Below are 57671 nucleotides of genomic sequence, written 5' to 3'. Positions count from 1 at the left end.
AAGAGCTACAGCTTCTTCTACGCTGTAAGCTTTTGTGCTGTCGATTTTCTCAAGAGCAGCACGCATTTGTTTGCTTTTTTTAGCCATGTTAATTATTTCTCCTTGTGTAATGTGGTCATAACGACTTTCATCTTCCACGTCACTCAGCGAAGTGAGACGACGTCTGTGGTTTTCTTGTTAACTGAATTAGTCAGTAACAGTGAATCCCATTGAACGTGCAGTACCTTCGATCATACGCATAGCTGATTCGATGTTTGCAGCGTTCAAGTCAGGCATTTTAGTTTCAGCAATTTCTTGTACTTGTGCACGAGTTACTGAAGCAACTTTAACTGAGTTTGGAGTACCTGAACCTTTTTCAACACCTGCAGCTTTTTTCAAAAGAACAGCAGCTGGTGGTGTTTTAGTGATGAAATCAAATGATTTATCTTCATACACAGAGATAACAACTGGGATGATCATACCAGCTTGGTCAGCTGTACGAGCGTTAAACTCTTTAGTGAATCCCATGATGTTGATTCCGGCTTGACCAAGAGCTGGTCCAACTGGTGGAGCTGGAGTCGCTTTACCAGCAGGAATCTGAAGTTTTACGATGTTTTCGACTTTTTTAGCCATTTTGTAATTTCCTCCTATTGTGGTTTTGGCGGTAAGTAAGTTTTGTTACCTCCCACAAGTATGTTTTTACATACCTTATCTATTATACAGAAATTCTTTTTAGATGCAAGAATTTCTTATTAAGTTTAGGAAAAAATTTACATAAAGGGCTTTTCGAGGTAAAATAGACTTATGATTCTATATAAATTCTTTGCTATAGCATTTTTGATTCTAACACCTATCTTTGCTTTTATTATCCACCGCTTCTTCAGTTTAAAATACCTAGGGCTTAATTTTGCTGACCTTACCTTCCCTCTTTATTTTATTGAGGTAGTTGCTGTGTCAGCCCGTTTCTTTACCCATAGCTTTTTGCCTTACATCACCATTTTATTATCCTTGGCGGCTATCATTATCACGATTCAAATGCTGAGAAAAACACAATCCTTTAAATTTAAACGTTTTCTTAAGTTGTTCTGGCGTATCAGCTTTTTTATCACCAGTCTTTTCTATTTGGGGACCGTGATTCTTATTTTTATTGTTTCTTAAAAACTAGATTAACTCAGCAGATTTATTGTGTGCTGAGTTTTTTATGTCAAAACATGAAAAAAGCAGGCAACCATGCCTGCTTAACTTTTCGGTATTAGGGTTGAACTTGAGTCATTCGGCCAGTATCTACATCATAAACCGCACCGGAGATGATAACATCCTCAGGGATAAGCGGTGACTGACGAAGAATGGCCATATCTTCACGAACACTCTCTTCTACATCTGTGAATGGAAGAAAATCTTGATCAGAAACATCAACACCAAGTTCTTTATTGAGATAGGCGGTAAACTCATCATTCTTAAAGGTCTGAGCACCACAATCTGTATGGTGAAGAACTACGATTTCTCGTGTCCCCATCTGTTGTTGAGAAATGACCAAAGAACGAATCATATCTTTCGTCACACGACCACCCGCATTACGCAAAATATGAGCGTCACCTAGTGCCAACCCCAAGGCCTGAGCAACGTGAAGGCGTGAATCCATACAAGTCACAATAGCCACCTTAGTCTTTGGTTTCAAGGGAAGAGGGGCTGTCCCGTGGAGGTCAACATAGGCTTTGTTGGCATTGAGAAAGTTTTCAAAATAAGACATAATAACTCACTTTCTAATGAAGAAAATAATTTGACTATCAAATTATTTACACACTATCTTATCATCTTTTTATTAACTTGTCAGCTATTGAGTTCGCAACATAAAAAAGGAGAATAAATGCTAACAAGCATCCATCCTCCTTCAATTTATATTATGAACGTTTTGGCAAGTATCTATTAAGCAAGCCTGCAAAGGTTTGAAGATTGAGACTTTGAACATAAATTTCACCTGTTCCTCTAAAGGTATTAACAACACCCTCTCCTGTCCCAATAGACTGCCAGAAACCATTTTCCAGGTGAATATTATAATCAAGTGTCTGACTCCAGGCAACGACATGAGCATTATCAATAGTCACTTCTTGATTGTTTAGCTCAATTTTTTTAATAGAGCCGTAAGCATTTGCCAAGAGAGTTCCTTGGCCTTGGGTAGTCATTACAAAGAAACCACCCTGACCACCAAAAAGAGCCTTACCAACAGACTGGAGCTCCATTGTATAGTAGGCTGTACCATCAAGTGCTAGAAAGGCACCGTCGTTTAGTCGGTACTGTTTTTCACCTAAATAAAGTGGAATCACTTGACCTGGAGAATCAGGGGCCAAGGCTATATAGCCGTTATTGGACTGCGAGACAACCTGAGTAATAAAGCTACTTTCACCCGAAACCATTGAACGCCCAACTGCTTTTACAAAGCGACCTAAACCTGATCCACTGGCATTTAATTTGGTACTCAGTGTCACATTCGGTGTGTGATATACCATACTGCCACGCTGGATAAAGACTGTTTCACCTTGATTAAGAGATAACTCTACTAAAGGGAACTGCATGTTGCTGTCTGTGAAAAATTGCATAATAAATACCTCCCTATCCTTATGAAAAGTATAGCATCGAATAGGTATTTTTGCAAGCGCTTCCAAGCACTTGTTTTGAGGTCTCTTTTTAAGAAAAGACTTTTTTGAGTACTTCTCCTACCGTCGTGACCCCAATGACCTGGATACCTTCTGGAATCTTCATGCCATGAAGCGAATTTTTAGGAGCATAAATCTTAGTAAAACCTAATTTAGCAGCTTCATTAATACGCTGTTCAATGCGAGTTACTCGGCGAATCTCTCCAGTCAACCCAATTTCTCCTATAAAAGCTTCTTGTGGATTGGTTGGAAGCTCCTTGTAACTAGAAGCAATCGCAACGGCTACAGCAAGGTCAATAGCCGGCTCGTCCAATTTGACACCACCAGCTGATTTTAAATAAGCATCTTGATTTTGGAGAAGAAGGCCACAACGTCTCTCTAAAACAGCCATAATGAGGCTGACGCGGTTAAAATCCAGTCCCGTTGTTGTCCGCTTAGCATTACCAAAGACGGTTGGGGTCACCAAGGCTTGAACTTCAGCTAAGATAGGTCTGCTACCTTCCATTGTCACAACAATGGCAGAACCTGTGGCTCCGTCTAGACGTTCCTCTAAGAAAACCTGGCTAGGATTTAGCACTTCTACCAAACCACCAGACTGCATCTCAAAAATCCCAATCTCATTGGTTGAACCAAAACGGTTTTTGACTGCTCGTAAAATACGGAAGGTGTGATGACGTTCCCCCTCAAAATAGAGAACCGTGTCCACCATGTGTTCCAACATACGTGGTCCAGCCAGCTGTCCCTCCTTGGTCACATGCCCAACAATAAATGTGGCGATGTTATTGGTTTTGGCAATCTGCATAAGTTCAGCAGTGACTTCACGAACCTGAGATACAGAACCTTGAACGCCAGAAATCTCTGGACTCATGATGGTCTGAATAGAGTCGATAATGAGAAAATCGGGTTTTATCGCCTCTACTTGGCTGCGAACGGCTTGCATATTAGTCTCAGCATAAAGATAAAATTCGTTATCAATATCACCTAAACGTTCGCTCCGCAATTTGATTTGCTCGGCAGATTCTTCCCCAGATACATAGAGGACAGTTCCCTTGTTAGCTAACTGTGTTGACACCTGTAAGAGGAGAGTCGATTTCCCTATACCTGGATCTCCTCCAATAAGAACCAGGCTACCCGGAACCACACCGCCACCTAGAACACGGTTAAACTCGTCCATGTCAGTCTTTATGCGGGCATAATTAATTGAAGAGACTTCTTTTAATTTAGTAGGTTTGGACTTTTCACCCGTCAAACTGACACGAGCATTTTTCACCTCCTGCACCTCAACTTCTTCCTCAAAAGAGGACCAAGAAGAACAGTTGGGGCAACGCCCTAGATATTTGGGTGAATTGTAGCCACATTCTCGACAAACAAAAGTTGATTTTTTCTTAGCTATGATAATTCTCCTTCTACGCTTACTCTAGCAGAGTGCCACTTATGCAATGTTTTTTGAAATTTCTTCTGGTTGGCAACTCCGACAGCGGACAAATCTACGGAAACCTGATAGTTCTCCTTGATAGCCGCCAAAACGGAAGCCTTAACACAGCCATTGCCATCTACCCCTATAAACTCTATGCTTTTAGTACCATTCCCCTCTAAAAAATCTTTTAAATCTGGATTAGTAAAGCAAGAAGCCCGACGCTTCTCAAAGATACGAGAAGATACAAGCAGCAAGCCGGTCGCAAATTTCTTCTTTCTATCTTTTCTCTCCCAGAAAAAACGATTGAGAATATAGATAACTCGGTCGCTGGGATAGCTAGCAATTTTGTCATTTACAGCTGCAATCAGTTCTTCATGATATGCTTTTCCTACAGTAACATAATCTGACTGCATATCGATTACTAACAAATAATCTGCCACTTTGCTCCCTCTACTGTCCAGTCGATCCGAAACCACCTGTACGAATACCATCAGCTTCGTCTCCATCTACAATCAAGAAGGGCATAAAGACACCTTGAACGATGCGTTCGCCAACTTCAAGAGTCACGGGCTGATTAGTAATATTTTTCATCTGGGCGAAGATGTGACCTTCATTTCCTGGATTTCCATAGTAATCGCCGTCAATAACGCCAACTGAGTTGATCAAAACCAGGCCTTTTTTGCGAGGGTTTGACGAACGGTCATAGAGATAGAGGACCTCACCAGGTTGCATGTAAGCCTTAACACCTGTTGGGACGAGAACAATTTCCCCAGGAGCAATGACAGTGTTCTCTGCCACCTTTAAGTCATAACCTGCAGCATGAGCTGTCTCACGTTTTGGAAGCAATTCCTGATTGTTATACGTTGATACGAGTTCAAATCCACGAATTTTTGTCATTATTTTTTCCTTTCGATACATCTATTGACTAGTATTTGTATAAACTAGCCATGCTAGCTTCAGACTTTTAAATCTATCCTATTATAATCTATTCGAAATAAGATGACAAAGGTAATAGTCTAATCACTTTCTCATTAAACGAAGATTGACTTTTAACTAGGAAAACGCTAACATAGTACTAGATATAATACTTTTAAGGAGAATTGTCATGAAATTCATCGGACTTGTTGGTACGAATTCAAAACGTTCAACTAATAGACAATTATTGCAATATATTCAGAAACATTTTGCAGATAAGGCAGACATCGAACTTGTTGAAATCAAAGACCTTCCTATCTTTAACAAACCCGCTAACAAGCAATTGCCAGAAAGTGTCCTTGAAATCGTTAAAAAAATCGATGAGGCTGATGGGGTTATTATTGGAACACCTGAGTATGACCACTCAATTCCAGCTGTTCTCATGAATGCTTTAGCTTGGGTCTCATACGGTGTTTTCCCTCTTTTGAATAAGCCTGTTATGATTACAGGAGCATCTTATGGAACTCTAGGAGCTTCTCGTGCACAGCTACAACTTCGTCAAATTTTGAATGCTCCAGAAATCAAAGCTAACGTGCTTCCAGACGAATTCTTGCTTTCACATTCCCTTCAAGCTTTTGATAGCAACGGCGATTTAGTTGACCTTGATGTCATCAAAAAATTAGATGCTATTTTCGATGACTTCCGTCTCTACGTCAAAATTACTGGTAAGCTCTCACATGCTACAGAGTTATTACATAAAGAAGCTGAAGACTTCGACTGGGAAAGCCTATAAGACAGGAGAATATAAACTATGAAATTTGTTGGACTCGTTGGAGCAAATTATGACCAATCATATAACCGTAAACTGCTCGAATTTATCAGAAGACATTTTAAAATTAAATTTGAACTTGAAGTTTTAGAAATTGATGAAGTCCCTATGTTTAACCAAGATGAAAAATGGGATGAAAGTTTTCAACTTCGCTTACTTAATAACAAAATTACACGCGCTGACGGTGTCATCATTGCAACACCTGAGCACAATCACACTATCTCTGCAGCACTTAAATCAGTATTAGAGTGGCTATCATTCGAAGTGCACCCTTTTGAAAACAAGCCTGTAATGATTGTTGGTGCTTCTTACTACGACCAAGGAACTTCACGTGCCCAGGTGCATTTGCGTAAAATCCTTGAAGCACCTGGTGTCAATGCCTATACACTTCCAGGTAATGAATTCTTGCTTGGAAAGGCTAAAGAAGCCTTTGACCTTGAGGGAAACATTACCAACGAAGGTACTGTTAACTTCCTTGAACAGTGCTTAGATAATTTCATCCAATATGTAGGAGTGGTTTCTAAATTGAAAAAACCAAAACCAATTGAACCTGAAGACTTGGATTGTAACAACCCAATCGCTACAACTGTTACCGAAGTTGATCCTGACGATCCAGAGTGGGTAGAAAAAGTAGCTGAAATCACTGGTGCGGTATCTGGTGATACCTACGTAAAATTGGACCACGGTATTTTGACGGTTAATCAAATTGACATGTTCCTCAAGGCTATGCCATTTGAATTGACCTATGCTGATGATAACAACCAGTTCCTCTACTACAACAACGCCCATCAAGATCCTGACACTATGTTTGCCAAACGTGTGCCACCTCAATCTGGTAGCCGTATGTCAACTGTTCACGGCTCACTTCCACCAGCTCGTATGAAAAATGTGGAATGGGTTATCGGTACACTTCGTAATGGTAACCAAGAATATGTTCGTACGATTGTTCCAGGGTCACCTGAAGGAGTTATTAATACGCATAACTATCAGGCTATGTACTATGATGATGGTTCTTATGCAGGAATCAATGAAATCGTCTTTAACTTTAAACCATGGCTTGACTGGTATCTCGAAACAACTGGTCAACGCCTTGTCGGAGGAAGCGGTCCTTTTGCACCAGCTGCAGCTAGTCATGGCGGTAGCGACGCCACATCTGGTGCATCAGATGCGGGTGGTCATGGTGGCGACGCAGCCCCAGCCGCAGATGCTACATCTGGAGCATCCTCATATTAAGACTTGGAAAAGTTGGGACAACTGTCCTGACTTTTTTTCATGGTCATCCTAGATTAAGTTTCACTCGAGCTTGCGCATTTGCCATGCTCCATGCCACATATTTTAGAGGTAAACCTATGTCTCAATTTAAAGAAAAAGTATTCGCTGCTTGTGCTAAAAAAGAAGCTCTCTTTGACGAAAGTCTGGGTCGCTATGCCTTGCGTTCTATGCTTGCAGGAGCTTATCTTACCATGTCAACTGCTGTAGGAATTATTGGTACGGATGTTATCGCTACAGGTATTCCGGCCCTTTCTCGTTTTGTTTTTGCCTTTATCTTTGCCATCGGACTGGTCTTCGTTCTCATATTCAATGGAGAGTTGGCTACTTCAAACATGATGTTCCTGACCAGTGGTGCCTATTATGGTAAAATCAAATGGAGCAAGGTGTGTACCATCCTCCTCTACTGTACCTTCTTTAATTTTGTCGGTGCCCTTATCTTGGCCTGGTTCTTCAACCAATCCTTCTCTTTCCAACATTTGACTGACAAGAGCTTCTTAGTTACTGCTGTCTCAACCAAGCTTGGAAAAACAGATTGGATGAACTTTACAGAAGGTATTACAGCGAATATGTTCGTTAATATTGCCATCTTGGGCTACATGCTCCTCAAAGAAGAATCTGCTAAGATTTTCATTGCGCTATCAGCTATCTTCATGTTTGTATTTTTAATTAATGAACACTTGATTGCTAACTTTGCCTCTTTCATGTTGCTCGGTTTCAACGGTGTGCGTGACTCTGTGGATAATTTCACTTTGGCAAATATTCTACGTCAGTGGATAGTCGTTTTCTTCGGTAACTGGATTGGCGGAGGTATTTTCATTGGTTTGGCATACTCTTGGCTCAATAAAACTAAAACACCTCACATTGATTAGGAGACCTCATGCGTCAAAAGACATTCATCAAACAAACCAGTCTAGCTATTCTACTCTATTTTATTTGCCTAGCCCTTGCAGTTGCCATTGATTTAATCTTTTTCAAAGTCAAAAATATGTATCATACGCCTGCTTTAGCTGCTATCTTTGCAGGTTGGGTCTATTTGGGGCTTATCAGAAAAACTAAACAATTTGGAGCTATTACCTGTCTGGGTATCTTTATGTCCCTCTTCTTCTTTGCCTCTGGGCACTTTGTTCTAGCCTTTCTTCCTAGCTTTTTAGCTGGCCTTGTCGCTGATTTTCTAGCTAAGAAAGGGAACTATGAGAATAATAAACTTAATCTACTCTCCTATATGATCTTTTCTCTAGGAAACTTAGCACCTATTATCACCATGTGGCTTGCACCCAAAGCTTATATCGCACAACTCCTGGCCAAAGGGAAAACTCAAGATTATGTCAATCAAGTTATGGTTCCCTTTACAGCCAGTCATATCTTAATCCTGATTGGAGGAACGCTCATGGCTGCCCTCATTGGAGGCTACATTGCCCAAAATTGGCTGAAAAAATAAATAGCCATCAGCCTTCCTAACAGAGAGTACAAGACAAACATGCTTTTCTTATGTTATAATGAGAAAGAATACAGTCTTTTTCTACTTTGTTAGAAAGGACCTAAAGGGAGACCTAATGATGAAAAAACAAAAAATCGCTGTCTTGGGCCCTGGTTCATGGGGAACTGCCCTTGCTCAGGTACTCAACGACAACGGACACGAGGTCCGTATTTGGGGAAACATCCCTGAACAAATTGATGAAATTAACGAGAAACACACCAACACCCGCTACTTCAAGGATGTGGTTTTGGATGAAAACATTAAAGCCTACAAGGAACTGTCTGAAGCCCTAGATAGTGTCGACGCTGTTCTCTTTGTTGTTCCAACCAAGGTTACTCGCTTAGTTGCTAAACAAGTTGCCGAACTTTTGGACCACAAAGTCGTTGTCATGCATGCTTCAAAAGGATTGGAACCCGGAACACACGAACGTCTTTCAACAATCCTTGAAGAAGAGATTCCTGAGAAACTTCGCAGTGACATTGTTGTCGTATCTGGTCCAAGCCACGCTGAAGAAACTATCGTTCGCGATATCACTTTGATTACAGCAGCATCTAAGGATCTTGAAGTGGCACGCTATGTCCAAGGCATTTTCAGTAATAACTACTTCCGCCTCTACACCAATTCAGATGTGATTGGTGTTGAAACAGCTGGTGCTCTTAAAAACATTATCGCGGTAGGTGCAGGTGCCCTCCACGGTATGGGATATGGGGACAATGCTAAGGCAGCCGTTATTACTCGTGGACTTGCAGAAATCACTCGTCTTGGTGTGAAACTCGGTGCCGATCCTTTGACTTACAGCGGTCTATCTGGGGTTGGTGACCTTATTGTTACAGGAACTTCTATCCATTCACGTAACTGGCGTGCTGGGGATGCGCTCGGTCGTGGAGAAAAACTAGAAGACATTGAACGTAACATGGGGATGGTTATCGAAGGTATTTCAACCACAAAGGTTGCCTACGAAATCGCCCAAGAACTCGGTGTCTACATGCCAATTACAACAGCAATCTACAAATCTATCTATGAGGGTGCTGATATCAAGGAATCTATTCTCAATATGATGTCCAATGAATTGCGCTCTGAAAATGAATGGGATAAAAAATAAAAATCTAAGGAGTTCTCATGAAGAATCAAAAAGTTAGAAAAGCTATCATCCCCGCTGCAGGACTCGGAACACGCTTTTTACCAGCTACTAAGGCCTTGGCCAAAGAAATGTTGCCAATCGTTGACAAGCCAACCATCCAATTTATCGTTGAAGAAGCCCTCAAATCAGGTATTGAAGATATCTTGGTGGTTACTGGTAAGTCAAAACGTTCTATCGAAGACCACTTTGATTCAAACTTCGAGTTAGAATACAACTTGGAACAAAAAGGTAAGACAGACTTGTTGAAATTGGTTAATGACACCACTGCTATCAACCTCCACTTTATCCGTCAAAGCCATCCGCGTGGTCTTGGAGATGCAGTTCTTCAAGCCAAAGCATTTGTCGGAAATGAGCCATTCGTTGTCATGCTTGGTGACGACCTCATGGATATCACAAATGACAAAGCTGTACCATTAACTAAGCAACTCATTAACGATTATGAGGAAACACACGCATCAACCATTGCAGTTATGCCTGTACCTCACGAAGAAGTTTCTTCATATGGTGTCATCGCCCCTCAAGGCAAAGGCGAAAATGGACGTTATAGCGTTGAAACTTTCGTTGAAAAACCAAATCCAGAAGATGCACCAAGTGATCTTGCTATCATCGGACGTTACCTTCTAACACCTGAAATTTTCGGTATTTTGGAAACTCAAAAACCAGGTGCTGGAAACGAAGTCCAACTGACTGATGCCATCGATACACTTAACAAGACACAACGCGTCTTTGCTCGCGAATTTACTGGAAACCGTTATGATGTCGGTGACAAATTCGGATTCATGAAAACGTCTATCGATTACGCACTTAAACATCCTCAAGTTAAAGATGACCTCAAGCAATACCTCATTGACTTGGGCCACAAACTTGAAGGCAAACCAGCTAAAAAAGACTAATATAAAAACCATCGAACCTGACATTCGATGGTTTTTTCATATGACTTAAAAATAAGTGAATCCTAGAAGAATCAGCAATAGTAAAATGTAGGTTAAAAGGGCTGTAGAACGCCAACCTTTACTAAATAAGCGACTTTCAACCTTGTTGGCCAAAAAGATAGCTGCAAGAGCACCTCCAACTAAACCACCGAGATGGCCTGTAATCCCAACACTAGGTGTAAAAAGGTTGAAGATTAAGTTAATAACAATCAAAACCAAATAATTACGGCCTAACTGATTAAGCAAGGGGCTGTGACTGTAATAACCAAGAATCACAACAGCCGCAAAAAGTCCAAACAAGGATGTCGAAGCACCAGCTGCAATAACATTAGGCGTAAAAAGTAAGGTAAAGGCATTTCCCATAACACCCGCTAACAAATAAAGCCCTAGAAAACGTGGAGTCCCAAAAATCTGCTCAGCCATTTTCCCCATAAAGTAAAGAGTAAGCATATTAAATAGAAAATGCTCAACACCTATATGTATAAAAATTGGTGTTACAAGACGCCAAAGGTTCAAGGGACTGTACTGAACAAACGCACCGTACATAGCCCCCATCTTAAAGAGGCTCAAAGGCGAGGTCGCTTGAAAGCCGTTTAAAAGATATTGACAGATAAAAGTCAACGTCGTAAGCCCCAACAATAAATAGGTTGCTGGGTATTTTTTCCACTCATTTACTGGCATGTGACGACCTCCTTAACAGGAATATCATAGCTGTCTGGTTGAAAATCATGTTTCTGGCAAGGATAAACCGTACTAACTGTCTCCCCTTCAAAATCAGATAAATAGCGATCATAGTAACCTGCTCCGTAGCCAATGCGATAGCCTTCATCATTGAAAACCACTCCTGGCACATGAATCAAATCAATCTCTGATTTTTCCACAGCCAAATCAGACGCAGGTTCCATCAAGCCAAAAGAGGTTGCAACAAGATTATCTGGATCATAATCCACAAAAATCATTCGACCTTGTTTATATGTTTTAGGAATCAAAAGTCGTTTACCATCCTTTAAAGCCTGATTGATTAAAAGACTGGTATCATATTCATGAGGAAAAGACAAATAAGTCGCAATCACCTGAGCCTTTTTATAAGCAGGTAAGGCAATCAATTGCTCCAAAAGATGTTTATCTATCTTAGCCTTAGTCTCAGGTTCTTGTGAAGTTAATTGAGGCAAGACTGTTTTTCTAAGTTCATTTTTCATAGGTTTATCATATCAAAAAATCTACCAAAAGTCAGACTTGGTAGATTTTTTAGCTTTATCGACTCTGATTAGGCTTCTGCCTTGTGTTTAAGGAATTTTCCAATTTCAGCCACTGCAAAAGCGAGGGCATCTTCGTTTGGACTCATCTTAGGATGGTGAAGTGCATATGGCGTGTCGATTCCCAACCAGAACATGACACCTGGAACTTTACTAAGCAAATAACCAAAATCCTCTCCAGTCATAGCCGGTGGACAATCAATCAGGTTAACTTCTGGGCTAGCATCAAAGAAGGCCATCAACTCTTTGGCCAAGGCTGGATTATTTTCCACAGGAAGATAACCACCTTGTTTCAACATGATATCCACTTCCATACCAAAGCTAGCTGCTACACCTTCTGCAATCTGGCGCACACGCTTCTGGATAAGGAGACTCATTTCCTGAGTAAGGGTACGAATAGTTCCATAAACCTCTGCAGTTTCAGCGATAACATTATTAGTAGTTCCTGCATGGAAAGAACCAAAGGTAACTACCCCACCCTGAATAGGGTCAACATTACGACTGACAATCGTTTGCACTTGAGTAATAAAGTAGGAAGCTGCTACAAGAGCATCATTGGCCTCATGTGGAAAGGCCGCATGTCCACCTTTCCCCTTGAAAGTAACAAGGACTTCACAAGTCCCAGCAAAAAGGGTACTTGTGTTAGTCGCAATATCACCTACCTTGAAATCTGGGCGGACGTGGAGGCCATAGAACTCATCTGGCAACCAATCTCCAAAGGCACCATCTTCATACATAAGCATACCACCAGCTTCATTTTCTTCAGCTGGTTGGAAGAGGAAGAGCATGTTATTTTTAGGCTGTACTTGAAGCATCTGGTCCAAAAGACCAAGTGCTGTGGTCATGTGCATATCGTGTCCACAAGCATGCATACGACCTTCATGAGTAGACTTAAAGTCAAGATCTGTTTCCTCTACGATTGGGAGGCCATCAATATCTGTACGCCAACCAATGGTTTTTTCAGGAGCATGCCCGTGAAGATAGACAAGAATTCCTGTACGCCAAGAACGTTGCTCCACAAAGTCCTTCCCTTCAGTCATTTCAGCAATACGTTCTAAGAGATAGGCCTGAGTTTTAAATTCTTCCAAACCAATTTCGGGAATTTGGTGAAGGTCTCGTCTGATTTTGATTAAATCAAGTGTCATGTTTTTGTCCTTTTTATTTATATTTATTTTATAGAGAATCTAGAAATAGAGGCCTTACAGGCCTCTACTATCAATATGTTACAAGTTACGCAAAGCGTCTTCGAGTGCTGTTTTTTGTTGTGTTTTTTCATCGATTTCCTTGATGATACGAGCTGGAACACCAGCTACAACCACATTTTCAGGAACATCTTGAGTAACGATAGCTCCAGCAGCAACGACTGAACCGTTACCAACTTGAACACCTTCAATAACAACAGCATTAGCACCAACAAGAACGTTGTCACCGATACGAACTGGGTCTGCTGAAGCTGGTTCAATCACACCAGCAAGGACCGCACCCGCACCGATGTGGCTGTTTTTACCAACAGTAGCACGACCACCAAGGATTGCTCCCATATCAATCATAGTACCAGCACCGATTTCAGCACCGATGTTGATAACAGCACCCATCATAACAACAGCATTATCTTCGATAGTTACTTGGTCACGGATAATAGCGCCTGGTTCGATACGCGCATTAAGGTGACGCTTATCAAGCAATGGAACAGCTGAGTTACGGCCATCTTGTTCCACAACATAGTCCTTGTTTTCAGTCAAGTTTACAAGAAGTGGTTCGATATCTTTCCAGTCTCCAAAAAGAACATTACCAAGCTTAGTGACAGAAGCTGGAACAGCAGTTGCCAATTCCCCTTCAAAAGTTACTTTAACATTCGTTTTCTTTTCAGCATTACCGATAAAAGCGATAATTTCTTGTGCAGACATTTTTTGTGCAGTCATGAGATTCTCCATTCACATAAAGTTAGGAATTATTATACCAAAAATTCTGATAATTGTCTTTGCTTTTGCCAAATAGAGTGTATTTTTATGTAAAATTTGTCTTTAGAGCCTCTATGTCAGTAATCACTCGATCTGGTTTGATTGGGGAATTCTCCAACTCTCGACGAGAATAAGGGAAGGTATTCAGCAAGATTCCATCGATCCCAACTGCCTCAGCCACAGCAATATCAGTCGTCAGGTCATTTCCCACCATGACAGTCTCAGATGGGTTTAACCCATGATCATCCAAAACTTGCTTTAAAAATTCAGGTTGAGGCTTACAGATACCCGCATCCGAAGACAGGTAAATGGCATCAAAGTAAGGTCTTAACTCCATCAAGTCAATCTCAGCATTAGTAAAGGCTGCTTGAGCATTAGACAAGAGATAGAGACGACAGCCCTGCTCTTTTAGAAAGGTCAAAACCTCCTTGGTATGCGGATAAGCTAACAACTGCTTACGAGATAAGACGCGAAAGACCATGGCTATCAGTTGGCCCCAATCTTCTAGCTGATTAAAGTTACTAGACTGAGGCCGACCATCTACATAAAGCTGGTTGAAAATCTGAGCTAAATCAACTTCTGGATAAGCAACTCCTTTAATCTCTATTAACTCCTTACGAGTCTGAGCCACACGCTTAGCATAAGATTTTTTAAGACCTTCACCCTTATAATCCGCCCCATAAGCTTGGTAAAGTTGGGCTAATTTATCCCATAACATAGGATCCTTCTCATCGGTTAGGATATCAACCAAGGTACCATAAAAATCAAAAATGTAGTTCTTATAGGCTCTATTTTTCATCACTTTTTACCCATTACTGAAACTTTCTTACTTATTGCTCCCATCATACACCTTTTAGGAAGACCAAACAAGCTAACTGAGATATTTTCCCATCAAAAAAATCCCAACGACTGTTAGGATTGCTTATCATCTCTAATACGACCAATCAGCAGCTCCCCCGCAACGGTTAATTGCGTCACTGAAGTCAAGTCCAAAGTATCCTTATTGGCATGGAAGAAAAGAGGTGTCATCTCAGCAAATGTTTGAACATGCTCTGATGGCATAGACCAAGTCTTAGCAATCGTCACACGCTCCAAAAGCTCACAAGACTCTTGAAAATGTTCCAGAACATCCTGGTTAGAATAAGCCTGCGCCTCCGGTAACAGTTGACGAAACTCTTTAAGATGATCTTCGTGAGGAATAACCTTGAAAATCAAGCCCTGATCAGACAAAAGTCTTCCAAATTCTTGATAATTAGCTGGTGAAAAGATATCTAAAATGACATCGATACTGTGTTCACGTAAGGGCAATTGAGCCAAATCACCAACGAACCAAGCTACGTTTTTCTGAGGATTTTGACGTGCCGCAAGAAGGATTGAATCCTTAGACAAGTCAAAGGCCATGAAATCCTTGTCAAACTGTTGAGCCAACTGACGGCTATAATAGCCTTCACCACAGGCAACATCTAACACGTGCGAGTGTCCAGGAAGGTCACGCAAGCGCTCTGAAATCACCTTCAGGATAGGATCGTAATAGCCTGCTGCTAAAATCTGACTCCTCTTTTCAAAAGAAGCCATATCATAGTGCTTATCTCCCTTAGTCTGTCTCAAAAAATTGACAAAGCCCTGCTTGGCAATATTAAAGGTATGCCTATTCTGACAAACCAAGCTAGACAAATCCAAATGCATTGGTGCCTGACAGATAGGACAAGCAAAAAGACTCTCTTGATCTTTAAAAACACTAAATTTGGCCATAAATCCTCCTCGACACAAAAAAAGAGCACACACCTGAAATCGCTTAGGGCTGCTGGATTCCTCCCCTGACCCGCTTCACGCACAGATGTTGCTCCGAAAAATATTATACCATAAATCGAAGTGATTGCAAGTAGAGAACTTATGATAAGACTAGCTAGTCCTATTTCCTATCAGTCCCTATTATTTCCTTCGGTCAGTCTAAACTTCGATAAAACATAAGACTTACCATGGTGACATTTATGTCACTACTTTTTTATTTCTCGACACCTTATAATAAATCCATAGCTTGAGGAAAGCACCAAAAGCTAGTGACATGGCTGACTCTATTGAAAGGAGAAGTCATGTTTAATATATCTCTTAACTCATGGTGAGAGGGTACGAGATTTTAAAACTCACCAAAAATAAAAAAGGAAAACAATAATGACTAACAAAGAAATGAACACTTCTGATTTAGCCTCAGTAACAGGAGGCGGATGGAAGACTAACCTTGCCGTTGGAGGGCTCTGCCTAGCTTCAGGACCTATTGGAACTATGATTTGCCTTGGTGCCTACAACGGCTACATGGACTCTGCACGATAAAAAGAAAGGACATATGAATAATGACTAAGACAATTAACAATCGTAAACACATGACTACTCAAGAACTTGAAGCTGTATCAGGTGGAGTGGTTCCTTGGGTGGCTATTTCTGTTGGCATGGCTGCTGCAAAACTGACTTATGACCTTAGCTATGCTGCGGGTAAATCTTTCTATAACCTCACCCACTAACTAACAGAACTCACCTGATATCTCAAAGATTTTGAGGATGATAACTCATGAAACATACCATAAATCGAACAAATGATACTACTACTAATCAATCACCTAAAATGAATAACTATTTACTCGTAAAAATAGCTTTAGCTGGAATTATCAGTAGCCTACTTCTGATACTCCTAATCAACCTTATCTTTCATATACGATTAGGAACACCAATTATTGATACTAATTTGAAGTCCGCTTTTGGTACTCTGATTCTCTTTATGCCTATTTTTCTTCTAACAAGAGAGAAAGAAAAAAATAAAGCATAGAAAGAGTGACTTAAACTGTCTTCAGGAAAACAAAAATACTCATCTTCCATTAAAAATGCAAGTCCAAAGGGACTTGCACTTTTGTTTACATATCTTGCATTGTTTCCAATTTAGCCAATCGTTTGGCTTCTTTTTTGCGTTCACGACTCTGGCGGAAGAAGTCTTGCATAATCTTAGCACACTCCTCCTCCATGATACCGGTCTCTACTTCTACGCGATGATTGAGACGCTCGTCTCGTAGGATATCGTAGAGGCTACCCGCACCACCAAACTTTTGATTGCTTGCTCCATAGATAACTTTAGGAATACGAGCCAGGCCGATGGCCCCACTACACATGACACAGGGTTCAATGGTCACAAAGAGGGTACAATCTAACAAACGCCAATTGCCCTCGGCCCTATTAGCCTCCTGAATAGCCATGACCTCCGCATGCATAATAGCTTGATTGAGCTCCTCACGTGCATTGTGCCCACGACCGATGACTTCGCCATCTTTAACGATGACACAGCCAATTGGGATCTCTGCTTTATCTAGAGATTTTTCGGCCTCCTTAAGAGCTTCAGACATAAAAAAGTCTTTCTCTTCTTGGGTAAAATCAAGCATTAGTATCACTCCCGTTCCAAGATTTGCGAGATATTATCTCGCTTAGTCCTTCTATTATAGCATAAGAAAATCAATACCAAAGATCTCCATTTTAAAGGACACAAAAAAAGCTAAGACGAATCATCCTAGCTTCAAACACATTAGTCTGGTGAGTCTTAGGAATCACACCAATGTGTTCCCCCAAGGCTAGACGAAAAGTCAACGACCGCTTAACATCCTAATTCATATGTCAGTCGGAGTGTCATAGTCAATTGTCTGTGAAATCAATCATGGACCTGTGGCCTCACAACAATAAACAAAAATGCAACTGCCTCAAACAATTGCAAGGATAGTGTTCTAGTTGTGATATTTCACACTTTCCTTCCAAACAAATAATGCCTACTATAAAAGTAACTTTTATAGCTTTTTCCTTACCCACCTATAGTTTATCACGAAACCTCTATCATTTAATTTAAAAATAGGTAATAAAACAATGATATAAATGAGAAAGAACTGTTAATTGTGTACACTGTTTTGGCTAATTAACCAAATAGCAAAAAACCATGTTATAACTGCATTTTAAGGTTTTTCGAATAACTTTCTCTACTCTATCTATACTTTTAAACCCCTATCATCCTAAGTCTTATCTAATTTTACTGTTTATTAGTCTAACAGGTGTTTAATGTTTTATCTCCAACAATTCTTCAAAACAAGGTATGGAACAAGATAATGATTTTTTGGAGAGGTGGCTTCAAAGATAGGAGACCTAGATAGCTAGACAAAGGATAAACTAGAAGGGAAGTTCTTCTTCCAAGACGAGGTCAGCCAAGTCATTGTCAGGATTATTTTCCCTAACAGCACGCTGAGCACGACTCTCCAGAAGTTGGAAAGAGGAACAAAGCACCTCAGTAACGTAATGGGTTTGGCCATCCTTATCGTACTTACGGGTACGAAGCTCACCATCAAGAGAAATTAAACTCCCCTTGCTAGCATAAGAGGCTAAGGTCTCAGCCAAACGCCCCCAGACAACCACTGTAATAAAGTCAGCCTCACGCTCACCATTTTGCGTCTTATAGCGACGATTAACCGCAACTGTGACACGTGTAAAAGACCTATCGCTAGCAGTCTTAACCATTTCAGGAGTGGCTGTCAAACGTCCAATTAAAATTACTTTGTTATACATTTTTTTACCTCCACCTATCTATTCGTAAGAGGAAGTAAAAAATAGATTATTTTAAATAGCTTTACAGATTCCTTTGAGAGACTCCTTACTAACACTCCAGTCTACATACCCAAATTGTCCTAATAATCCTAGTAAATAGAAGGTTATTACTTTTCTAGTAATACTGCTCTCTCAGATATTTTCATTACAAAAGTTGAGTTTTAAATTTTCTCTACTCGTTTAACTAACTCAACGTTTTTGAACCACAATTTCCCATGAAGCAGGGCCGACTTGTTCAAAGCGCGTCACAGGATAATCATTATCTGCAGCCCAGTTTGGTATACTTTCCGTTGCTTGCGTACAATCGAAAGCTATCAACAACTCATCACCTGTAGCTAATTCAGCCATTTTTTTCTTCGCATCAATCAATGGGAATGGACATACCAATCCACCCGTTTCAAGTTTTATCAAAGCCATATGATATTCTCCTCTTAATTTTTGTTGGGTTTTACAAAGATAATATAGGAAGCCGTCCAAACACCTAAAATAGTCACTGGTAAAGCAATCCATCCCTTACTAGAAAAAATTGCTGTAGCTGTTAAACCATTACCAATCGTACAGCCACCAGCCCATGAAGCACCGATTCCCATAAAAATACCCCCTAGTGTGCTCTTACCGATGGTTGACAAGTCTGGCAAGCGCCAACGAAACTCTCGAGAACCCTTTGCAGCAAGAAAGGAACCAAGAAAAATCCCCAATACAAGAAAAACACCCCAACCAAGCTGTTTACTATCACCTGTAATAATATAACTAATTAGATGTGCTGATGGAGTTGTAATCCCTAACCCTCCAACACGCCCCGTCAACTGACTAGCAGGCCAAGCAATAAAAGCAACAAGACCTATTAGAAGTCCTGCAAAATATTTATGGTAAGTTTTCTCAAAAAGATAGTGTCTCACTCCCTTATATTTTGATGGAAGCGTAGCAATCTGACGTCTGGGCTTACGTAACTCTCGAATGATAACAAAACTTGTTATAGCTACTAAGAAAACAAGAAAATACCAAACCGGAATTCCTAATTGACTAGCTAAATCATCATTAATTACCCATCGCTTGGCTATTAATTGATTCAAAGGAACAAGAAATCCTGATTTCATAGCTGCTGCACTTGTCATATAAAAGAATAGTGCAACCCAGCTACCTAGGAGACCTTCACCGGCACGATACCACGTTCCTGTGGCACATCCTCCAGCAAGAACAATTCCAATACCAAATAGATAGGAGCCCACAATTGCTCCTAACACGGAAAATTCTTCATAAGGGTTTCCAATAATACCTAATTTAATCAGGGAAAGTACTCCTATACTTTCTACTGTAATTGCAATAAGAAAAGCGTAAAATAATGTATTATTACGTGCAATGTACATGTCTCGGAAACCACCAGTCAAGCAGAAACGAGTTCGTTGCAAAATGAATCCGAATATCAGACCAATGAGCCCACCAGAAAGAATAGTTGTAAGCATAATTACCTCCTAAAGTAAATATTGATTACATTTTAAGAAAAATATTATAACTTGCATAATCTTTCTTTTTTATGATTAGCTATAAACTTTCTTTATGACAAACAAAAAAGCGGCTTACTTACCGCTTCTTGTCTTATTTACCCTTTCCAGTGTTTGGCTGGATCAAAAGCCTCACCGACTACTGCTGAATCATCAAGTTCAATAATACCACGTTTTTGTGGGGCATTTGGAAGTGCCAACTCACGTGGGGCACACATCATACCATAACTATCTTCACCACGAAGTTTTCCTGGGAAGATAAGGGTACCGCTAGGCATCATAGCACCAGGAAGAGCTACGATAGTTTTAAGCCCAAGCGCTGCGTTTGGTGCTCCTGCAACGATTTGGACCTTCTTATCACCGATGTTCACTTGGCAGATGTTAAGGTGGTCACTATCTGGATGTGCAACCATTTCATCAATTTGTCCAACCACAAAGACTGGGCCTTGTGTGTTTTCCAAACGCTCTTCAAAGCCCTCTTTAGCCAATTCTTCGTTCAAGACAGCTACATCTTGGTCTGACAAGAAAACTTGACCGTTACCTTCGATATCAATGAGGCTTGACGCTTCAAAAATGTTCCAAGCAAGAGTCTTACCCGTTTCAGCAGCTGTGACACGCGCCACTTTACCTTTACGTTCTACGCTACGTTTGATGTCTTTAGTATCTTCCAAAATAACCAACAAAACGTCGCCAACTTGTTCCTTATTGTATGCAAAAATCATGGGTTCTCCTTCAATAGTTCTTTTATAGATTTTAAAATCGACTGACATGCCAAGAATCGTCATTACTGCCATAGCGATAACTAATCTTGTCAATTTTCCAGTCACTCTCTGTTAATTTTACGATAAATTGCTTATGGTACCAAAAATCATTCCCATAGGAAAATTCGAGAAACATCTTTGCCTTACTCTTCATAATAAACTTAACTCGACAGGGCTCTAACACAAAATCATAGGTGCCTGGAGAACCAAAAGAAGCTAAAAAACCTCTTTTATAACAGTTATCAGTCAAGTGTTTTTGAGCTAAAGGAGTCAACTTCACTTTAAATTCATCAAATAACTCCATTTCTCCAGGAATAGTTTGATGTGTAGGAAGATTATTTTCCTTTTTGTAGGTGTTTATTTCTTGGTGTTTTAGGAAGATATCACTTTCAATTTTGGAATGCTCTACTAAAACTTGGCATAATTCTTCGATGATCCTCTCATTTTTTTCTGTCAGATACTTTTCTTTGGTTTCTGAAATATCAAGAGAGATATTAGGAAAGTGATTGATTTTCATCTTTTAAATCTCCGACAAAAAGGCATTGATTTCTTCTTTGGTTTTACGAGCTTTATTGACCAAGCGCCCCAATTCCTGACCTTTCTTAGTCACAACAAAACTTGGGATACCAAAAATATTCCAAGTTTGTGCCAAAGCCATATAATCATCACGATTAACACGCACAAAGGTCATATCTGGATGGAGGGCTTCGATGTCAGGCATAACGGGATAAATGAACTGGCAGTCTGGACACCAATCGGCAGTGAAAAAGAAAACCACCTTTTGATCACTTTCAACATAGCTTGCCAGTTCTTCAAGATTCTTAGGAATAATCATGCCTGCTCCTCCTCATAGGTCAAGATATCCTCTGCATAAACAAAGCTATAGGCACGTCCATCCTCTAAGACGATACCTCCTGTAAGCCCTGGATTTTCCTTTTCAGTGGGATTGGTATAAAGGACTGCGATAGTCCCCAAGTGAGATAATTCTTGTCTAATATCTTGGATTAATGCAGCCTTCTTCATTTCTGCACGTGACTGTCTATACTTCTCTGCCATTGCCAAGAGACCTAAAGCTCCTACGCCTCCAGCAAACAAGGCCAATGTTTTACGTTTCATATGAAACATTTTACCATATTTTTAGACGAATGGGGAGAGGCTACCTATCTCTTAAGAATCGTGCTAAAATAGTAACAAGTACTACTCAAGGAGGATTTTATGACTACCCTATTTGATAAAATTAAAGAAGTAACCGAGCTCAGTGCTACTTCAGGCTTTGAAGCGCCAGTACGCGACTACCTTCGCCAAAATATTACACCACTCGTAGATGAGGTCCAAACAGATGGTCTCGGTGGTATTTTCGGTATCAAGCATAGCCAGGCGGAAAATGCCCCTAAGGTGCTCGTGGCTGCCCACATGGACGAAGTTGGGTTTATGATTAAGGAAATCAAGGCAGACGGGACTTTCCGTGTCGTCGAACTTGGTGGTTGGAACCCACTGGTTGTCAGCTCACAACGCTTTACCCTACACACCCGTGATGGTCGTGTTTATCCTGTTATCTCAGGTTCGGTGCCACCTCATTTCTTACGTGCTAGTGGCGGGGCTTCAAGTCTTCCTAGTGTTTCTGATATCGTCTTTGATGCTGGTTTTGCCAACCAAGAAGAGGCTAATGCCTACGGTGTTTTCCCAGGTGATGTCATCATTCCTGAATCAGAAACGATTCTCACAGCCAATCAAAAAAATGTGATTTCTAAAGCTTGGGACAACCGTTATGGTGTTCTCATGATTCGTGAACTCTTGGAAAACGTTAAAGATCAAGAACTCAATAATACTCTAATTGCTGGTGCCAACGTTCAAGAAGAAGTTGGTTTACGTGGTGCCCATGTTTCTACCACTAAATTTGATCCTGAAGTTTTCTTTGCAGTGGACTGTTCTCCTGCAGGTGATATCTATGGTAATCAAGGTAAGGTAGGTGATGGAACCCTTATTCGTTTCTTCGATCCAGGTCACATCATGTTGCCAAATATGAAAGATTTCCTTTTGACTACAGCTGAAGAAGCTGGTATCAAATATCAATACTACTGTGCTGCGGGCGGAACAGATGCTGGTGCCGCTCACTTGCAGAATGCTGGTGTCCCATCAACAACTATCGGTGTTTGTGCCCGTTACATTCACTCGCACCAAACCCTTTATGCGATGGATGACTTCCTAGAGGCACAAGCCTTCTTACAAGCGATTGTTAAGAAGTTGGATCGTTCAACAGTGGATTTGATTAAAAACTACTAAGACAAGGAGTAACCCATGATTATTGGTTTTATTGGCGTTGGAAAGATGGCGACAGCCATTATCAACGGCCTAAATACAAGCTCACATCGTATCATTATTTCAGGGTCTTCCTTGGCTCGTTCACGCCAAATTGCAGAGGAACTAGAGGTTGAAGCTGCTGCTTCCCATCAAGAATTGTTGGATAATGCTGATTTAGTCATTCTTGGTATCAAACCTCAAATGTTTGATAAGGTACTAACTGGCCTCAATTTCCATCAACCTATCATGAGTATGGCTGCTGGAGTAACCTTGGAACGCCTCGCTTCACTTACCAGTCCAGACCTTCCTCTCATTCGTATCATGCCTAACCTTAACGCTCAGATTCTCAAGAGCACTACTGGTCTTTGTACCAACGATAAGGTATCCGAGGACCTTTTGGCAGTTGCCAAGGAAATCACAGACAGTTTTGGAACCACTGTTGAATTGGCTGAGAAGGACTTTGATACCTTCACTGCCCTAGCTGGCTCTAGTCCGGCCTATATCGCCCTCTTTATCGAGTCTCTGGCTAAGGCTGGCGTCAAAAATGGCCTAAGTAAGCAGGTCGCTCTGACCATTGCCACACAGACGGCTCTAGCTACCGCTGAAAATCTCAGTCTTGGTAGCGACAGCCCACATGATCTTATTGACAAGGTCTGTAGCCCTGGTGGGACCACTATCGCTGGTCTCATGGACCTTGAGCGTACAGGCCTCACCCATAGTGTGGTTTCAAGTATTGATACAACCATTGCTAAAGCTAAAAAACTATAAGAAAAAAGCTCGGAATCTTCCGAGCTTTATTTGATATATGGCGCTAAAAATTGCAAGAGTAACAACATTGAAACCGCAATACTATTGTTAATGATATGAGCCATGATACAGTACTCTAACTTTTGAAACTTACGATATGCTATCCCAAGGGCGAACCCCATACCTGCATATATAATCCAAACACCAATACTATTCGGCATATGAACAAGACCAAAAAGTAAACTACTAACAATCAAGCCAACAATAGAATCGGGGGTAAAGACACGTCCCATGAGGAGCCCTCGAAAAACCAGCTCTTCCACAATCGGTGCCATAATTACCGTAAACGTTATGAGAAGGAAGGGATTCATATGGGCATTTTCTATGGCTGCCTGATTGGTGCTATTACTAACACCTTCCATCATCATGACCATAGAACCAATCCTAGTAACGATATAAATACCTAGGTAGGTCAAGCCAATCATCCCCCAGGCCTTCAGGGAAGAGAGTGCCTTAAAGCCTTCGAAAAGCCCAAGACGTTTTCCTAAGAAAAGAGCTCCTGCGCTCATGAGAAGCAAGACAAAAATTAAGAGACAGACTAACCTTGTATCTTTGACACCTAAATAGATGGTTGGAACTTGATCAATAATTAGTATTAGGAAAGCTAGTAACAAATAGAGAAAGCGTTTGAGAATTGACCCTTTGTTCATGAGAAGCCACCTCTTTTCATCATTTATTTGTATCTTTATTATAATACAACAAAACTTATTTGACAAGATAATAAGAGCACGAAAGGTGAATTTTTCATGATAATATGGGCTCTCACCCTATTTTAGATAGAATGATACGAATAAGGGCAAATCCCAATACTAAGCCATAGAGCAAGACAGATAAGACTGCAACATAGGGCAACTGAATATTGACAAAGGCATATAGGGCGATTAAAGCAAAGATAAGCAAAAACTCTAGAATCAGAGTTGCAACTGCTGACGCCATTAAAATCTGTTTATTTCGCTCATCGTAAGCTGCAATATACATCCGATGAAGGCGTTTAGGATGGGTAAGTGTCGCAAAATAATAGATTGACAAGGCATAAACCCCAAGGGTAAGTCCCAAAACTAAGCCTAGAGCATAATCACTAAGACTGTTAGAGCGAACAACAAACAATCCCAAAACACCCAAGCAAAAAAGAGAACAGGCTACTCGTGTAATGTATTTCTTAAATTCGGCCTCTGTTTTTCTATTTCCTAATAACATTTTTATTAACATATCCTAATTCTCCATTCATTATCCTTTAAAAGAGCAATATACATTTTTTCAATGATAACCTTAAACATTCACCTTAAACGAAAAGGCTGAGTAGTACAACTATGCTATTGTTTAAGATATGGACACCCATACTGTACTCGATATGCTTCGTCTTATAATATGTTATCGCAAGACCAGCTGACATAATACCATAGATGATAATTGTCTGAAGCGTAAATGCTGAGTGACCAGCCATAAAGAGAAGACTGGAAATAACAAGACCCGTCTTAAAGTATTTTCCAAAAAGCACCTTGGCTAAGAGTCCCCTAAAAATGATTTCTTCCATAATCGGAATAATAAAACCGACGACTACTAGGTGAAGATAGAATGGTACGTGAATAAATATCTTATTTAAAGCATCTTGATTTTCCATAGTCGCATTGTGTGTTAACTGACCAACAAAATACCCTAGAAGATCACCTAGGAAAAAGATGACGAGATTAAGAGAAGCAATCACAACGAGGCGTCTCCAATTAATCTCTTTAAGCGATAAGAGTTTAAATCTATAAGCAATCACGATAAAAATAGCCAAACTCCCTAATGCCCAAACACCGTAACCTATTTGCTCCACAAGTGAAAACTTACCATCCTGAGTAAGTAGTGGGAAAGCACCTAATAGTGTTAAATCTAAGATTAGTAGAGTGAGCGCTAAAACAATAACACCAATTTTTTTCATGACTTGTTTAAACATATCTTTTCTCCTTAATCTTCCTCAAAAATAAAGACTTCTTCAATAGTCTTTCCAAAATACCTAGCAATTTTAAAAGCCAGTTCCAACGACGCATTATAGCGACCTTTTTCGAGTGAAATGATGGTCTGTCTCGTGACCCCCATTTCATCTGCTAACTCTGCCTGACTAACCTTATTAGCCTTGCGAAGTTCCTGAATTTTTGTTTCCATGTGGTACCTCAACTTTATCGTTTATTCTCAAATAGTTAAACTCCTTACTTTTCTTTGTTAAGTTAACTTTACATTTATAGTATAGTTCACTTTACATGTTTTGTAAAGTCTTTTTTACATTTTTTGTAAAGTTTTCTTTACTTATAGAATTACACATATATAGCCATAGGCGAATGATTCTTTCAGAACATTCAAAAAAGCTGACCAATCACTCGGCCAACTTTTCTGGTCTTATCAAATTTTTGATAACTTATTTAGTTTTAAGGCGCTCAACATCACGCGCAATCACCAACTCTTCGTCTGTTGGGATAACAAATACTTTAACAGCTGACTCTGCTGTTGTAATATCGCCTACATGTCCAAAGACATTCTTTCTAGAATCCACTTCAATACCAAACCAAGTGAGACCATCCAAAACTGAAGCACGAACTTCCGCAGAGTTTTCACCAATACCTGCTGTAAAGACGATAGCATCCGCTCCGTTCAACACACCGAAGTATTGAGCAATGTATTTACGCAAACGATCCACATAAAGATCATAAGCCAAGGCACATTTTTCATCGCCAGCATTCTTACCAGCAATGATATCACGCATATCACTTGATTTTTCAGAAATGCCAAGAAGACCTGATTCCTTATTAAAGACGTGACGGATACGCTCAGCATCTGCCATTTCAGGCTCACGATCAATAACAAATGGAATAATCGCAGGGTCAAGGTCCCCAGTACGTGTTCCCATCATAACGCCACCAAGTGGTGTCAACCCCATTGATGTGTCTACTGATTTACCACCATCAACCGCAGTAATTGAAACACCATTTCCCACATGGGCTGTGATAATCTTAGTTTCTTCAATTGGCTTGCCTAACAACTTAGCTGCTTCTTGAGAAACATATTGGTGGCTAGTTCCGTGTGCTCCATACTTACGGACTTGGTAGTCTGTATAGTAACGATTAGGCACTGGATAACGGTAGGCCACTTCCGGCATAGATGTATGGAAGGCTGTATCAAAAACAGCAACACTTGTAATATCTGGGAGGAGCTCCTTAAAGGCACGAATCCCTGAAGCTGCACCTGGATTGTGTAAAGGTGCTAAGGCTGACAATTCTTCAATCTTAGCCAAGGCTTCCTCATCAACCAAGCTTGATTCTTTGAAGTATTCCCCACCAGCGACTACACGGTGACCAACACCTGTAATTTCATCATAACTCTTGATAATGTCAAAACGAATCAAGTCATCAAGTAAGATTTTAACCGCCTGAACATGGTCAGCAATATCTAGAGTTTGAGATTCTGAACGGTCATCAAATTTTACTGTTGAAACAGAATCTTTCAAGCCGATACGTTCAATCAAACCCTTAGCAAGAACAACTTCATCTGGCATCTCATATAGTTGCCATTTCAAGCTTGAGCTTCCTGCATTAATTGCTATTGTTTTTGTCATAAGCCACCTCTTTGTAAAACGCTTTCAATAATATAGTCCTATTCTACCATGTTTTGCTAGAAAATGGAATTATCTGATTTCCATTTTTGGAAATTCTCTGTGAAATCCTTGAGAATTTCTGGATTTTGCAAATCACTAAGCGGATAAACAAAGGTCTCAGGAGCATTTTCAGTTTGTTTTTTAAGCACAAAGATAGATTTCATGTTCTGTTTATTACCAAAAGCGGATTCTGGAAGAGTGATAACGGCAATAATATCAGCATAGCCTGATAGCCATTTCTTAAGCAAATCACTTTGTGGGCTTGTCAAAAGATTAGTTGGTGCCAAAAGAATAGCAATACCATCTTTCTTCAGGTACTTGAGTGATTGCTCCATGAGAAGGTGATGGGCATAGGTGTGTTCACCGGTTGCTGCAACCTTGAAACGACTCGCAATTTCGTCATTAGGGTAGTAACCAACAGGTAGGTCACTGATAATAACATCACTCTCTTTGAGAATATGTGGTCGAACAGCATCTTCTTGGATGTAAACTGCACTCGAATTCACCACATCAGCAATACTAGCTGACAAATCGATAAGGAGATCGTCAACTTCCATTCCCATATAATTAAGGTTTTTCTGACTATTATTTAGAAGAGTTTCAGCCAAGTTTCCTGTCCCCGAACCAATCTCCAAAACATCTAATTGGTCGTCCTTGGTCAAACCTTCAAGTAGATAAAGAATGATAAATCCAATAGCATCAGGTGTAAATTGGTGATTGGCTTGTAAGGCTTCCAATTGCCCTAGCTTGATAAACAAGAACTGAAAAGCACGACGCCACTCCTCTTTACTTAGATCAAGAGCACGTAATTTCTCGTTGTTTTTGATAATGACTTCATTAGCTACCTCAGCCCCCAAATAATAAGAATTTTGCTCAATAAGCGCATCGTAAGCATGGGTTCCAAGATCATTTTCAATGGTTTGGACATTTTCTAACAACAGCTCAAAGGCTGTCTCAATTGCTTCAAAATTCATGATTTCCTCCATCCTTCTATCATATCAAAAAGGAAAGAGAATTTCTATTTCTGCTCCTGCTTCTTCACATAACGATAGGTCTTGATTTGGCCTTTACTGGCAACTCTAACAATCACTTGTTTGTCCTTAACCTCATAAGTCGTAGTTCCCTGAGAGAAACTAAAAGCACCTGCTTCCTTGTCCGCCAAGTCCATGGTCATCTCTGCCATGAGACGACTTTGACTGGAAATCATTTGCGCTTGGTTCTGTCTAGAGCTAGCAACCACCCGCTCCAGATAAACATGCAGAAGAAGTGTGAAAATGCCAGCCATAAAAAGAGCGTAAAGAAGAACGCCTCCCCTAACCTGTTTTTTCAAAAGCATAAACAAAACTCCTTTGTAGCCCATTTTTAAGAGTCACTTGGATGGTGACTATCTGGTTATTTTGGCTAATTGTACTAGCTTTTACATTAAAAAGCATTGGTTGGTAGCCTCGACCGTCAGCATTTGTTTTTCGAAAATCAGTAGCACTTGAAAGTCCAAAAGCCAGGTCTTGATTATCCTGCTTGACATAGAGTTTGTTCCCCTCTACCTTTACCAACTGACAACCTTCTAATTCTGCTTCCATTTGTTGAACAAATAGAAGCCAGTCTTGGCTTTCTTGTTGCTTGACCTGCTTAACATTGCTCACCAATACTGTGGTCAGACCTTGATAAACTTGAACTGAACCAGCAATCACCAACAAGGCCACTAGACATTCCAAGAGGGTAAAAGCACGAACCTTGCTATTGAGAGACATGAATAATCTCCTTTCCTGATTCATAAACCGCGATACCTTGCTTGCTACGTTTTACTGTCACTGTGATGCCATTTAAGGTCAACTGATCCTGTTTGGTCTGAACTGCCATGGTTGCCACACTCAAGACCTCCTGTTGGTGGAGATTCCTAGCCATTAGCCTACGATTGGTATTGATCTGATCCAAGATAAGACCACTGACGAGTACTAAGACAGCCATTGCTACCAAGCTTTCGATAAGAATATAGCCTCTAAGAGACCGTCTTTTTATATTTACCGCTGCCCATGTTAAGCTGATAGGTCACCACCTCCTTATCACTTGAAAAACGAATCTTTGTGAGGCTAGAGTTGCCTCCTTTGGCATCAAACACTAGCGTCTGCCCCTTATCCAGATGTATATTTTTTGGAATCACCAGACTTGATTTTCCGTTACTGATTTTATCCTTGGACAACTGCAATTCAACATTGGACCCTTCCGCCGCTGCCAAGCGCTGACTATCTCGGTATAGGTACTCAAAGCGCAGATAAAAAAGATTAGTCTCAACCTGCTGAAAAATACCTGTGACTGAGCCTGACAAACTCAGAGTGAGAAAGGCAACCACTGCTAGAGTCACCAGACTCTCCAACAAGGTAAAGGCTCTAATTGGCCACTGAGCGGCTTTCGCCACCATGTTTCGCATAGTAATCATTGTATGAATCTGCCTGTTTTTGCGTGATTTGACCTTCTGAAACAAGAGCGGCTAAGCTAGCTGTCTTGTTATTCTTCATTTCATAAAGTTCTGCTTGAGAATCCACGACCTTGACCACAGCCGCATTTCCAGTCTCTTTAACAGAATCCTTCTGCTTGCTCAAGTTAGGTACAAAGAGCAAAAGGAGAATACTGATAATGAGAAGCACGACCAGCATTTCAATCAGCGTAAAAGCACGTAATTTAACGGCATTCAATTTTTTCAACATCATTTTCATGACATCATTCCTTCCATATTTTGATACATTGGTAATAGCATAGCTGCATAGATCATTACAATCACGACAGCAACAATAACAAAAATGAGGGGTTGCACAAAGGTTGTTGCCTTATTAAGACGGTTGAAGAAAGTCTGCCAAACCTCTTCAGCATAGACTTCTAACTCATAGCCCAACCTAGCATTAGCCTCTCCATAAGCAATAATTAAGGATAGTTCCTTAGTGAAGAAAGGGTGACTAGCAATACGGTCAGGAAAACTCTGTCCTAGCATCAAGGCTTCTTCTAAATCAGCCCCCAGCTCACGAAAAAGCTTGGACTTTTGCTCTTTCATTAGAGCAACTAAGTCTAGCAAGTCAATACCTTGCCCTAAGAGATTTCCCCATTCCCTAGCATAATAGGCGGTCGTATATAGCCTGACAGTTTGGCCTATAAAAGGGATTTTTGTCATTCGTCGGTAAAAGACAAGGGCTGGCTGGCGTTTGACCCATAGATAGAGAATTAAGCTTAATACAAGAAGTCCGCACAAAGTCACAAAAAAGAGCTGGGGAAAAATCTGAACCAACTGTACAGCCCAATTCTCCTTACCATCCCCCTCTAACAGTTGAGGCAGAAGATAATTTTTGAGCCCCAACATAATCAGAATCAGGAAACCCAGAAGTAGAATAGGGTAGGTCGCTACCTCCATGAGTTTCTTACGAACCTTGGTCATGCGAAGCATATAGATTTCAATCTTGGTTAGACTTACTAGAAGATTACCGTGCTTATCAGCAAGGGCAATCTGAGTAACAATATTGTCCGAAAAGCCCACTGTTGCAAACATCTGGTCCAACCTATCGCCTCGCATTAAACTTGCTTTCATAAGAGACAAGGACGATTCTTTCAACAAGTGACTTCGCTCCAAAAAGGCTACGATTTCAGTCAAGGTAAACCCTGCCTTTAAAAGTTGTTTGAAAAGCTGGATAACCTTGAGTTGCTGATTAATCTTTAATTTTTTCCCCTTGGATATCCCCTTCAGTGAGATATCCTTGTTTAACCAAGCCTTCCAACTGCTGGTTCCAGCTGGTTGACGAGTGGCTTTGGAAATTTTCACTGGCAAAATCAATCACACCTCCTCCCTTAATCAGACGCATGTAGGCAATCCCTTGAAGGGCATTATCCAACTCAGACTTATCTACACCAAGGTCCAGAAGACGCTCATAAACACCTGACACACTCTTTGCGTGAATAGTTGAAAGAACAGTCATTCCCGTCAGACTAGCTCTAATAACCGCTCGAGCAGTCTCCTTATCTCGAATTTCTCCAATAATCAAAACATCCGGGCGGTGACGCAGTGATAGCTTAATCAAATTATCATAGGTCATGTCAATTGCTTGATTCACCTGAAGTTGCAAAACATTATCCTGTTTAATTTCCACAGGATCCTCAATCGAAATCACCTGCTGCCCCTTAAAACGCTCCTGAACCAACTCATGCATAAGCGTAGTCTTTCCAGAACCAACGGGACCTGCAAAGAGATATAAGCCACGATAATCCAAAGCATCCATAATAGGCTGGATTCCTTGATTCCAGTACACTAATTCTCGACGTTCGGAATGTAGAACACGAATAACTAAACTTTCTAAGCCACGATAATCCCCAACGGTAGACAAACGCAGAGAAACTCTTTGACCATCACCACAATCATAGTCACAGGAACCTAGTTGACTCCTACGCTTCTCACCCACCATCATTCCCGCCACAAATTTAAAGTGACCAATAAGACTAGCCATGAAATCAGGCCGATATACATCAATTAATCTCCTCTCCTGGCCAACTCGCATATAGAGCTCGTAATTATCCTGACGTGGAATGACATAGATGTCTTGAGCCCCACAACTATCAGCATTTTTGATCATTTCCTTAGCAAATTCTGTTACCATAAGGACCTCCTCATAGACCTATTCGTAAAAAGTTTAAGAAAATGAAAAAAAGCTCGATAATTTCGAGCTTCTGCATTATTTAACGTTTAATTTTACAGTGGGCATGATTTGGAAGGTCATTTCGCTTTTCATATCCCGGACGGTATTTTTCCTCAGGAATTTCCTGCCAATCATCCAAAAGAGCAATCGATTGATAGACCTGCAGGTATTCGTCACACTCCTCACACCAGTGCTTATCCTCTTGATCCCAAAAAGCAGTCATGACACTACTACGGCTGATATAACTTGGCAAGGTTTCTTCCATCGCAAACCAAAGTTTTTTATAGTACTTGAGGGCATCGTAAAAATTTTCAAATTCCTTAGTACTGATGATATCCTCTTGCCAGCCTTCTAGGAACCACCACGGTTCCAAATCCCCTTTCATTTCAACTACTTGGTACATTTTTCTTTCTCACTTCATCTTTGGTGTTCTTATTATACAAAATTTTCTGGAAAAGATAAAAAAAATGGTCTTATATTTTATATTTATCAAAAATAGAAGAGATTCTAGTCATATAAATACGAAAAGAACCCACAATTCATTGTGAGTTCTTTTGCTTTCGTTTTAGTCTTCAGATGATTCCACAATTGCTTCATCAACAGCAATATTTTCAATAACTTCAACTTCGTTAACTGAAAGTGGTTCAATGTTACGGTAACGGGCCATACCTGTACCAGCAGGGATAGTCTTACCAATGATAACATTTTCTTTAAGACCAAGGAGATGGTCTTTCTTACCACGGATAGCTGCATCTGTAAGGACACGTGTTGTTTCTTGGAAGGAAGCCGCTGACAAGAATGAATTTGTTTCAAGTGAGGCTTTCGTAATACCAAGAAGGACTGGACGAGATGTTGCAGGAACACCACCAGAGATAACAATATCCTTGTTAGCATCTGTGAAGTCAGAAATGTCCATAAGTGTACCTGGAAGGAGATCTGTATCACCTGGATCCATAACACGTACTTTACGAAGCATTTGACGAACCATTACTTCGACGTGTTTGTCACCGATTTCTACCCCTTGGCTACGGTAAACTTTTTGTACTTCTGCAAGAAGATAAGTTTCAACTGACAAGGTATCACGTACTTCAAGGAGACGTTTAGGTTGGATTGAACCTTCTGTCAAGGCCGCACCACGGTGTACTTCGTCACCCACTTCAACTTTCATACGAGCTGTAAATGGAACAACGTATTCACCCATTCCAGTCTTACCTTGAACGAAGACTTTCTTAGTACGTGTTGCAGCATCTTCTTCGATTTCAATAACAGTACCCTTAACTTCAGTGATAACCGCTTCCCCTTTAGGGTTACGTGCTTCAAAGATTTCCTGGATACGTGGAAGACCCTGTGTGATATCGGTGTTTGAGGCTACCCCACCGGTGTGGAAGGTACGCATAGTAAGCTGTGTACCAGGTTCCCCGATAGATTGAGCGGCGATAGTACCAACTGCTTCACCAACTTCAACCGCATCACCTGTTGCCAAGTTGATACCGTAACAGTGACGGCAGACACCGTGACGTGTGTTACATGTAAAGACTGAACGGATAGTTACTTCTTCAACACCAGCATTGACAATAGCAGCAGCCATGTCTTCAGTAATCAAAGTATCTGGACCTACGATTACTTCACCTGTTGTAGGATTCTTAACTGATTTCTTAGTGTAACGACCTTGAAGACGTTCTTCAAGTGTTTCCGTAACTTCTTTACCATCAGTAATCGCACGGATGAGAAGACCACGGTCTGTTCCACAGTCGTCTTCACGGATGATAACATCTTGGGCAACATCAACCAAACGACGAGTAAGGTAACCTGAGTCGGCTGTCTTAAGGGCCGTATCGGTCATACCTTTACGCGCACCGTGAGTAGAGAAGAACATTTCCAAAACGCTCAAACCTTCACGGAAGTTTGAAAGGATAGGCAATTCCATGATACGTCCGTTAGGAGCGGCCATCAAACCACGCATACCAGCAAGTTGAGAGAAGTTAGAGATGTTACCACGGGCTCCTGAGTCCATCATCATAACGATTGGGTTCTTAGGATCTTGTGTTTCAATCAGACGTTTTTCAAGTGCTTCTTTCGCTTCACGCCATGTTGTTGTAACAGCAACATAACGGTCATCATCTGTCATCAAACCACGACGGAAGGCCTTGTTAATTTCTTCAACACGGTGGTGAGCAGCATCGATAATTTCTTGTTTGTTATCGATAACTGGAATATCGGCGATACCCACTGTCAAACCAGCAAGTGTTGAGTGGTAGTAACCAAGGTCTTTCAAACGGTCAAGGAAGGCTGATGTTTCAGTCGTACGAAGACGTTTGAAGGTTTCAGCGATGATGTTACCAAGATTTTTCTTCTTGAATGGTGCATTAATTTCCAAACTATCAATAACTGTTTGGATATCTTGACCTGGTTCAAGGAAGTATTTATCTGGTGTACTATCTGTCAAGTTCTCATTTGTTGTTTCTTGAAGATATGGAATTTCTGCTGGGATGATTGAGTTAAAGAGAATCTTACCAACAGTTGTAACCAAAATCTTGTGAAGTTGGTTTTCTTTCCAAGGTTTATCAGGCATGCTGTCTACTGCAATACCTACACGGCTATGCAAGTGAACATAACCATTACGATAAGCCATAACTGCCTCATCAATATCCTTGAAGACCATACCTTCACCCTCACGGCCTTCTTCTTCCATAGTCAAGTAGTAGTTACCAAGAACCATATCCTGAGATGGCGTTACGACCGGTTTACCGTCTTTAGGGTTAAGGATATGTTCAGCCGCAAGAAGGAGCAAACGTGCTTCAGCTTGAGCTTCTTCAGACAATGGAACGTGGATGGCCATTTGGTCACCGTCAAAGTCGGCATTGTAGGCCTCACATACCAATGGGTGAAGACGAAGGGCCTTACCATCAATCAAGACAGGTTCAAAGGCCTGGATACCCAAACGGTGGAGGGTAGGTGCGCGGTTAAGAAGTACTGGGTGTTCCTTGATAACATCTTCAAGAATATCCCAAATACGTTCATCACCACGTTCAACCATACGTTTAGCGGCTTTCACGTTACCTGCGTATTCACGCGCAACGATTTCACGCATCACAAATGGTTTGAAAAGTTCGATGGCCATCAAACGTGGCACACCACATTGGTACATTTTAAGTGTTGGACCAACGGCGATAACGGAACGTCCAGAGAAGTCAACACGTTTACCAAGCAAGTTTTGACGGAAACGACCTTGTTTACCTTTAAGCATGTGGCTCAAAGATTTAAGTGGACGACTACCTGGTCCAGTAATTGGACGACCACGACGTCCATTATCGATAAGGGCATCTACCGCTTCTTGCAACATACGTTTTTCGTTTTGCACGATGATACCTGGAGCATTCAATTCAAGCAAACGAGCCAAACGGTTGTTACGGTTGATAACACGACGATAAAGATCGTTCAAGTCTGATGCCGCAAAACGTCCACCATCCAATTGAACCATTGGACGAAGGTCTGGTGGCAATACTGGCAAAATGTTAAGAACCATCCATTCTGGTTTGTTACCAGACTTATAGAAGGCATCAAGAACGTCCAAACGACGAACAGCCTTAACACGTTTTTGACCAGTTGCTGTCTTCAACTCTTCTTTGAGTTCAGCAATTTCAGCTTCCAAATCCACTTGTTTCAAGAGATCTTGGATAGCTTCTGCACCCATTTTAGCGACAAATGAACCATGTCCATACTCTTGCAATTTTTCACGATATTCACGTTCTGTCAAGAGAGATTTTGGTTCAAGTGGTGTTTCCTTTGGATCAATAACCACATAAGCTGCGAAGTAAATAACTTCTTCAAGCGCACGAGGACTCATGTCCAAAGTCAATCCCATACGAGAAGGGATTCCCTTGAAGTACCAGATGTGTGATACTGGTGCTTTCAACTCGATGTGACCCATACGTTCACGACGAACCTTAGCACGTGTTACTTCAACACCACAGCGGTCACAAACGATACCTTTATAACGGATACGTTTGTATTTCCCACACGCACATTCCCAGTCTTTGGTAGGACCAAAAATCACTTTGTCGAAGAGACCTTCGCGTTCTGGTTTGAGCGTACGGTAGTTGATTGTTTCAGGTTTCTTAACTTCACCATAAGACCATGAACGGACCTTAGTTGGTGAAGCTAGTGTGATTTGCATACTTTTAAATCGATTTACGTCAACCACTAGTATTACCTTTCTTTTGTTCTATTGACAATAGCAGCGCTATTCTCACCTTTATCAGCTACCTTAGCAGAGAGAGTGAACTCCCTCTCTAAAGCTTATTTTATTCTGTTTTATCTGAAGCTTCTTCTTTAGCTTTTTCTAATTCAGCAGCTTCTTTGGCTTGTTGTATACGTGCTTTTTCAAGATCATCAACGTGCATGACATCATCGTCTTCACCTTCATCAAGATCACGTAATTCAACTTCGTAGTCATCCTCATCAAGGACACGCATATCAAGACCAAGTGATTGCAATTCTTTAACAAGTACTCGGAATGATTCTGGTACACCTGGTTTTGGAATTGGTTTACCTTTAGTGATAGCTTCATAGGCTTTCAAACGTCCGTTAACGTCATCTGACTTGTAAGTCAAGATTTCTTGAAGGATATTTGATGCACCATAAGCTTCAAGGGCCCAAACCTCCATCTCACCGAAACGTTGTCCACCAAATTGTGCTTTACCACCAAGAGGTTGTTGGGTAACAAGTGAGTAAGGACCTACTGAACGAGCGTGAAGTTTATCATCAACCATGTGGTGAAGTTTGATCATGTACATGACACCAACTGACACACGGTTATCAAATGGTTCACCTGTACGTCCATCGTAAAGGATTGTCTTAGCATCACTATCCATACCTGCTTCACGAACAGTATCCCAAAGGTCTTCTGAGCTTGCTCCATCAAAGACTGGTGTTGCGATGTGGATACCCAAGTTACGTGCAGCCATACCAAGGTGAAGTTCCATAACCTGACCGATGTTCATACGTGATGGCACCCCAAGTGGGTTCAACATGATATCAACTGGTGTACCGTCTGGAAGGTAAGGCATGTCTTCAACCGGAACAATACGAGAAACAACCCCTTTGTTACCGTGACGACCGGCCATCTTATCTCCGACCTTGATCTTACGTTTTTGAGCGATGTAAACACGAACAAGCATGTTAACACCTGATTGCAATTCGTCACCGTTTGCACGTGTGAAGATTTTAACATCACGAACGACACCATCACCACCGTGAGGTACACGGAGTGATGTATCACGTACTTCACGAGATTTATCACCAAAGATAGCGTGGAGAAGACGTTCTTCAGCAGAAAGGTCTTTTTCACCCTTAGGTGTTACCTTACCAACAAGAATGTCACCTTCTTTAACCTCAGCACCGATACGGATAATACCCATTTCGTCAAGGTCTTTGAGGGCTTCTTCACCAACGTTTGGCAATTCACGTGTGATTTCTTCAGGCCCAAGCTTTGTATCGCGTGTTTCTGATTCGAATTCTTCCAAGTGAACAGATGTATAAACGTCATCTTTCACAAGACGCTCACTCATGATAACGGCATCCTCGAAGTTGTAACCTTCCCATGTCATGTATGCGACGATAGGGTTTTGACCTAGGGCCATTTCTCCACCTTCCATAGATGGACCATCAGCGATAAAGTCACCTTTTTCAACAATATCGCCAACCTTAACCAAAGTACGTTGGTTATAGGCAGTACCTGAGTTTGAACGACGGAATTTTTGAATAGTATAAACATCAAGAGAACCATCTTCACGACGAACTTCAACTTTATCAGCATCAGAGTAGACAACTTTACCATCGTGTTGGGCGATAACTGCAGCTCCTGAATCGTGGGCAGCTTGATATTCCATACCAGTACCAACATAAGGTGCTTTAGGATCAATCAAAGGCACAGCCTGACGTTGCATGTTGGCACCCATGAGGGCACGGTTAGAGTCATCGTTTTCCAAGAAAGGAATACATGCTGTCGCAACGGCAACTACCTGTTTAGGAGAAACATCCACAAAATCTACAAGGTGTGATGGGTACTCTTGGTTATTACCTTGGTGACGACCCATAACGATTTCTTCTGCAAATGTTCCATCTTCGTTCAATTTAGAGTTAGCCTGAGCAACTGTGTACTCATCTTCTTCATCAGCAGTCAACCAAACCACTTCGTTGGTTACTTTACCAGTTGCACGGTCAACCTTACGATATGGTGTTTGAATGAAACCGTACTTGTTAAGGTGTCCATATGAAGACAAGTTATTGATCAAACCGATGTTAGGTCCTTCAGGTGTTTCAATTGGACACATACGACCGTAGTGCGTGTAGTGCACGTCACGAACTTCATATCCGGCACGGTCACGTGTCAAACCACCAGGTCCCAAGGCTGACAAACGACGTTTGTGTGACAACTCTGACAATGGGTTGTGTTGGTCCATGAACTGTGACAACTGTGAAGAACCGAAGAATTCTTTAACAGCAGCAGTTACAGGGCGAATATTGATGATTTGTTGTGGTGTCAAGACTTCGTTATCTTGAACTGACATACGCTCACGTACGTTACGTTCCATACGAGCCAAACCAATACGGAATTGGTTAGCAAGCAATTCACCAACGGCACGGATACGACGGTTACCAAGGTGGTCGATATCGTCTACTTTACCGATACCTTCAGCAAGGTTGAGGAAGTAACTCATTTCAGCCAAGATATCCGCTGTTGTCAAAGCACGAACTTTGTCATCTGGGTTGGCATTACCAACAATTGTAACCACACGATCTGGATCATTTGGTGCAACAACCTTGAATTTTTGAAGAACAACAGGTTCTGTAACCACCGCATAATCGTTTGGTGTGTATACAAATTTGTTCAAATCACCATCCAAGTATTCTGCGATTGAATCAATCACATCACGTGTCATTTCAGTACCAGCTTCAACAAGGATTTCACCTGTTTCAGGATCTACCAAGTTTTCAGCAATTGTTTGTCCCAAAAGACGTGTCTTGATGTTAAGTTTTTTATTGACTTTGTAACGACCAACAGCAGCCAAGTCATAACGACGTGGATCAAAGAAACGAGCTACAAGCAAGCTACGTGAGCTGTCGGCAGTTTTTGGTTCACCTGGACGAAGACGTTCATAAATTTCTTTAAGCGCTTCATCAGTACGTGAATCTGCTGGGTTTTTGTGGATATCTTTTTCAATGGTATTACGAACCAACTCGCTATCACCAAAGATATCAACAATTTCGTCATCACCTGAGAATCCAAGCGCACGCACAAGCGTTGTGAATGGAATCTTACGTGTACGGTCGATACGAGTGTAGGCAATGTCTTTTGAATCTGTTTCAAGCTCAAGCCATGCCCCACGGTTAGGGATAACTGTTGATCCATAACCCACTTTACCGTTTTTATCAACCTTATCGTTAAAGTAAACACCAGGTGAGCGCACCAACTGAGAAACGATAATACGTTCACCACCATTGATGATGAAAGTACCCATCTCAGTCATAATAGGGAAATCTCCGAAGAAGACTTCCTGAGTTTTGATTTCACCAGTTTCTTTGTTAATAAGACGGAAAGTCACAAAGATAGGTGCTGAGTATGATGCATCGTGGATACGAGCTTCTTCAAGTGTATACTTAGGCTCTTTCAATTCGTAACCAACGAATTCCAATTCCATAGTGTCTGTGAAGTTTGAGATAGGAAGTACATCCTCAAAAACCTCTTTAAGACCAGTATCCAAGAATTCTTTGAATGAATCCGTTTGGATTTCAATCAAGTTTGGTAAATCAAGAACTTCTTTGATTCTTGAAAAACTACGACGGGTACGATGTTTCCCGTATTGAACGTCATGTCCTGCCAAGTCTTCTACTCCTTTTCTACATTCGAGACCTGCTTTGCAAGTCGTGCACTTTAAATATTTGTCTTCTGCCTTGTTCAGTCGCTTGTCCCATTAACAAGTGATTAAACACTAACATCCACTTATCTGATCAAGGATAAGCAAAACTCTTAGTATTTGAATTTTTAGAACCTTTAAATATGAGTTACAACACTTGAAAATCCTAAAAATAAGCACAAAAATAGCAGCTAAATCTGACCGAAAAAACGTTGATTTAACTGCTGTATCTCTTGATTGGACAATATTTCAACCAAGTAAGACGACAAATAGTTGTCTATATTATACCTAATTTTTTGCTTTTTTGCAAGTTTTCTTGGGAATTCCTAATGCCCTCCAAGAATGCTAGACCAGGCTTTTTGATAGTCACTGTCAGTTCCACCAATAGCAAATTTGTAGGTTGTATCTCCAGGCCCATTTTTAGCCCAATAAGTATCGACCATTTCACCACTTACAGAAACATTACGACCATTGACAGACACTGTTGCTGGTTTAAGGCCTGTTGATTTGAGCACACTTGCCTTAATAGCACTTGAATCGATATTAAACTTATCTCCCGTTTTAAAAATACCTGGATTGGCATTGTAGATGGCGGAAGTTAAACGAGCCATATATTGCGCATTGTAGGTGTAACCCGTTTTAGAATTGGTTGGTGTATTATTGTCATAACCAGCCCAACCACCAAGAGTAATACCAGGCGTTGAGACGATCAACCAAGCATCTGCAAAGTTATCTGTCGTTCCTGTTTTACCCATCCAGTCAGCTGAGGCTGCTGCACCATTGACATTTTTCAATTCAGAATGAAATTGAGTTGTCGCTCCCTTAACCACAACTTCCTTGAGCAGGTTATCCATGATGCTAGCCGTAGCTCTTGAAAAGACTTGAACCCCTTCAGATTTATGCTGATAGATAACTTCGCCAGTCCGGTCAGTAATACTATCAATCATATGACCCTTCTCATAGACGCCACCATTTGAAAGCATCTGATAGGCATTTACTTGCTGGGCAACCGTGGTTTCAATTCCCCCGCCAAGAGGTAAACTCTCGATATTGTAGTTAGCAATCTTATAACCCATCTTGGTCATGTAACCCTCAACGTCAACATCATGACGTTGAAGCATTTGATATGTCCAAAAGGCTGGAATATTCCACGAGGTATTGAGTGCCTCTTGTAGGTTCATCATAGCTGTACCCTTATCACCATCATGGAGAATAGGCGTTCCACCCGTAAAATTAGTTGGGTAGTTAGAAAGGATACTTGAGCTACCCATTAAACCTTGATCAATAGCAATTCCATAAGCAATAATAGGCTTAATAGATGAGCCTGGGGAGCGTGCCGTATCAAAAGCATGATTATTTTGATTATTTTCGTAACTACGACCACCAACAAATCCTAGAATTGCTCCAGTCGCATTATCCATGAGCACATTTCCGACTTCAACTCCACTATTTCCACCTTGGTCGAGGAGGCCACCATATTGACTCGCAGCATCTTGCATCGCATTATAAACTGCATTATCAATAGTTGTCTTAACGCTGTAGCCACCGGTTTGTAGCTCTTGTAGGGCCCTCTCACGATAGCTTTCCTTGGTCTTATCATTTTTCAAATCTTGACTCGATACCTTGTCACGTTTAACTAGATAATCATACATGACATCCTGAGCCTCAGACATGACAGAATAGTACAAATAGTCATGACTTACGGCATCAGACTTCTCACCAGCCTTGAAATCTTTAGTGATATCATAATCCTTATAGCTTTCATACTGCGACTTATCTAGATAGCCACCGCGATAAAGATTGTAGAGTACATCTTGCTGACGTGCTAAGCCATAAGAAAGATCCTCTGCATTTTTTAATTGACCGTCAGCTGTATAAGGTGAGTAGACAATCGGGCTCTGTGGCAAACCTGCCAGATAAGCCGCCTGAGGAACTGTCAAATCCGCTGCAGATACCCCAAAAATACCTTGAGCAGCCTCCTCAATACCAGCAATATTTTTCCCCTTGTTGTTACGTCCAAAAGGAGAAACATTCAGATAATCGGTTAAAATTTCATTTTTAGAAGCGCGACGCTCCAATTGTAAGGCATAGATAATCTCTGCTGCCTTACGTTTAAAGGTTGGCGCATCGCCTGTTACCTGTTGCTTGATTAACTGCTGCGTTAGCGTCGAACCACCACTTGAAGAGCCAACCCCCAAAACTGATGACACCAAAGCCCTAAAAACTGCCTTTGGTACAACACCCTTATGCTTTTTAAAATTTTCATCCTCAGTCGCAATGATGGCATTTTTGACATTGTTAGAAATCGCATCACTCTCAATAGGTGTTCTCAGCAAGTCAGTATCAATATCCGCAATCTTCTTGGAATCGGAATATCTCATCGAAGATACCAAACTAACCTCACTAATCTGATTCAACAAGGTTTTGTCCTTAATCGACGGAACAGACTCAATTTGACTCCCCAGATAACCCAAACCAATTCCTGCACCGAATAAGGTAAGAACGATAATAACCACATAAAAGAAATCAGACAAGAGCTTTAAAGTTTTTAAGAAAACATCACCCATGTCTAAGAGTGTCATCCCATCCTCAGGCGACTTCCGTGCTTGCTTACGATTCCACTTAGATCCAGTCGTAGCTTTCCTTTCTTTAAAAGATTTATCTCCTCTTTTAGACCTAGAACTAGCAAACTTTGTACGAATAGTCTGCCCTAGTCGCCTAAAATAATTTATTATTTTTTCAAAATTCATAGAAATACCTCAAAGCCTATTATAACAAACTTTGACAAAGCTTGCATAGGGTTGCTTTCTTTTGGTATAATGGTTCAGAATATACTTTACTGGAGAATATCATGACAATTTTTGAAGAACTAAAAGCACGTGGCTTGATTTTTCAAACCACTGATGAAGAAGCCCTTGTAAAAGCCTTTGAAGAGGGACCAGTCTCATACTACACTGGTTATGACCCAACAGCAGACAGTCTCCACCTTGGACACCTTGTCGCTATCCTTACAAGTCGCCGACTTCAATTGGCTGGACACAAACCTTACGCCCTCGTTGGTGGTGCAACAGGTTTGATTGGTGACCCATCATTTAAAGATGCTGAACGTAGCCTGCAAACCAAAGAAACTGTTGAAGGTTGGGTTGAAAAAATCCAAGGACAACTCTCTCGTTTCCTTGATTTTGAAAATGGTGACAACAAGGCCGTTATGGTCAACAACTATGACTGGTTTGGTTCAGTCAGCTTCATTGATTTCTTACGTGACGTAGGTAAATACTTCACAGTTAACTACATGATGAGTAAGGAATCTGTTAAGAAACGTATCGAAACAGGTATCTCTTACACTGAGTTTGCCTACCAAATCATGCAAGGTTACGATTTCTATGAACTCAACGATAAGTACGGCGTAACCCTCCAAATTGGTGGTTCTGACCAATGGGGTAACATGACAGCAGGTACTGAGCTCTTGCGTCGTAAAGCAGATAAATCTGGACACGTCATCACTGTACCACTTATCACAGATTCAACTGGTAAAAAATTCGGTAAATCAGAAGGTAACGCTGTCTGGCTTGATGCTACTAAAACAACCCCTTACGAAATGTACCAATTCTGGCTCAACGTCATGGATGATGACGCCGTTCGCTTCTTGAAGATTTTCACTTTCTTGTCACTTGAAGAGATCGAAGAGATCGGTAAAGAATTTGACCAAGCTCGTCATCAACGTTTGGCACAAAAGGTTTTGGCTCGTGAAGTTGTTACTTTGGTCCACGGTAAAGAAGCTTACGAACAAGCTGTTCACATCACTGAACAACTCTTCGCTGGTAACCTTAAAGCTCTCTCAGCACGAGACCTTAAAGTTGCCCTTAACGGTGTCCCAACTTATGAAATTTCTGCAGATGAAAATCTGAACATCGTTGAACTTCTCGTCAATGCAAAAATTTCACCATCTAAACGTCAAGCACGTGAAGATGTCCAAAACGGCGCTATCTACATCAACGGTGAACGTGTACAAGACTTGGATTACACTCTCTCAGACACAGATAAAATTGATAATGAAATTACTGTTATCCGTCGTGGTAAGAAGAAAAACTTTGTCTTGACTTACTAATTTATAGCTATTCTCACTCCTTAATGGAGTGAGTTTTTTTGTTGCACTATATTTTACAATTTATCTACCAAAAAAGAGCAGTAGGATTGATTCCCAACTACTCTCTTCAGAACACAAAAAACCAGCACTAGGCCGGTTTTCGAGACTATCACATTAGTTATAGATTTTGAATGCGTCGTCGTCGTTTTGACCAACGAATGGCATTGCTTTACGCAATTCAGCACCAACTTTTTCGATTTCAAGGTTAGCAGCTTCTTCACGGTAAGCAGTAAGTTTTGGACGTCCAGCCTTGTAGTCGTTAACGAAGTCGTTAGCGAATTTACCATTTTGGATGTCAGCAAGAACTGCTTTCATATTTTCTTTCACTTGTTCAGTGATAACACGTGGACCTGATACGTAGTCACCGAATTCAGCAGTGTTTGAAATTGATTGACGCATTTTCTTGAATCCACCTTCGTAGATCAAGTCAACGATCAATTTCATTTCGTGAAGCACTTCAAAGTAAGCCAATTCTGGAGCATATCCAGCTTCAGTCAAGACTTCAAAACCAGCTTCGATAAGGGCAGTCAAACCACCACAAAGAACTGCTTGTTCACCAAACAAATCTTCTTCAGTTTCTTCTTTGTATGTTGTTTCAAGAAGACCAACACGTGCTGCACCAACACCTTTACACCAGTCCATAGCGATGTCTTTAGCGTTACCTGTAGCATCTTGGTATACTGCGTAAAGTGCAGGAACACCAAAACCTTCTTCAAATGTACGACGTACCAAGTGACCAGGTCCTTTAGGAGCACACATGAAGACATCAACATCTTTAGGAACTTTGATGAATTCGAAGTGGATGTTAAATCCGTGTGCGAAACCAACAGCATTACCAGCTTCAAGGTTTGGAGCAATTTCTGCTTCGTAAAGTTCTTGTTGGATTTCGTCTGGAGCCAAGATCATGATAACATCAGCCAATTTAGTTGCTTCTGCTACTGTGTAAGTATCAAAACCATCTTCCTTAGCTTTATCAAATGATTTACCTGGACGAACACCGATGATCACATCGTGACCTGTATCACGCAAGTTTTGTGCATGCGCATGACCTTGTGAACCGTAACCGATAACGGCGATTTTTTTACCGTCAAGTGCTGCTACTTTTACGTCTTTTTCATATTCCATTTGAACTGCCATAGTAATATGTCTCTTTTCTAAAAAAATAATTTATTGCCTTTTTAAGGCTGGGTTAACAAATTTAAGTTGGATTTTTTAATCACGGGTAAATCCAGTAGCACCCGTACGAGCGATATTTTTGATTCCGTAAGGACGAATAACTCGTAGAAGCGCCTCGCTCTTTTCAGCATCACCAGTCATCTGGATAGTGATAGAGCTTGGTGCCACATCAACCACCGAAGCACGGAAAGGTTGAATAATCGCCAAGATTTCAGCACGTTTAGAGGTTGGTGCTGATACCTTAACTAGGATAACTTCACGTTCCAAGTGTGGCTGATCCGTGATATCACGGATGCGAATCACATCAATCTGACGATTAAGCTGTTTGATGATTTGTTCCACTTCATTTTGAGAATTCACATCAATAATAATCGTAATACGTGAAACGTTAGGATCCTCAGAAGCCCCTACAGAGATACTTTCAATGTTAACTTGACGTCGTGAAAGAACACCTGTGAAGCGGTTAAGGACACCTGAACGGTTCTGAAGTTTAGCTGTTAACATTCTACGCATTGAACTTCACCCCCAACATTTCGTGATTACTCTTACCAGCCGGAACGATTGGCAAGACATGCTCTTTACGAGAGATATCCACCTCGATGAACATTGGCACGTCTTCCTTGATAACTTCCAAATCCTGATCAATTGTCTCTGGATTATCAAACTTATAAGACTTAATGCCGTAAGCTTGAGCCATCAATTGGAAATCTGGAAGGGTATCAAAGACAGACTCTGATGTACGCCCTTCGTAGAAGGACTCTTGCCATTGACGTACCATACCAAGTGAGTGGTTATTCAACATAACAACCTTGATTGGCACCTTGTAAACATTTAAGATAGCCAATTCTTGATTCGTCATTTGGAAACCACCATCACCAACAAAGAGGATAACTTCTTTATCAGGATTAGCAATTTTAGCACCAATTGCTGCTGGGACACCGAATCCCATTGTTCCAAGACCACCTGAGGTCACCAATTGACGCTCATTTTGGTATGGATAATACTGAGCTGTCCACATTTGATGTTGACCAACGTCAGTAACAACAACCGCGTCACCCTTAGTCAATTCACCGATACGCTCGATAACTGCCTGAGGCTGTACCATACGTTCTTTCTTATCGTAAGAACGTACACGCTCTTTGTCTTTTGTAACTTTTTCAATCCATTTTTCAGTGTTATTCTTAACCACTGGTTCTGCTAAGAGCATTTCAAGAGCTTGCTTGGCATCACCAACAACTGGAAGGTCCACTGCAATAATTTTACCAATCTCAGCTGGATCTACATCAATATGGACAACCTTGGCATTCTTGGCAAATGTTTTAGGATTACCTGTCAAACGGTCATCAAAACGACAACCAATGGCAATCATAAAGTCAGCATCGGTCATAGCAATGTTAGCTGCATATGAACCGTGCATACCACCCATACCCAAGAAGAGGGGATGACTAGTAGCAATTGTCCCTTGACCTAAAAGACTTGTAACAACTGGGATTTGGTAGCGTTCTGCAAAAGCAACTAGCTCCTTAGCAGATTCAGAATAAGACACCCCACCTCCAGCTACAATAACCGGCTTCTTAGCTTTACCCAACTGCTTCAAGATTTTCTTGATTTGCATTTCGTTTGGTCTTAGCGTCGGTTGGTAACTTGGAAGATTAATTTCAGGATTGTTGATGAAGGCTGTTTCCTTAGCTACGACATCTTTAGGGAGGTCGATAACAACTGGACCAGGTCGGCCAGTTGTTGCAATATGAACCGCTTCCCTAATAATACGAGGAATATCAGCTGTATCGCGAATCTGATAATTGTATTTTGTAATCGGCATGGTAATTCCGACAATGTCAGCCTCTTGGAAGGCATCCTTACCAATACCTGGTGTTGCGACCTGACCAGTAAAGACTAGGAGAGGTACGCTATCACTCATAGCATCTGCAATCCCTGTAATAGCATTAGTAGCACCAGGACCACTCGTTACAAGAGCAACACCGAGTTTACCAGTTGATTTGGCATAACCTTCAGCTTCGTGCAGACTTCCTTGCTCATGACGAGATAAGATATGATTAATCTTGTCATTTTTGTAAATAGCATCATACAAAGGAAGAACCGCTCCGCCAGGATATCCAAAGATAGTTGAAATCCCAAGTTCAAGAAGTGTATCTAGAATTAAATCAGCACCAGAGCGTGCTTCTTCAAGTTCAATTTTCTTCACATGGACCTCCTTTAGTAGTTGTTTTTTTCGAATTGTCTAAAAATTCAAAACCTTGTATACTATGATAACATTTTTAACCAAATTTGCAAGGGTTTCGGAGAAAAATATCACAAACTCTTCGGAAAGAATGTTCTTAGTTTTTTTCTTGTGCTTGACGTTCTGCTTTACGTTCTTCGAATTCTTCGTCACTCATCAAAGTTCCGCCAACATTGGCTGATTTAGCAAAGGCTGTATAGCGACGCAACCAACCACTTGCAATTTTTGATTTGAAAGTTTTCAAATGTTTGCGGCGTTCTTCAAGGGTTGCATCATCGACAAGCAGATCAAGGGTACGATTGGGTAGGTCAATCACGATTTCATCCCCATCTTCGATTAGGGCGATATTACCACCTTCTGCTGCTTCTGGAGAAACGTGACCAATCGCAATACCACGAGTAGCTCCTGAGAAACGGCCATCCGTAATCAGAGCCACATCCTTACCAAGACCGCGTCCGACAATCTTAGAAGTTGGTGCCAACATTTCTGGCATACCAGGTCCACCCTGAGGACCTTCATAACGAATGACAACGACATGGCCCTTCTTAACTGTTCCATTGTCAATCAACTCAAGGGCCTGATTTTGTGAATCACAACAAATAGCTTTACCACGGAAAGTTTTAACAGATGGATCTACACCACCGACCTTGATAACAGCTCCATCTTGAGCGATATTTCCGTAAAGGATCGACAAACCACCTACAGGTGAAATCGGATGTTCGATTGGATGGATAATTTCTTCATTTTTGATTTCAGCACCAGCTACATTTTCTTTCAAGGTTTTACCAGTAACTGTGATACGATCACCCTTGATGGCTCCTTTTTTGATCAACTGATTGATAATGGCTGGAACACCACCAGCTTCATGCACATCATGCATGGTGTAAACACTTGAAGGAGCAATTTTAGAGAGATAAGGTGTCTTCTTGGCAATTTCGTTAATGTCCTTAAGGTCATAGTCAATACCAGCCTCACGCGCAATAGCAAGGGTATGGAGAACAGTATTGGTTGAACCACCCATGGCCATATCTAGAGCAAAAGCATCATCGATAGCTTCTTTGGTCACAATATCACGTGGGCGAACATTGTTTTTGATGTTATCCATCAATTTTGTGGCTGCTTGACGAACCAATTCACGACGTTCATCTGAAACGGCTAGGATAGTACCATTACCTGGAAGGGCAAGGCCCAAAACTTCCATCAAACAGTTCATTGAGTTAGCGGTAAACATTCCTGAGCATGAACCACAAGTTGGACAAGCATTTTTCTCCAAATAATCGAGCTCTTCCTTGCTCATATCTCCAGCCTGATAGGTACCTACAGCTTCAAACAAACTTGATAGCGTCGCTTGGTGACCAGTCATGTCAACGCCACCCTTCATAGGGCCACCAGAACAAAATACTGCTGGCACATTAGTACGCATGGCCGCCAAAATCATCCCTGGTGTAATCTTATCACAGTTAGGAATATAGAAAACCCCGTCAAACCAGTGGGCATTAATAACTGTTTCTGCAGAATCGGCAATCAATTCACGAGATGGAAGACTGTAACGCATCCCAATATGCCCCATGGCAATCCCATCGTCCACACCAATGGTATTAAACTCAAAAGGAATACCGCCAGCCTCACGGATGGCTTCCTTGGCAATATCTGCTAATTCACGCAAGTGAACATGCCCTGGAACAATATCAATATAAGAGTTACAAATAGCAATGAAGGGCTTTCGCATATCCTTGGCAGATTTAACTTGCCCAGTCGCATACAAAAGTCCGCGTGCTGGTGCCTTATCAACACCAACTTTGATCATATCACTTCTCATGATGTTACCTTCAATCTATAAAATTTCTTACAACATATGTTACCACTTTGGAAAGTAATGTCAAGGAATTTTCAGAATATTTTTGTAATTCCGAAAAGATATCCCTGCTATATCAAAACTGACAAAACAAAAAGGAAGCCCTAAGACTTCCTAAATGATTATTCAAAATTATTCAACACTGAAGAGGTATGGATAAACTGGTTGGTCTCCTTGGAAGATTTCAACTTCGATATCTTCGTGAGCCTCTTCCAATTTTTCCGCAAGTGCTTGAGCTTGTTCTTGATTACCTTCTTCGCCGACGTAAATCATAACAATTTCACTGTCTTCGTCAATCATCTTGTCAAAGGTGTCAAGAAGGGCTTGGTCCATATCTGGTGTAGACACAAGGATCTTACCATCCACCATACCAAGGATATCATTTTCATGAATCTCAAGACCATCAATAGTTGTATCACGTACCGCCAATGTCACGCTACCACTTGTTACATCTGAAAGACTAGCTGTCATAGCTTCAACATTGGCTTCGATACTTTGGCTAGGATCAAAAGCAAGCAAACTTGTAAATCCTTGTGGAACTGTACGTGTTTCAACAACAGCCGCATTGACATCTACTACTTCAGCAGCTGATTGCGCTGCCATAAAGATGTTTTTATTGTTTGGCAAGATGATTACATTCTTAGCATTGACCTGTTCAATAGCCTTAACAATATCTTCTGTTGATGGGTTCATTGTTTGACCACCTGAAATCACATAGTCAACACCTTGTGATTTGAAGATATCTGCAAGTCCATCTCCAGCAACAACTGCAATAAGGGCAAAGTCTTTAGGAGCAGAAGGTGCAGCTTGGATAGCTTCTTCTTTTTGAACTTGTGCATCGTGTTGGTTACGCATGTTGTCAACCTTAACTTTAACAAGAGCCCCATATTTAAGACCTTCTTGCATGACAAGACCTGGATCCTCTGTATGGACGTGAACTTTTACAATTTCATCGTCGTTAACCACAAGAAGAGAATCCCCAAGGTTACTCAAGTAATTTTGGAACTCTTCATAGTCAAAGTCTTTCACATAAGTCGGACCTTGTTTGAGACCAATCATGATTTCCGTACAGTAACCGAAGGTAATGTCTTCTGTTGCAACATGACCAGCAACTGACTTATGGTGTTCTGCATTAATCATCTCTGTCATCGTAGCAGGTGTCGCTTGGAAGTCCTCTGAAGCGATATACTCACCTGTGAGGGCTGACAAGAAACCTTCATAAATGAAGACCAAACCTTGACCACCTGAGTCTACCACACCAACTTCTTTCAAAACTGGAAGCATCTCTGGTGTCTTAGCCAAAGCAGCTTTAGCTCCATCGAGAGCTGCACGCATAACCTCAACAGCATCATTTGTAGATTCAGCTTTCTTAATCGCTGCTGAAGCTGCACCACGTGATACTGTAAGGATTGTTCCTTCGACAGGTTTCATAACTGCTTTATAAGCAACTTCAACACCTGCTTGGAAGGCATGAGCTAAATCTTGGCCGTCAAGTTCCGTTTTATCCTTGATACTTTGACCAAATCCACGGAACAATTGTGACGTGATAACACCCGAGTTACCACGGGCACCCATCAAAAGACCTTTAGATAAAATCTGACCAACTTCACCAACTGTTGAAGCTGATTGATCTGCGACAGCTTTGGCTCCGTTATCCATAGTCATTCCCATGTTTGTTCCAGTATCTCCATCTGGTACTGGGAAGACATTGAGTGAATTCACATATTCTGCTTGCTTACCTAAACGTGTTGCTGCCGCTTGGACCATCTCCTGAAGCAAGCTTGTTGTAATTTTAGACACTAGTTTTCTCCTACGACTTTAATATTTTGAACGTAAACATTTACTGTTTCAGCCTTGATACCGAGTTGATTCTCAAGATTAAATTTCACACGTTCTTGAATATTTTTTGAAACCTCACTAATCTTAACACCGTAACTCATAACAGTGTAAACATCCACAGTGATACCTGCATCAGTAGATTTCACGACAACTCCTTTTGCGTAGTTTTCCTTTCCAAGAAGTGCTTGAAAATTATCTCGGATAGCACTCTTACTTGCCATACCGACAACGCCAAAAATTTCTGTTGCTGAACCGCCAACTACTGTTGCGATGACATCATCTGACAATTCGATTTGACCATCTTTTGTATTGATTTTTACAGTCATAATTACTACCTCAAAAAGTTTTTATCAGCTTATTTTACCATATTCGAGCCTACTTGTAAAAAATAAGAAGAAGATACCCTTTGAATAAGAGTATCTCCTCAGTATTTATCATTAAAACTTTCTCTTTACGAGATAACGACGGTACATCACGTAAAGGAAGATTGCACGCCATACATTATCAACAACGGTTGCAATCCAGACACCAGCAAGACCCATTCCCAGACTCACCCCAAGGAAATATCCTGAGAAAATTCGGATAATCCACATCCCAATAGTTGTTGCATAGAAAGGCATCTTAGCCTTACCAAGACCTTGCCAAACTGCTGTGTAGACTAGAGTCCCCGAGGTCACAGGATTCCCAAGGAAAGAATAAAGAATAACTACCTGGCTAGCCGCAATAGCTGCTTTATTATCTGTAAAGAGACCTGATAAGCCTTGTCCAAAAAGCAAGATGCTCCCTGAAACCAGAACCATCAAAAAGGTTGAAATCCAATAAGACTCTCGTACAATACGCTTCATCTGAGCCTTATCCCCTCGACCCAAACTATTGGCAACCAAGATAACCGTAGCCGTTGCGACTCCCATACCAGGCATATAGTTAAACTGAGTAAGGTTTTCACCGATGGCGTTACCACCGACAACGGCTGTACCAAAGGTAACAATAATAGCCACAATGACCACATCTCCAGCACGCATCATCAGTCGTTCACCTGCTGCTGGCAGAGCAATCCCCAACAACTCCCTGTTGAAAGGTTTGGTAACTTCAAGCTGCTTCACATCCAATTTCATCGCTTGCCACAGTATCACTGTCCCAACCAGACGAGAAAAAACCGTAGCCGTTGCGACCCCAATAATCCCCCAATGTCCCACAAAGATAGCTAAAGAAGATAAAATAGCATTAAGGACATTAGTCAAAAGACTGACGACCATGGAAATACGAGGCCGTCCCTTAGCCCGTAGTATGTTACCAAAAGTAGTCATTAAGGCTAGGAAGACCACTCCTCCACCGACAAGAGCAAGGTAGAGACTACCAGCCTGAGTCACAGATTGCTCAGTACCTAAAAGATTAAGAATGGCCCCACCACCAAAAATGGAAAGTAAACCAAGAATGAGACTAAGAGCAAGGGTAATAATAATAGCATCCCAGGTGTCTCGGTTAGTCGCTTTAACATCTCCCTTCCCTAGACTTCTAGCAATGACACTGGCACTTGAGGCTCCTAGAGCAATGAAGATAGCTTGGTAAATCGTGATTATATTATTGGCTACGGAAACCCCTGATATGGCGACAATACCAACCTGAGCCACTAGGTAAGAATCGACAACCCCCATCAACATTTGTAGAAGGTTTTCGGCCATAGCAGGCAAGGCTATGTTTAGAATTTTCTTTGTTTCTGTCATAATATTCTCTTCTATATTGATAAAAATAGGGCTGATTTCTCAGCTCCTATTTTTTTATTCTTATACACCAAGATAGCTTTCAACTGCTTTTTGCATATCAGCTGCCGCAACAACTGTTTTATGGCGAACCTCCGCATGTTCAAGTCCATCTACAGCAGCTGGGATAGCTACACCTGAAAGTTGGTGCAAATCTTCTACTGCTTTGAAATCATCCCCACTGTCTTTACCAGTGACAGCTGAAATAGCCACACGTGGGAATTTATATGGGCTAGCTGTTGAAGCGATAACTGTAGGGGTGTGGTCATCTGTCTTTTGAACATATGCTTCGTAAACTGCTGAGGCAACCGCTGTATGAGGATCTTCGATATACTTGTTTTCATCATAGACACGTTTGATTTCAGCAGCTGTTTCATCCTCAGTTGCAAAACCTGCTGCAAACAAATCAAGAATATCTTTATCTGCACCAGCCAAAGTATACTCGCCCTTAGTCACAAGTGCATCCATGAGCTCTTTAGTCTTAGCAGCATCATTACCAAGAAGGTGGAAAATCAAGCGTTCCAAGTTAGAAGATACCAAGATATCCATAGAAGGACTTGTCGTTACCTTGAAGTCACGTTTCTTGTCATAAGTACCCGTTGCGAAGAAGTCTGTGAGGACGTTATTTTCATTAGAAGCACAGATTAATTTGCCAACCGGAACACCAATCTGACGTGCATAATAAGCCGCCAAGATATTACCAAAGTTTCCTGTTGGTACTGTGAAGTTGACCTTATCTCCGTTTTGGATATGACCTGCCTTAACCAACTGCGCATAGGCATATACATAGTAAACCACTTGTGGTACCAAACGACCAACGTTCATTGAGTTAGCTGATGAGAATTGCGTATGATGAGCCAACAATTTCTCACGCAAGTCAACATCATTAAACATACGTTTCACATCGGTTTGGGCATCATCAAAGTTACCATCAATGGCAATAACGTGAGTGTTAGCTCCTGTTTGAGTGGTCATTTGCAATTCTTGGATTTTTGAAACACCGTCTTTTGGATAAAAGACAATAATTTCAGTTCCAGGAACATCTGCAAAACCAGCCATAGCAGCCTTACCAGTATCACCTGATGTCGCTGTCAAGATAACAATCTTATTATCAACACCTTGCTTTTTAGCTGATGTTGTTAGCAAGTAAGGCAAGATTGAAAGGGCCATATCTTTGAAAGCGATAGTAGAACCATGGAAAAGTTCAAGGTTGTAGTGGTTCTTAAGTTTAACTACTGGTGCAATAGCAGCTGTATCAAATTTGTCGTCATAAGCATTTGTGATACAGTAATCTAATTCCTCTTCCGTAAAATCATCCAAGAAAGCTGACAAGACCAATTTAGCAACTTCTTGGTAAGAAGCATCTTTCAATTGATCAAAGTCCAAAGCAACCTCAGGTGTTGACAATGGTGTGAACAAGCCACCATCTGTTGCCAAACCTTGAAGAATAGCTTGACTAGCAGTTACTTTATTATTTTCGTCACGTGTTGATTGGTATACAAGTGTCATGGTAAATCCTCTTTTTAGATAGTGTGTGGCTCTATTGTAGCATAATTGTCAGAATATTTCTACACGTATTGTGACTTGTGAGAAAATCATTCGGATATCACCTTATTCTCTTCCCTCAACGACATGAAAAAATCCGGAATAGCGATTCCGGATGTCATTTTAAAATTTATCTTTGGTGTCATTCTTAGTTGAGAAAGTAATATCTTTTGATTTACCATCACCACTAAGCGTTACTTTCTTGTCTTTTTTAGTCACTTTTAGCTCTTGACCTTTTTTCACATTGAGACCATCGATATCAACATCTTTGTTGACAGAAGTAACAGTCATCTTATGCCCCAAGCGACTAACCTTCCCTTTGAAAAGGGTTGTTGTTGTTTCGCCTGTCTTCGAATCATACTTTTGACCATTATCTTTCGCAGCTTTTTCAAGAGCTTCATCAAGTTCTTTTTCTATGGTTTCCTCACTATAATAGTTTTCAAAGGAATCTCCATAGAAGGCTTTAAATAAATCTCCAAAGGCTGAGAAGGACTTCTGAACCCTCTCACGATAGTCCTTGATATAGGTTTTCTTATCAAAAGTATAGCTAGCAGTCACCTTGGCATTGCTACCCTTTACTTTCATGGTTACAGCAGTATCTTTAAAGTACTTTTCAAGCTCCTTACTATCCAAGTCTGTCAAACTTTCAGACATGCTTGAGCTATACTCTCTACCTAGAGAACTACTGTACCATTTGCCATCAATATTACCTGTCACATAACGGTAAGTCATAAAGCCACCGATACATAAGAAGACAAGGACTACTGCTGACAAAACTGAGACTAGGATGCGTTTTTTCTTTTTGGGATCCATTGGTTTTTTAGGAGCCAAATTTGCCATAGCTGCTTGTCCTTCTGGAAAAGGAACTGTAGAAGGTGCAGTTGCTGTTACTACTGGTGCCGTTTCAGTTGGTAGAGGACTAGTACTTGTCTCTACGATTTCTGCCTCAACCTTAATAGGTTCAGTAGTAGCTGTATCTTCAGTTTTAGCCGGTGCTTCATTAACAAACTCCCCAGCTTTCAAAGCATCTGCCATTTCCTGAACACTCGGCTTGCGTCCGTTTACCGTTTCAAAATAGTCCAACCATTCTGCTCTTGTCATTTATATTCCCCTTTAATTTCCTTTTTTATTTATTTTTTGTAAAGCTAATGTCACCAAATTCACTGTGTGCCTTAATAGTAAAGCCTCCATTGTTAGGCGTATAATCTAATACATCACCTTTTTTAAAAGCATCTGAATCTCCAGCCTTATCCACAGTGATTGTTTGCTCCCAACGGTTAATATCACCCGTAAAAGCAGTTGTTGTGACACGACCGGTTTTGGCATCGTAGGTATAACTCTTTGGAAGTTCTTTCTTCACCGTCTCGTCAAACTGTTTATAGTAGTCTTTTTCTGACAATGAATAACTATCAAAAACCTCCGAGAACTCCTCGCCGTACTGACCTTTCAATTCAGTAACTCTACTCTGGTAAGCCTGATAAAGCCCTTTACGATTGTAAACAAAGCTCACTTTTAAGTGAGCCTTATTGTCAGTAATACTTATTACTGTATTGATATCGGTGATAAGATCTTGACCTTGTGGTAAAGCGTTACTAACTTTATTCTTAGTATTAGCAGTATCTTTCAGAGTGGCTAACATTTTCTCACTAAAGGTTGGGCTTGTCCAATCGCCCTCAATGCTTGCGGCTCGATAACGGTATCCCATCACGAGACAAACAATTAAAAGTATGGTGAGTATCGCTGCAATCACACCTGATACCATCCCCACAATATTCTTTGAGGTTACTGGCTCCTTTGATTCTTTTACTTGTTGACTAGGATTGAATTGAACACTCACCATCCTATCAGCATTAAACTCTTTAAACTTATTAGTCGCTCTATTTCCTGCTGCAGAAGCCACTGGTGGCTTCAATTCACGAGACTTGAGAGGATGTGCTGTTTCACCCAAACTAAGCCCTTCTTCTTTTGTCATAGGAATCTCCTTATCTCGCTGTAAGGTTATTATAACAATTCTTAAAGCGTTTTTCTATCTTATTCGGGAAAGTCCTTTATTTTTAATTTGGATAAACACTCTAATATAGAAGGTTTCTAGCAAAAAAAGTAGCCCTTATAGAGCTACTTTAGTCTATCGCTTATCCTTTATAATCAAAGGCAATTTCGATGATTTCTTTCAATTCTGAAATAAGTGGTTCTTTCGGATTAGCTGTTGTACATTGGTCTTCATAAGCATGTTCGGCCAAAGTATAGGCAGTATCTTGAAGAAGTTTCTTAGTAACACCTTGTCCCTTCCAGTTCATGGCAATACCAACGGCAATACCCAATTCGTATACTTTTTGTGCCAAAACTTCAACCAATTCAGCATCTGATTGCTTGTCAGTACCCCATCCCATGAAACGAGCGATATCTGCGTAATCTTTGTCTGCACGGAAGTAGTCATATTTAGGGAACATAGCGTGTTTTTGAGGATCACGACCGTTGTAACGGATAACGTGAGGCATCAAAATCGCATTAGTACGTCCGTGTGGAATGTCAAACATAGGACCAACCTTATGAGCTAGTGAGTGGTTAATACCAAGGAAGGCATTGGCGAAGGCCATACCAGCCATTGTTGACGCATTATGCATTTTTTCACGTGATTCTTCATCACCAAAGCGGTAAGAATGTTCAAGATTTTCAAAAACAAGTTTAATTGCTTGGAGTGAAAGCCCACGTGTATAGTCGCTAGCCATGACTGATACATAAGATTCAATGGCATGAGTCAAAACGTCCATACCTGTATCTGCTGTAACGCTGGCAGGTACACTCATAACCAAAGCAGGGTCAACGATAGCAATGTCCGGAGTCAAAGCATAATCTGCCAATGGGTACTTGATATGAGTTTCACTATCAGTGATAACCGCAAATGACGTTACTTCTGAACCTGTCCCTGAAGTTGTTGGGATACAGATGAATTGTGTCTTCTGAGCGTAAGGAATCTTGTAAGTACGTTTACGGATATCCAAGAATTTTTGTTTAGCACCGAAGAAGCTTACATCTGGGTGTTCAAAGAACATC

The 57671-nt window shown here is 41.0% G+C and carries 61 protein-coding genes, 1 other RNA gene and 1 pseudogene (2 of these 63 running past the window's edge); 13 read left to right on the top strand and 50 right to left on the bottom strand.

Annotated features, from left to right (window positions below; genetic code table 11):
* Together rplA and rplK are read right to left on the bottom strand one after the other, a co-directional pair.
* Positions 1 to 87: the start of a 50S ribosomal protein L1 gene (gene rplA / locus LG375_RS08050; protein ID WP_037598508.1), read on the bottom strand. The gene continues 603 nt to the left of window position 1, outside the view; the window shows 87 of its 690 coding nt (coding positions 1-87); its start codon is at positions 85 to 87; its stop codon lies off the left edge, out of view.
* Between the two features lie 99 nt (positions 88 to 186).
* A complete protein-coding gene (gene rplK / locus LG375_RS08045; protein WP_002885648.1) occupies positions 187 to 612 on the bottom strand; it encodes a 50S ribosomal protein L11 in 426 nt (141 codons plus the stop codon).
* A gap of 171 nt (positions 613 to 783) precedes the next feature.
* On the opposite strand from rplK, the gene LG375_RS08040 reads away from it, so the two are divergent.
* A complete protein-coding gene (locus tag LG375_RS08040; protein WP_002885872.1) occupies positions 784 to 1137 on the top strand; it encodes a DUF3397 domain-containing protein in 354 nt (117 codons plus the stop codon).
* A gap of 94 nt (positions 1138 to 1231) precedes the next feature.
* On the opposite strand, the gene LG375_RS08035 is transcribed toward LG375_RS08040, so the two are convergent.
* The 5 genes from LG375_RS08035 to LG375_RS08015 form a co-directional block, all read right to left on the bottom strand.
* Positions 1232 to 1729, bottom strand: coding sequence for a beta-class carbonic anhydrase (locus tag LG375_RS08035; RefSeq protein ID WP_073689648.1), 498 nt, complete (start codon positions 1727 to 1729; stop codon positions 1232 to 1234).
* Between the two features lie 151 nt (positions 1730 to 1880).
* A complete protein-coding gene (locus tag LG375_RS08030; protein WP_037598509.1) occupies positions 1881 to 2576 on the bottom strand; it encodes a TIGR00266 family protein in 696 nt (231 codons plus the stop codon).
* A gap of 88 nt (positions 2577 to 2664) precedes the next feature.
* The gene (gene radA / locus LG375_RS08025; protein ID WP_225745700.1) at positions 2665 to 4026 is read right to left on the bottom strand and encodes a DNA repair protein RadA; all 1362 of its coding nucleotides are present in this window, start codon (positions 4024 to 4026) and stop codon (positions 2665 to 2667) included.
* Positions 4023 to 4490, bottom strand: coding sequence for an isochorismatase family cysteine hydrolase (locus tag LG375_RS08020; RefSeq protein ID WP_048790876.1), 468 nt, complete (start codon positions 4488 to 4490; stop codon positions 4023 to 4025). Before LG375_RS08020 ends, radA begins: the two co-directional genes overlap by 4 nt.
* 10 nt (positions 4491 to 4500) lie before the next feature.
* Positions 4501 to 4947 (bottom strand): dUTP diphosphatase, encoded by a 447-nt coding sequence (locus tag LG375_RS08015; protein WP_048790867.1) that lies wholly within the window; start codon positions 4945 to 4947, stop codon positions 4501 to 4503.
* A 208-nt stretch (positions 4948 to 5155) separates the two neighbouring features.
* On the opposite strand from LG375_RS08015, the gene LG375_RS08010 reads away from it, so the two are divergent.
* The 6 genes from LG375_RS08010 to galU all read left to right on the top strand — a co-directional run bounded on the left by LG375_RS08010 (position 5156) and on the right by galU (position 10577).
* Positions 5156 to 5758: an NADPH-dependent FMN reductase gene (locus LG375_RS08010; protein ID WP_014635095.1), complete on the top strand. Its 603-nt coding sequence runs from the start codon at positions 5156 to 5158 to the stop codon at positions 5756 to 5758.
* An 18-nt stretch (positions 5759 to 5776) separates the two neighbouring features.
* Positions 5777 to 7027, top strand: coding sequence for an NAD(P)H-dependent oxidoreductase (locus LG375_RS08005; protein WP_060973055.1), 1251 nt, complete (start codon positions 5777 to 5779; stop codon positions 7025 to 7027).
* 116 nt (positions 7028 to 7143) lie between these two features.
* Positions 7144 to 7935 carry a formate/nitrite transporter family protein gene (locus tag LG375_RS08000; protein WP_225745594.1) on the top strand — a complete coding sequence of 264 codons (792 nt, stop codon included), beginning with the start codon at positions 7144 to 7146 and terminating at the stop codon, positions 7933 to 7935.
* An 8-nt stretch (positions 7936 to 7943) separates the two neighbouring features.
* A complete protein-coding gene (locus tag LG375_RS07995; protein WP_225745593.1) occupies positions 7944 to 8504 on the top strand; it encodes an MptD family putative ECF transporter S component in 561 nt (186 codons plus the stop codon).
* Between the two features lie 118 nt (positions 8505 to 8622).
* A complete protein-coding gene (locus LG375_RS07990; protein WP_155198449.1) occupies positions 8623 to 9645 on the top strand; it encodes an NAD(P)H-dependent glycerol-3-phosphate dehydrogenase in 1023 nt (340 codons plus the stop codon).
* A gap of 17 nt (positions 9646 to 9662) precedes the next feature.
* A complete protein-coding gene (gene galU, locus LG375_RS07985; protein WP_002891986.1) occupies positions 9663 to 10577 on the top strand; it encodes a UTP--glucose-1-phosphate uridylyltransferase GalU in 915 nt (304 codons plus the stop codon).
* 45 nt (positions 10578 to 10622) lie between these two features.
* Here galU and LG375_RS07980 read toward each other — a convergent pair whose 3' ends face one another.
* The 7 genes from LG375_RS07980 to ffs form a co-directional block, all read right to left on the bottom strand.
* Positions 10623 to 11297 (bottom strand): rhomboid family intramembrane serine protease, encoded by a 675-nt coding sequence (locus LG375_RS07980; protein ID WP_225745592.1) that lies wholly within the window; start codon positions 11295 to 11297, stop codon positions 10623 to 10625.
* Complete coding sequence (locus tag LG375_RS07975; RefSeq protein ID WP_225745591.1) at positions 11288 to 11815, bottom strand: 5-formyltetrahydrofolate cyclo-ligase; 528 nt, start codon at positions 11813 to 11815, stop codon at positions 11288 to 11290. Before LG375_RS07975 ends, LG375_RS07980 begins: the two co-directional genes overlap by 10 nt.
* Positions 11816 to 11883: 68 nt before the next feature.
* On the bottom strand, positions 11884 to 13017 hold the full coding sequence (locus tag LG375_RS07970; protein ID WP_037601504.1) for an N-acetyldiaminopimelate deacetylase: 1134 nt from the start codon (positions 13015 to 13017) through the stop codon (positions 11884 to 11886).
* Positions 13018 to 13095: 78 nt separating this feature from the next.
* The gene (gene dapD / locus LG375_RS07965; protein ID WP_037598512.1) at positions 13096 to 13794 is read right to left on the bottom strand and encodes a 2,3,4,5-tetrahydropyridine-2,6-dicarboxylate N-acetyltransferase; all 699 of its coding nucleotides are present in this window, start codon (positions 13792 to 13794) and stop codon (positions 13096 to 13098) included.
* Positions 13795 to 13879: 85 nt separating this feature from the next.
* Positions 13880 to 14632, bottom strand: a complete 753-nt coding sequence (locus tag LG375_RS07960; RefSeq protein WP_225745590.1) for an HAD family hydrolase — start codon at positions 14630 to 14632, stop codon at positions 13880 to 13882.
* A 113-nt stretch (positions 14633 to 14745) separates the two neighbouring features.
* On the bottom strand, positions 14746 to 15585 hold the full coding sequence (locus LG375_RS07955; RefSeq protein WP_225745589.1) for a methyltransferase domain-containing protein: 840 nt from the start codon (positions 15583 to 15585) through the stop codon (positions 14746 to 14748).
* Positions 15586 to 15599: 14 nt separating this feature from the next.
* An RNA gene (gene ffs, locus LG375_RS07950) (signal recognition particle sRNA small type) lies at positions 15600 to 15685 on the bottom strand.
* 320 nt (positions 15686 to 16005) lie between these two features.
* Between ffs and LG375_RS07945 the strand changes: the two genes are divergently transcribed.
* From LG375_RS07945 to LG375_RS10565, 3 genes are read left to right on the top strand one after another with little or no spacing between them, the layout of a single operon-like run.
* Positions 16006 to 16164, top strand: a complete 159-nt coding sequence (locus LG375_RS07945) for a class IIb bacteriocin, lactobin A/cerein 7B family (RefSeq protein WP_002892000.1) — start codon at positions 16006 to 16008, stop codon at positions 16162 to 16164.
* Positions 16165 to 16184: 20 nt separating this feature from the next.
* The gene (locus LG375_RS07940) at positions 16185 to 16352 is read left to right on the top strand and encodes a class IIb bacteriocin, lactobin A/cerein 7B family (protein WP_002892002.1); all 168 of its coding nucleotides are present in this window, start codon (positions 16185 to 16187) and stop codon (positions 16350 to 16352) included.
* 47 nt (positions 16353 to 16399) lie between these two features.
* Entirely contained in the window at positions 16400 to 16654 is a 255-nt protein-coding gene (locus tag LG375_RS10565; RefSeq protein ID WP_002892006.1) for a hypothetical protein, read from the top strand.
* Between the two features lie 85 nt (positions 16655 to 16739).
* Here LG375_RS10565 and tadA read toward each other — a convergent pair whose 3' ends face one another.
* The 8 genes from tadA to LG375_RS07900 all read right to left on the bottom strand — a co-directional run bounded on the left by tadA (position 16740) and on the right by LG375_RS07900 (position 21838).
* A complete protein-coding gene (gene tadA, locus LG375_RS07935; RefSeq protein ID WP_037600098.1) occupies positions 16740 to 17258 on the bottom strand; it encodes a tRNA adenosine(34) deaminase TadA in 519 nt (172 codons plus the stop codon).
* A 769-nt stretch (positions 17259 to 18027) separates the two neighbouring features.
* Positions 18028 to 18420, bottom strand: coding sequence for a single-stranded DNA-binding protein (locus tag LG375_RS07930; protein ID WP_002885697.1), 393 nt, complete (start codon positions 18418 to 18420; stop codon positions 18028 to 18030).
* Between the two features lie 228 nt (positions 18421 to 18648).
* Positions 18649 to 18876: a sulfurtransferase TusA family protein gene (locus LG375_RS07925; RefSeq protein ID WP_003095911.1), complete on the bottom strand. Its 228-nt coding sequence runs from the start codon at positions 18874 to 18876 to the stop codon at positions 18649 to 18651.
* Between the two features lie 14 nt (positions 18877 to 18890).
* Positions 18891 to 19922: a YeeE/YedE family protein gene (locus LG375_RS07920; protein ID WP_107372397.1), complete on the bottom strand. Its 1032-nt coding sequence runs from the start codon at positions 19920 to 19922 to the stop codon at positions 18891 to 18893.
* A gap of 137 nt (positions 19923 to 20059) precedes the next feature.
* Positions 20060 to 20683, bottom strand: a complete 624-nt coding sequence (ytpR, locus tag LG375_RS07915) for a YtpR family tRNA-binding protein (RefSeq protein WP_107372398.1) — start codon at positions 20681 to 20683, stop codon at positions 20060 to 20062.
* 31 nt (positions 20684 to 20714) lie between these two features.
* Positions 20715 to 21239 carry a hypothetical protein gene (locus LG375_RS07910; RefSeq protein WP_107372399.1) on the bottom strand — a complete coding sequence of 175 codons (525 nt, stop codon included), beginning with the start codon at positions 21237 to 21239 and terminating at the stop codon, positions 20715 to 20717.
* A 3-nt stretch (positions 21240 to 21242) separates the two neighbouring features.
* A complete protein-coding gene (locus LG375_RS07905; protein WP_037600112.1) occupies positions 21243 to 21557 on the bottom strand; it encodes a thioredoxin family protein in 315 nt (104 codons plus the stop codon).
* Positions 21554 to 21838, bottom strand: a complete 285-nt coding sequence (locus LG375_RS07900; protein ID WP_060971584.1) for a DUF4651 domain-containing protein — start codon at positions 21836 to 21838, stop codon at positions 21554 to 21556. Before LG375_RS07900 ends, LG375_RS07905 begins: the two co-directional genes overlap by 4 nt.
* Before the next feature lie 99 nt (positions 21839 to 21937).
* Between LG375_RS07900 and pepA the strand changes: the two genes are divergently transcribed.
* Positions 21938 to 23005, top strand: a complete 1068-nt coding sequence (pepA, locus tag LG375_RS07895; RefSeq protein WP_049545690.1) for a glutamyl aminopeptidase — start codon at positions 21938 to 21940, stop codon at positions 23003 to 23005.
* Positions 23006 to 23020: 15 nt separating this feature from the next.
* Positions 23021 to 23791: a pyrroline-5-carboxylate reductase gene (gene proC / locus LG375_RS07890; RefSeq protein ID WP_225745588.1), complete on the top strand. Its 771-nt coding sequence runs from the start codon at positions 23021 to 23023 to the stop codon at positions 23789 to 23791.
* Between the two features lie 26 nt (positions 23792 to 23817).
* On the opposite strand, the gene LG375_RS07885 is transcribed toward proC, so the two are convergent.
* From LG375_RS07885 to pbp1b, 17 genes are all read right to left on the bottom strand, one after another.
* The gene (locus LG375_RS07885) at positions 23818 to 24480 is read right to left on the bottom strand and encodes a CPBP family intramembrane glutamic endopeptidase (RefSeq protein ID WP_225745587.1); all 663 of its coding nucleotides are present in this window, start codon (positions 24478 to 24480) and stop codon (positions 23818 to 23820) included.
* A 112-nt stretch (positions 24481 to 24592) separates the two neighbouring features.
* Positions 24593 to 25039, bottom strand: coding sequence for a CAAX protease (locus LG375_RS07880; protein ID WP_225745586.1), 447 nt, complete (start codon positions 25037 to 25039; stop codon positions 24593 to 24595).
* 73 nt (positions 25040 to 25112) lie between these two features.
* Positions 25113 to 25769, bottom strand: a complete 657-nt coding sequence (locus tag LG375_RS07875; RefSeq protein ID WP_225745585.1) for a CPBP family intramembrane glutamic endopeptidase — start codon at positions 25767 to 25769, stop codon at positions 25113 to 25115.
* An 11-nt stretch (positions 25770 to 25780) separates the two neighbouring features.
* Positions 25781 to 25978 (bottom strand): helix-turn-helix transcriptional regulator, encoded by a 198-nt coding sequence (locus LG375_RS07870; protein WP_049553950.1) that lies wholly within the window; start codon positions 25976 to 25978, stop codon positions 25781 to 25783.
* A 250-nt stretch (positions 25979 to 26228) separates the two neighbouring features.
* Positions 26229 to 27422, bottom strand: coding sequence for an acetate kinase (locus tag LG375_RS07865; RefSeq protein WP_225745584.1), 1194 nt, complete (start codon positions 27420 to 27422; stop codon positions 26229 to 26231).
* Between the two features lie 56 nt (positions 27423 to 27478).
* Complete coding sequence (locus tag LG375_RS07860; RefSeq protein ID WP_225745583.1) at positions 27479 to 28435, bottom strand: class I SAM-dependent methyltransferase; 957 nt, start codon at positions 28433 to 28435, stop codon at positions 27479 to 27481.
* A 44-nt stretch (positions 28436 to 28479) separates the two neighbouring features.
* On the bottom strand, positions 28480 to 28797 hold the full coding sequence (comGG, locus tag LG375_RS07855) for a competence type IV pilus minor pilin ComGG (RefSeq protein WP_021144683.1): 318 nt from the start codon (positions 28795 to 28797) through the stop codon (positions 28480 to 28482).
* Positions 28775 to 29212, bottom strand: coding sequence for a competence type IV pilus minor pilin ComGF (comGF, locus tag LG375_RS07850; RefSeq protein ID WP_002887014.1), 438 nt, complete (start codon positions 29210 to 29212; stop codon positions 28775 to 28777). The genes comGG and comGF overlap by 23 nt, the downstream gene beginning before the upstream one ends.
* On the bottom strand, positions 29199 to 29429 hold the full coding sequence (comGE, locus tag LG375_RS07845; protein ID WP_013991265.1) for a competence type IV pilus minor pilin ComGE: 231 nt from the start codon (positions 29427 to 29429) through the stop codon (positions 29199 to 29201). The genes comGF and comGE overlap by 14 nt, the downstream gene beginning before the upstream one ends.
* Positions 29430 to 29460: 31 nt before the next feature.
* Positions 29461 to 29889 (bottom strand): competence type IV pilus minor pilin ComGD, encoded by a 429-nt coding sequence (comGD, locus tag LG375_RS07840; protein ID WP_014632541.1) that lies wholly within the window; start codon positions 29887 to 29889, stop codon positions 29461 to 29463.
* Positions 29849 to 30163: a competence type IV pilus major pilin ComGC gene (comGC, locus tag LG375_RS07835; protein ID WP_037611125.1), complete on the bottom strand. Its 315-nt coding sequence runs from the start codon at positions 30161 to 30163 to the stop codon at positions 29849 to 29851. The genes comGD and comGC overlap by 41 nt, the downstream gene beginning before the upstream one ends.
* Positions 30164 to 30171: 8 nt before the next feature.
* Positions 30172 to 31272 (bottom strand): competence type IV pilus assembly protein ComGB, encoded by a 1101-nt coding sequence (gene comGB, locus LG375_RS07830; RefSeq protein WP_225745699.1) that lies wholly within the window; start codon positions 31270 to 31272, stop codon positions 30172 to 30174.
* On the bottom strand, positions 31154 to 32095 hold the full coding sequence (comGA, locus tag LG375_RS07825) for a competence type IV pilus ATPase ComGA (RefSeq protein WP_225745581.1): 942 nt from the start codon (positions 32093 to 32095) through the stop codon (positions 31154 to 31156). The genes comGB and comGA overlap by 119 nt, the downstream gene beginning before the upstream one ends.
* Positions 32096 to 32174: 79 nt before the next feature.
* Positions 32175 to 32537 carry a DUF1033 family protein gene (locus tag LG375_RS07820; protein ID WP_002887019.1) on the bottom strand — a complete coding sequence of 121 codons (363 nt, stop codon included), beginning with the start codon at positions 32535 to 32537 and terminating at the stop codon, positions 32175 to 32177.
* A 162-nt stretch (positions 32538 to 32699) separates the two neighbouring features.
* Complete coding sequence (gene rpoC, locus LG375_RS07815) at positions 32700 to 36338, bottom strand: DNA-directed RNA polymerase subunit beta' (RefSeq protein ID WP_225745580.1); 3639 nt, start codon at positions 36336 to 36338, stop codon at positions 32700 to 32702.
* Positions 36339 to 36438: 100 nt separating this feature from the next.
* Positions 36439 to 40020, bottom strand: a complete 3582-nt coding sequence (rpoB, locus tag LG375_RS07810; RefSeq protein ID WP_080611678.1) for a DNA-directed RNA polymerase subunit beta — start codon at positions 40018 to 40020, stop codon at positions 36439 to 36441.
* Positions 40021 to 40379: 359 nt separating this feature from the next.
* Positions 40380 to 42803 (bottom strand): penicillin-binding protein PBP1B, encoded by a 2424-nt coding sequence (gene pbp1b, locus LG375_RS07805; RefSeq protein WP_070437472.1) that lies wholly within the window; start codon positions 42801 to 42803, stop codon positions 40380 to 40382.
* Positions 42804 to 42904: 101 nt separating this feature from the next.
* Here pbp1b and tyrS point away from each other — a divergent pair, with 101 nt between their 5' ends.
* A complete protein-coding gene (gene tyrS, locus LG375_RS07800; RefSeq protein ID WP_003092098.1) occupies positions 42905 to 44161 on the top strand; it encodes a tyrosine--tRNA ligase in 1257 nt (418 codons plus the stop codon).
* Positions 44162 to 44314: 153 nt separating this feature from the next.
* Here the strand turns inward: tyrS and ilvC are convergent, their stop codons facing one another.
* The 11 genes and pseudogenes from ilvC to adhE form a co-directional block, all read right to left on the bottom strand.
* Entirely contained in the window at positions 44315 to 45337 is a 1023-nt protein-coding gene (gene ilvC / locus LG375_RS07795) for a ketol-acid reductoisomerase (RefSeq protein ID WP_002885764.1), read from the bottom strand.
* 75 nt (positions 45338 to 45412) lie between these two features.
* On the bottom strand, positions 45413 to 45889 hold the full coding sequence (gene ilvN, locus LG375_RS07790) for an acetolactate synthase small subunit (protein ID WP_002887025.1): 477 nt from the start codon (positions 45887 to 45889) through the stop codon (positions 45413 to 45415).
* Positions 45882 to 47582, bottom strand: a complete 1701-nt coding sequence (locus LG375_RS07785) for an acetolactate synthase large subunit (RefSeq protein ID WP_073949465.1) — start codon at positions 47580 to 47582, stop codon at positions 45882 to 45884. Before LG375_RS07785 ends, ilvN begins: the two co-directional genes overlap by 8 nt.
* A 133-nt stretch (positions 47583 to 47715) precedes the next feature.
* Positions 47716 to 49437: a dihydroxy-acid dehydratase gene (gene ilvD, locus LG375_RS07780; RefSeq protein ID WP_080611675.1), complete on the bottom strand. Its 1722-nt coding sequence runs from the start codon at positions 49435 to 49437 to the stop codon at positions 47716 to 47718.
* A 168-nt stretch (positions 49438 to 49605) separates the two neighbouring features.
* Positions 49606 to 51273, bottom strand: a complete 1668-nt coding sequence (locus LG375_RS07775; protein WP_014635125.1) for a DAK2 domain-containing protein — start codon at positions 51271 to 51273, stop codon at positions 49606 to 49608.
* A complete protein-coding gene (locus tag LG375_RS07770; protein ID WP_002885694.1) occupies positions 51273 to 51638 on the bottom strand; it encodes an Asp23/Gls24 family envelope stress response protein in 366 nt (121 codons plus the stop codon). Before LG375_RS07770 ends, LG375_RS07775 begins: the two co-directional genes overlap by 1 nt.
* Before the next feature lie 111 nt (positions 51639 to 51749).
* On the bottom strand, positions 51750 to 53036 hold the full coding sequence (locus LG375_RS07765) for an MATE family efflux transporter (RefSeq protein ID WP_080611673.1): 1287 nt from the start codon (positions 53034 to 53036) through the stop codon (positions 51750 to 51752).
* Between the two features lie 60 nt (positions 53037 to 53096).
* On the bottom strand, positions 53097 to 54581 hold the full coding sequence (gene thrC, locus LG375_RS07760) for a threonine synthase (protein ID WP_064523535.1): 1485 nt from the start codon (positions 54579 to 54581) through the stop codon (positions 53097 to 53099).
* A gap of 159 nt (positions 54582 to 54740) precedes the next feature.
* Positions 54741 to 55718, bottom strand: coding sequence for a hypothetical protein (locus LG375_RS07755; protein ID WP_073949455.1), 978 nt, complete (start codon positions 55716 to 55718; stop codon positions 54741 to 54743).
* A gap of 25 nt (positions 55719 to 55743) precedes the next feature.
* Positions 55744 to 56589: a hypothetical protein gene (locus LG375_RS07750; protein WP_080611670.1), complete on the bottom strand. Its 846-nt coding sequence runs from the start codon at positions 56587 to 56589 to the stop codon at positions 55744 to 55746.
* Positions 56590 to 56749: 160 nt separating this feature from the next.
* A pseudogene (gene adhE, locus LG375_RS07745) lies at positions 56750 to 57671 on the bottom strand (bifunctional acetaldehyde-CoA/alcohol dehydrogenase) (its annotated part continues 1691 nt past the right edge of the window); the annotation flags it as partial.

Source organism: Streptococcus sp. Marseille-Q3604 (assembly GCF_916619785.1).
GTDB lineage: Bacteria > Bacillota > Bacilli > Lactobacillales > Streptococcaceae > Streptococcus.
Note: the sequence above shows the minus strand (reverse complement) of the source record. Positions and strands in the feature narration are given on the sequence as shown.

Bases quoted from the DNA above. Each gene is read 5' to 3' on its own strand.
- rplK (WP_002885648.1), bottom strand. From the start codon at position 612: ATGGCTAAAAAAGTCGAAAACATCGTAAAACTTCAGATTCCTGCTGGT.
- LG375_RS08040 (WP_002885872.1), top strand. From the start codon at position 784: ATGATTCTATATAAATTCTTTGCTATAGCATTTTTGATTCTAACACCT.
- LG375_RS08035 (WP_073689648.1), bottom strand. From the start codon at position 1,729: ATGTCTTATTTTGAAAACTTTCTCAATGCCAACAAAGCCTATGTTGAC.
- LG375_RS08030 (WP_037598509.1), bottom strand. From the start codon at position 2,576: ATGCAATTTTTCACAGACAGCAACATGCAGTTCCCTTTAGTAGAGTTA.
- LG375_RS08015 (WP_048790867.1), bottom strand. From the start codon at position 4,947: ATGACAAAAATTCGTGGATTTGAACTCGTATCAACGTATAACAATCAG.
- LG375_RS08010 (WP_014635095.1), top strand. From the start codon at position 5,156: ATGAAATTCATCGGACTTGTTGGTACGAATTCAAAACGTTCAACTAAT.
- LG375_RS08005 (WP_060973055.1), top strand. From the start codon at position 5,777: ATGAAATTTGTTGGACTCGTTGGAGCAAATTATGACCAATCATATAAC.
- LG375_RS08000 (WP_225745594.1), top strand. From the start codon at position 7,144: ATGTCTCAATTTAAAGAAAAAGTATTCGCTGCTTGTGCTAAAAAAGAA.
- LG375_RS07995 (WP_225745593.1), top strand. From the start codon at position 7,944: ATGCGTCAAAAGACATTCATCAAACAAACCAGTCTAGCTATTCTACTC.
- LG375_RS07990 (WP_155198449.1), top strand. From the start codon at position 8,623: ATGAAAAAACAAAAAATCGCTGTCTTGGGCCCTGGTTCATGGGGAACT.
- galU (WP_002891986.1), top strand. From the start codon at position 9,663: ATGAAGAATCAAAAAGTTAGAAAAGCTATCATCCCCGCTGCAGGACTC.
- LG375_RS07980 (WP_225745592.1), bottom strand. From the start codon at position 11,297: ATGCCAGTAAATGAGTGGAAAAAATACCCAGCAACCTATTTATTGTTG.
- LG375_RS07975 (WP_225745591.1), bottom strand. From the start codon at position 11,815: ATGAAAAATGAACTTAGAAAAACAGTCTTGCCTCAATTAACTTCACAA.
- LG375_RS07970 (WP_037601504.1), bottom strand. From the start codon at position 13,017: ATGACACTTGATTTAATCAAAATCAGACGAGACCTTCACCAAATTCCC.
- dapD (WP_037598512.1), bottom strand. From the start codon at position 13,794: ATGACTGCACAAAAAATGTCTGCACAAGAAATTATCGCTTTTATCGGT.
- LG375_RS07960 (WP_225745590.1), bottom strand. From the start codon at position 14,632: ATGAAAAATAGAGCCTATAAGAACTACATTTTTGATTTTTATGGTACC.
- LG375_RS07955 (WP_225745589.1), bottom strand. From the start codon at position 15,585: ATGGCCAAATTTAGTGTTTTTAAAGATCAAGAGAGTCTTTTTGCTTGT.
- LG375_RS07945 (WP_002892000.1), top strand. From the start codon at position 16,006: ATGACTAACAAAGAAATGAACACTTCTGATTTAGCCTCAGTAACAGGA.
- LG375_RS07940 (WP_002892002.1), top strand. From the start codon at position 16,185: ATGACTAAGACAATTAACAATCGTAAACACATGACTACTCAAGAACTT.
- LG375_RS10565 (WP_002892006.1), top strand. From the start codon at position 16,400: ATGAAACATACCATAAATCGAACAAATGATACTACTACTAATCAATCA.
- tadA (WP_037600098.1), bottom strand. From the start codon at position 17,258: ATGCTTGATTTTACCCAAGAAGAGAAAGACTTTTTTATGTCTGAAGCT.
- LG375_RS07930 (WP_002885697.1), bottom strand. From the start codon at position 18,420: ATGTATAACAAAGTAATTTTAATTGGACGTTTGACAGCCACTCCTGAA.
- LG375_RS07925 (WP_003095911.1), bottom strand. From the start codon at position 18,876: ATGGCTTTGATAAAACTTGAAACGGGTGGATTGGTATGTCCATTCCCA.
- LG375_RS07920 (WP_107372397.1), bottom strand. From the start codon at position 19,922: ATGCTTACAACTATTCTTTCTGGTGGGCTCATTGGTCTGATATTCGGA.
- ytpR (WP_107372398.1), bottom strand. From the start codon at position 20,683: ATGATTTTTGCATACAATAAGGAACAAGTTGGCGACGTTTTGTTGGTT.
- LG375_RS07910 (WP_107372399.1), bottom strand. From the start codon at position 21,239: ATGAAAATCAATCACTTTCCTAATATCTCTCTTGATATTTCAGAAACC.
- LG375_RS07905 (WP_037600112.1), bottom strand. From the start codon at position 21,557: ATGATTATTCCTAAGAATCTTGAAGAACTGGCAAGCTATGTTGAAAGT.
- LG375_RS07900 (WP_060971584.1), bottom strand. From the start codon at position 21,838: ATGAAACGTAAAACATTGGCCTTGTTTGCTGGAGGCGTAGGAGCTTTA.
- pepA (WP_049545690.1), top strand. From the start codon at position 21,938: ATGACTACCCTATTTGATAAAATTAAAGAAGTAACCGAGCTCAGTGCT.
- proC (WP_225745588.1), top strand. From the start codon at position 23,021: ATGATTATTGGTTTTATTGGCGTTGGAAAGATGGCGACAGCCATTATC.
- LG375_RS07885 (WP_225745587.1), bottom strand. From the start codon at position 24,480: ATGAACAAAGGGTCAATTCTCAAACGCTTTCTCTATTTGTTACTAGCT.
- LG375_RS07880 (WP_225745586.1), bottom strand. From the start codon at position 25,039: ATGTTAATAAAAATGTTATTAGGAAATAGAAAAACAGAGGCCGAATTT.
- LG375_RS07875 (WP_225745585.1), bottom strand. From the start codon at position 25,769: ATGTTTAAACAAGTCATGAAAAAAATTGGTGTTATTGTTTTAGCGCTC.
- LG375_RS07870 (WP_049553950.1), bottom strand. From the start codon at position 25,978: ATGGAAACAAAAATTCAGGAACTTCGCAAGGCTAATAAGGTTAGTCAG.
- LG375_RS07865 (WP_225745584.1), bottom strand. From the start codon at position 27,422: ATGACAAAAACAATAGCAATTAATGCAGGAAGCTCAAGCTTGAAATGG.
- LG375_RS07860 (WP_225745583.1), bottom strand. From the start codon at position 28,435: ATGAATTTTGAAGCAATTGAGACAGCCTTTGAGCTGTTGTTAGAAAAT.
- comGG (WP_021144683.1), bottom strand. From the start codon at position 28,797: ATGCTTTTGAAAAAACAGGTTAGGGGAGGCGTTCTTCTTTACGCTCTT.
- comGF (WP_002887014.1), bottom strand. From the start codon at position 29,212: ATGTCTCTCAATAGCAAGGTTCGTGCTTTTACCCTCTTGGAATGTCTA.
- comGE (WP_013991265.1), bottom strand. From the start codon at position 29,429: ATGGCTGTCTTAGTACTCGTCAGTGGTCTTATCTTGGATCAGATCAAT.
- comGD (WP_014632541.1), bottom strand. From the start codon at position 29,889: ATGCGAAACATGGTGGCGAAAGCCGCTCAGTGGCCAATTAGAGCCTTT.
- comGA (WP_225745581.1), bottom strand. From the start codon at position 32,095: ATGGTAACAGAATTTGCTAAGGAAATGATCAAAAATGCTGATAGTTGT.
- LG375_RS07820 (WP_002887019.1), bottom strand. From the start codon at position 32,537: ATGTACCAAGTAGTTGAAATGAAAGGGGATTTGGAACCGTGGTGGTTC.
- pbp1b (WP_070437472.1), bottom strand. From the start codon at position 42,803: ATGAATTTTGAAAAAATAATAAATTATTTTAGGCGACTAGGGCAGACT.
- tyrS (WP_003092098.1), top strand. From the start codon at position 42,905: ATGACAATTTTTGAAGAACTAAAAGCACGTGGCTTGATTTTTCAAACC.
- ilvC (WP_002885764.1), bottom strand. From the start codon at position 45,337: ATGGCAGTTCAAATGGAATATGAAAAAGACGTAAAAGTAGCAGCACTT.
- ilvN (WP_002887025.1), bottom strand. From the start codon at position 45,889: ATGCGTAGAATGTTAACAGCTAAACTTCAGAACCGTTCAGGTGTCCTT.
- ilvD (WP_080611675.1), bottom strand. From the start codon at position 49,437: ATGAGAAGTGATATGATCAAAGTTGGTGTTGATAAGGCACCAGCACGC.
- LG375_RS07770 (WP_002885694.1), bottom strand. From the start codon at position 51,638: ATGACTGTAAAAATCAATACAAAAGATGGTCAAATCGAATTGTCAGAT.
- LG375_RS07765 (WP_080611673.1), bottom strand. From the start codon at position 53,036: ATGACAGAAACAAAGAAAATTCTAAACATAGCCTTGCCTGCTATGGCC.
- thrC (WP_064523535.1), bottom strand. From the start codon at position 54,581: ATGACACTTGTATACCAATCAACACGTGACGAAAATAATAAAGTAACT.
- LG375_RS07755 (WP_073949455.1), bottom strand. From the start codon at position 55,718: ATGACAAGAGCAGAATGGTTGGACTATTTTGAAACGGTAAACGGACGC.
- LG375_RS07750 (WP_080611670.1), bottom strand. From the start codon at position 56,589: ATGACAAAAGAAGAAGGGCTTAGTTTGGGTGAAACAGCACATCCTCTC.